Source organism: Streptomyces sp. NPDC007901 (assembly GCF_042959465.1).
Taxonomy (GTDB): Bacteria; Actinomycetota; Actinomycetes; order Streptomycetales; family Streptomycetaceae; genus Streptomyces.
In genome coordinates this window covers 1-57,281 of the sequence record NZ_JBIBKW010000014.1, presented here as the reverse complement: position 1 = coordinate 57,281, position 57,281 = coordinate 1, and the positions used below count along the sequence as shown (strand labels likewise).

Sequence of the window (57,281 nt, the reverse complement as noted above, 5' to 3'; positions counted from 1 at the left end):
ACCCTCAAGGACCCCGTCTTCCAAGTCGGCACCTCGCACGGCGTGTTCGCCCCGCAGTGGGACGAGCAGCAGTGGCGCGGCACCCTCGCACCCGGCAAGAAGGCGCGGGTCGAACTGCCCGTCGAACTCTCCGCCGGAGCGCACGGCGACTACACCGTCTCCCTCAAGTACGACGGCAAGGTCCTCGCCGAGCAGCCCTGGGGCGTCGGCCGCCCGTGGGGCGTGACCCTCTTCTGGATCCTGCTCTGCGTGGTCGTACCGGCAGCGGTCTTCCGCATCGGCATGGCGGTGGTGGACCGGGTACGACCGCCCCGCGCCGGCGGCGTCCGCCATCGCGGGGTGCACCGCCCGACCCTCCGGCTGCCGCGGCTGCGCGCGCCGGAACCCGCCCCCGCCACGACCGCGACCCTGCCGTGGTTCACCCCCGACACCGATCCGGGCACGGCCACCGGTCGGCTCTCCGCACCGCACGACGACAGTCCGGCGAGTCCTACGACTCCCACCACGAAGGGACCCACATGATCATGCGAAGGAGAGTGACACCGGTCAGAGCGGGTGCGGCGGCGGCCGCGCTGGTCCTCGGCGGGGCGGGTGTCCTGCTCGGCGCGGCCGCCGGGACCGCACAGGCGGCCGAGGTGTCCTACGCCACCCACTGCGTACCGCCCGCCGGGGTCGCCGACCCGATCGACGGCACCACCAAGGTCGAGATCACCGCACCCGCCACCGCGAAGGTCGGTGACACGGTCGACATCACCTGGAAGTTCGTGCAGGCCGCGTCCAAGAACCCGGACATCATCGACCTGCCCGCGAACACCGTCCAGCCGTCCGGCACGGTCAAGGCGGCCGGCGCCCAGACCGCCGACATCGCGATGCAGGGGCCGCGCGAGAACCCGGCGATCCCCAAGGGCGGCGACATGGTGCTGTCCGACATGACGGGCTCGCTGAAACTGACGTCACCGGGCTCGGTGACGCTCACACCGGACGCGTACACGGTCAACGCGTACGGGACGGACACCGTGTGCACGCCGTCCGGGACGGTGCCGCAGGCGGCGACGATCGAGGTGACCGGCAGCGGTTCGACCGACTCGGCGAGCCCGACGGACAGCACGTCCGCCTCGGCCTCCCCGTCGGACTCCGCCGGCCCGTCCGAGTCGGCGTCGGAGTCCGCGTCGGCCTCCGCCTCCGCGTCCGCCTCCGACGGCACCGGCCAGACCGACTTCACGGGCAAGGAGGTCGACATCCCCTACGCCTGCAAGACGCCCATCGGCGACAAGAGCGCGACCTCACCGGTGCAGATCAACGCCAAGAAGGACGGCGGCAGTTTCGACCTCACCGTGCAGTTCAACGGGTCCGTCATGGACAGCCCCGCCGACATCCCGGCGGGCTCGGTGAAACCGTCGATGGAGGTGGTCCTGGGCGGCGCCGACAAGGGCACGGTCCATGTGGAGGGTCCCACCAACTCCTCCGCCATCAAGTCCGGCGACCCGATCGAGATCCCCGACCTCACGGGTACCTACAAGCCGGGGGCGAGCGGTACGTCGACCCTGTCGCCGGGCGTCCTGACGGTCAAGGCACTGGGCACGACCACCACCTGCACCCCGACGAAGACCGAGGTCTCCCTGACCCTGGACACCACGGAACAGGCGAGCGGCGCGTCCGGCAGCACCACCTCGGGAAGCAGCGGCTCCAGCAGCAGCGGCGGCCTGGCCGAGACCGGCGACAGCAGCAACGGCGCACTGAAGGCCCTGGGTCTGGTGGCGGGCACGGCCATCCTGCTGGGCGGCGCGGTCTTCACGTTCATGCCTCGGAAGAGGACGAGGTGATCAACTCAGGGGCGCGGGGCTGCATCTGATGTGCGGCTCCGCCGCGTGGGCGCGAGCAACCCCCACCGACCGTTAGCCGAAAACGCACGAGGGCCACCCGGATCCCAAGATCCCGGTGGCCCTCTGTCGAAGACGTCAGTGAACGTCTCCCATAAGCTCCCGGACCTTCTTCCGGTACATCCACACGGCCACACCGGCCAGCACCGCCAGCACCGCCTGGAACGCCACGATCCCCGTCTTGTTCAGGTCGACGCCCGCGATGGACAGCAGCCCGGTCGTCGCGTCGCCCGCGGTGACCGCGAGGAACCACACGCCCATCATCTGGGACGCGTACTTCGCCGGAGCCATCTTCGTCGTCACGGACAGACCCACCGGGGACAGCATCAGCTCACCCACGGTCTGCACGAAGTAGATGCCGACCAGCCACATCGCCGCGGCCTTGTGACCACCGTCGGCGATCGACAGCGGCGCGAGGAACAGGAAGAACGACGCACCGATCAGCACCAGACCACCGGCGAACTTCACGGCCGTGCTCGGCTCCTTGCCCCGGCGGGCCATCGCCAGCCACGCCCAGGCGAAGACCGGCGCGAACGCCATGATCATGACCGGGTTGACGGACTGGTACCAGGAGACCGGGAAGTTCCAGCCGAAGATCGTGTTCTTCGCGGAGGCGTCGGCGAACAGGGAGACGGTCGAGCCACCCTGGTCGTAGATCATCCAGAAGACGGCCGCGGCCACGAAGAACCAGATGTAGGCGCTCATCTTGGACTGCTCGGCGCGGTCCAGGTCCTTGTCCCGCTTGATGCGGGCGATGACGACGACCGGGATCACCAGACCGGCGACGGTGATCGGGACCAGCAGCCAGTTCAGCGTGTAGACGCCGGAGACACCGACGACGACGTAGAAGACCGCGGCGACGGCGGCCCAGAAGCCGGCCTTCGTCAGCGTCGCCTTCTTCTCCGCGTCGGACAGCGGCGTGGGGACGATGTCCGAACGCGAGCTCAGGTGGCGGGTGCCCAGCAGGAACTGGGCGAGGCCCAGCGCCATGCCGACCGCGGCCAGCGCGAAGCCGAGGTGCCAGTTGTAGTTCTCACCGACCGTGCCGATGACCAGCGGCGCGGCGAACGCGCCCAGGTTGATGCCGATGTAGAAGAGCGTGAAGCCACCGTCACGGCGCGGGTCGTCCGGGCCTTCGTACAGGTGGCCGACCATCGTGGAGATGTTGGCCTTCAGCAGACCCGAACCTATGGCGACCAGGCCGAGGCCGGCGAAGAAGGTGCCGGAGCTGGGCAGCGCCAGCGTCAGGTGGCCGAGCATGATGATCGTGCCCGCGACGGCGACCGTCTTGCGGGGGCCGAGGACACGGTCGGCGAACCAGCCGCCCGGCAGGGCGAGCAGGTACACGAGCGACAGGTACACGGAGTAGATCGCCGTCGCCGTGGCCGCGCTCATGTGCAGGCCGCCGGGAGCGACCAGGTACAGCGGGAGCAGGGCCTTCATGCCGTAGTAGGAGAATCGCTCCCACATCTCGGTCATGAAGAGAGTGGCCAGTCCGCGGGGGTGGCCGAAGAAGGTCTTCTCGGAACCGGGGGTGCCCGGTCGGACCGAGTCCTTCGTCAGGCTGGACGCCATGGTCGTTCCTTGCTGGTCGGAGCGCGCGGTGGGGCTCTGCGCACCCGTGGGGGGAGCGGCCGGCACCGGCGGGTCGGACCGTCCACCCCACGCCCAGGGGGAGCCCGCCCCGGGTCGCGGGGCGGCGGACGGCGACCACCGGGATCCACGCCCCGTGACGCTGTGTCGCGTCCGGAGCCCGGCCAGAGGTCGTTCCTTTCAAGGCTGACGGGGGTCAGCCCGCACACAAAAGAGACCTTCAGCGTCAAGATGCCCGCCAAAGGTCCCCGGGTGTACTACAGGCGTTCACGTCACTGTACGTCAGGACACTGCCGGATATGGAAGGACTTGAGACACGGATCACAGGTGTCGGGGGAACCGTGCGCGCGGTTTCGAAGGTCCGTCCTACGATCTCACCTGTCGCCCATAGGTTCGTACCACTGTGCCCCAAGGTAAGAATCCCTGGTGCCGATCACACTCCAGTACTGCGCGTAAGCGGACTACCATCACCTCATGACCCGTGTACTGCTCGCCGAGGACGACGCGTCCATCTCGGAGCCGCTGGCCCGCGCACTGCGCCGGGAAGGTTACGAGGTCGAGGTGCGCGAGGACGGACCGACCGCGCTCGACGCCGGAATGCAGGGCGGCATCGATCTGGTCGTGCTGGACCTCGGGCTGCCCGGCATGGACGGCCTGGAGGTCGCGCGCCGGCTGCGGGCCGAGGGCCACGCCGTGCCGATCCTCATCCTGACCGCGCGGGCCGACGAGGTGGACACCGTCGTCGGACTGGACGCGGGTGCCGACGACTACGTCACCAAGCCGTTCCGGCTCGCCGAACTGCTCGCCCGGGTGCGGGCGCTGCTGCGGCGCGGCGCCTCGGAGCCCGCGCAGCCGCCGGCCACGCACGGGGTGCGGATCGACGTGGAGTCGCATCGCGCGTGGATGGGTGAGGAGGAACTCCAGCTCACCGCGAAGGAGTTCGACCTGCTGCGGGTGCTGGTGCGGGACGCCGGGCGCGTGGTGACGAGGGACCAGTTGATGCGGGAGGTCTGGGACACCACGTGGTGGTCGTCGACCAAGACGCTCGACATGCACATCTCGTGGCTGCGCAAGAAGCTGGGCGACGACGCGGCGAACCCTCGGTACATCGCCACGGTGCGTGGTGTCGGGTTCCGGTTCGAGAAGAGTTAAGTGCGATTCGTCGTGGGTGGCTCGGACGGGTGCGCGACTGACCGTTGTGTGTGGCTGGTCGCGCAGTTCCCCGCGCCCCTGAAGGGGCGCTGAATGCGACGTCGGCTCATCCAGTCCACCCTCGCTGTCGTTCTCGTCGTCATCGCCGTCTTCGGCGTGTCTCTGGTGATCGTCGAATCGCGGACCATCAGCAACAGCGCCCAGGAGCGGGTCGACTCCGAGGCGCTTCGGCTCGCCAGCATCGTCGACAGCCGGATTCTCGAGGACGAGAACATCACCGCGGAGATACTGCGCAGCCAGGTCGGCAAGGATCAGTACGCCGTCATCCGGATCCCGGGCAAGCCGCCGATCGAGCTCGGGGTGAAGCCCGAGGGCGATGTGATCCACTACACGGCCGACGGCGAGGAAGGCGAGACGGTCACCGTCCAGGAGCCGCGCTCGACGGTGACCCGGGAGGTCGGCCGTACGCTGCTGATCATCGGGGCCGTCGCGCTGCTCGCCGTGATCGCCGCCGTCCTGCTGGCCATCCGGCAGGCCAACCGGCTGGCGTCCCCGCTGACGGACCTGGCCGAGACCGCGGAGCGGCTCGGGTCGGGTGACCCGCGGCCCCGGCACAAGCGGTACGGCGTTCCCGAGCTGGACCGGGTCGCCGATGTGCTGGACTCCTCCGCAGAGCGGATCGGGCGGATGCTCACCGCCGAGCGGCGCCTCGCCGCCGACGCCTCGCACCAGCTGCGCACTCCGCTGACCGCGCTGTCCATGCGTCTGGAGGAGATCACCCTCACCGACGACCCGGACATCGTGAAGGAGGAGGCGAACGTGGCGCTCACACAGGTGGAGCGGTTGACGGACGTCGTCGAGCGGCTGCTGACGAACTCCCGCGACCCGCGGACCGGCTCCGCCGTCTCCTTCGACCTGGACGAGGTCATCCAGCAGCAGCTCGCCGAGTGGCGGCCCGCCTACCGCAGTGCGGGCCGGGCGATCGTCAGCTCGGGCAAGCGGCATCTGCGCGCGGTGGGCACGCCGGGCGCGGTGGCGCAGGTGCTGGCGGCGCTGATCGAGAACTCGCTGATGCACGGGGGCGGCACGGTCGCCCTGCGGACCAGGGTCACCGGCAACCAGGCGGTCGTCGAGGTGACGGACGAGGGGGCCGGGGTGCCTGCCGACCTCGGCAACCGGATCTTCGAGCGAACCATCAGCGGCCGGAACTCCACCGGGATCGGGCTCGCCGTCGCCCGTGACCTCGCGGAGGCCGACGGCGGCCGGCTCGAACTGCTCCAGGCCCAGCCGCCGGTGTTCGGCCTGTTCCTGTCCCGCACCCCGCCCGCGCACAAGCCGGTGGACGAGGACCGGCCGATGGTCCGCTAGGCCGGTCCGGTCTGCTCCGGCCCGGTCCTAGTCCGCGAGGGAGTTCTGCCGGACCCGCTGCCTGGGCTTCCCGGTGTCGGCCGCCTGCTCCAGGATGGCCTCCGCGTCGGCGACCGTCTCCCGGGCCGGCAGGGTCTTGAAGACCCAGCTGCGGTACGACCAGAAGCGGAACAGGGTCGCCACGCCGATGCCGACGAACTTGAAGACGTTGCTCTGCAGCGGGCTGTCCCAGCCGAAGCCGTAGGTCGCCAGGTACAGCAGACCGTTCTCGATCACCAGGCCGACCGCGCTGAACAGCAGGAACAGGGTGAGTTCCTTGGTGCGGCCGTTCTTGTCACGGTCCCGGTACGTCCAGTAGCGGAAGCCGACGTAATTGAAGACAATGGCCACGACCGTCGCTATGACGCTCGCCCGCACCACCGGCAGCTCGGTGACGTGCCTGACCAGGTTGAAAACGCCGAGATTGACGAGAATGCCGGCACCGCCGACGGCGCCGAATTTGGCGACCTCGCGTACGAGCCGTTGCAGCCCCGAGGAACCACGTTCCATGGTTGTGCGGGCTCCCGTCCGTAGGTATTGGCGACCCAGCCATGCTAACGACCCAGTATGTCCCACGCCTGTGGATGGCGACACAGGTCGGAAACGGCTTGGAAAGAGCACCGGAAAAGCGGGGCAAGAGACGCCGAAGCGTCAGGTAAGAGCCCTGTTCGCAAGAGGGGAAACCGGCCACCTCGGCGCGGCCGATACCCTGGGGGCGTGACGTTCCCGGTAGTCGGCATGGTCGGCGGTGGTCAGCTCGCGCGTATGACGCACGAGGCAGGCATCCCGCTGGGCATCAGGTTCAAGCTCCTCAGTGACACCCCTCAGGATTCCGCGGCCCAGGTGGTGAGCGATGTCGTCGTCGGCGACTACCGCGACCTGGACACGCTGCGCGAGTTCGCACGCGGCTGCGACGTGATCACCTTCGATCACGAGCATGTCCCCACCGAGCATCTGCGGGCCCTGGAGGCGGACGGCATCCCCGTGCGCCCCGGTCCCGACGCGCTGGTGCACGCCCAGGACAAGGGCGTGATGCGGGCGAAGCTCGACGCGATCGGCGTCCCGTGCCCCCGGCACCGGATCGTGGCCGACGCGGAGGACGTGGTCCGGTTCGCGGCCGAGGGCGACGGCTTCCCCGTCGTCCTGAAGACCGTGCGCGGCGGCTACGACGGCAAGGGCGTGTGGGTCGTCGAGACCGCCGAGGAGGCCACCGACCCCTTCCGGGCCGGCGTGCCGGTCCTCGCCGAGGAGAAGGTCGACTACGTCCGCGAGCTCGCCGCCAACGTCGTACGCTCCCCGCACGGCCAGGCCGTCGCCTACCCGGTGGTCGAGTCCCAGCAGGTCAACGGCGTCTGCGACACCGTCATCGCGCCCGCCCCGGACCTGGACGAGTCGCTCGCCCTGCAGGCCGAGGAGATGGCCCTGCGGATCGCCAAGGAACTGGGTGTCGTCGGCCACCTCGCCGTCGAGCTCTTCCAGACCCGCGACGGCCGCATCCTCGTCAACGAACTGGCGATGCGCCCGCACAACTCCGGCCACTGGAGCCAGGACGGCGCGATCACCTCGCAGTTCGCCAACCACGTCCGCGCGGTCCTCGACCTGCCCCTCGGCGACCCGCGCCCGCGCGCCAAGTGGACGGTCATGGTCAACGTCCTCGGCGGCGACTACCCGGACATGTACTCCGCGTACCTGCACTGCATGGCCCGCGACCCCAAACTGAAGATCCACATGTACGGCAAGGACGTGAAGCCCGGCCGCAAGGTCGGCCACGTCAACACCTACGGCGACGACCTGGACGACGTTCTCGAGCGCGCACGTCACGCTGCCGGCTACCTGAGAGGCACGATCACCGAATGAGCCCCGTTGTTGGCATCGTCATGGGTTCGGACTCCGACTGGCCCGTCATGGAGGCCGCCGCCAAGGCCCTGGACGAGTTCGAGATCGAGTACGAGGTCGATGTCGTCTCCGCGCACCGGATGCCGCGCGAGATGATCACGTACGGCGAGCAGGCCGCCGGGCGCGGACTGAAGGCGATCATCGCGGGCGCCGGGGGAGCGGCCCACCTCCCGGGCATGCTCGCCTCCGTGACCCCGCTCCCGGTCATCGGCGTCCCGGTCCCGCTGAAGTACCTGGACGGCATGGACTCCCTGCTCTCCATCGTGCAGATGCCGGCGGGTGTGCCGGTCGCCACGGTCTCGGTCGCGGGCGCCCGCAACGCGGGGCTGCTGGCCGCCCGGATCCTGGCCGCGCACGACGAGGACCTCCTGCAGAAGATGCGCGAGTTCCAGCAGGACCTCAACGACCAGGCGGCCGAGAAGGGCAAGCGGCTGCGTTCCAAGGTCGAGGGCTCGAGCGGCTTCGGCTTCGGCAAGTAGGACTCCGGGAAGCAATACGCAATGACGTCCCTCGATGAAGCCCGGTCCCTGCTGCGCGAGTTCCCGGTCGTCGACGGCCACAACGACCTGCCGTACGCGCTGCGCGAGCAGGTCCGCTACGACCTCGACGCCCGCGACATCGCCGGCCACCAGAACGCCCATCTGCACACCGACATCCCGCGGCTGCGCGAGGGCGGGGTCGGTGCGCAGTACTGGTCGGTGTACGTGCGCTCGGACCTGCCGGGCGCGGTCCCGGCCACCCTCGAACAGATCGACTGCGTACGGCAGTTGATCGCCCGTTACCCGGCCGACCTGCGGGCCGCGCTGACCGCCGCCGACATGGAGGCGGCGCGCGCCGAGGGCCGTATCGCCTCCCTCATGGGGGCGGAGGGCGGTCACTCGATCGACAACTCGCTGGGCACCCTGCGCGGTCTGTACGAGCTGGGCGTGCGCTACATGACGCTCACCCACAACGACAACAACGACTGGGCGGACTCGGCGACCGACAAGCCGAACGTCGGCGGCCTGTCCGCGTTCGGCCGCGAGGTCGTGCGGGAGATGAACCGCCTGGGCATGCTGGTGGACCTGTCCCACGTCGCGGCCACCACCATGCGCGCCGCCCTCGACACCACCACCGCCCCGGTGATCTTCTCCCACTCCTCGTCGCGGGCCGTCTGCGACCATCCCCGCAACATCCCGGACGACGTCCTCGAACGCCTCCCCGCCAACGGCGGCATGGCGATGGTGACGTTCGTGCCGAAGTTCGTGCTCCAGGCGGCGGTCGACTGGACGGCGGCGGCCGACGACAACATGCGCGCGCACGGCTTCCACCACCTCGACACCACCGAGGAGGCCATGAAGATCCACCGGGCCTTCGAGGAGACCACCCCGCGGCCGATCGCGACCGTCTCCACCGTCGCCGACCACCTCGACCACATGCGCGAGGCGGCGGGCATCGACCACGTCGGCATCGGCGGCGACTACGACGGCACGGCCTTCACCCCGGACGGCCTGAACGACGTCTCCGGTTACCCGAACCTGATCGCCGAACTCCTCGACCGCGGCTGGTCCCGCGCCGACCTGGCGAAGCTCACCTGGCAGAACGCGGTCCGGGTGCTCGGCGCGGCGGAGGACGAGGCCCGGAGTCTTCAGGCCACCCGCGGCCCGTCGAACGCGACCCTGTCCGAGCTCGACGGCTGACCGGCCAGGGCGGGGTAGTCGGTGTAGCCGGCCGCCCCGCCCACGTACATGAAGTACCCCAGCGCGACCAGGTCGGCCCCGGCGGCCAGCAGACGCCGGGAGGTCCCGGTGACCTCCTCGGTGGTGAGGTCGTGCAGCACCGGGTTGGCGATCAGCGTCCCGGACCAGGCCGCGCGCAGGCGGTGGAACAGCGGGCCGTCCGGGTCGGCGTGCACCAGGTGGAGGTAAGGCGGGCTCCCACTCCGCCAGCCGCGCCACGAGCGCCGGGTAGAGGGCCTCGGTGTCGCCCTCCTCGATGCCGTTGACGGTGCTCGCGGGGGAGATCCGCCCCCCACCCGGTCCGCCCCGATCGCGGCGGCCACCGCCTCCGTCACCTCCGCCGTGAACCGGATCCGACCGGCGACCGAGCCGCCGTAGGCGTCGGTACGGCGGTTGGTGCCGGCGGCGAGGAACTGGTGCAGCAGATGGCCGTTGGCCGAGTGCACCTCGACCCCCTCGAAACCGGCGTCCACCGCCCGGCGGGCCGCGGCGGCGAAGTCGGCGACGGTCGACCGGATCCCCTCCCGGCTCAGCTCCCGGGGTACGACGGCCGGGCGGTGCCTGTCCGGCGTGAAGATCGTCTCCGGGAGGGGGACCGGCGAGGGCGCGACCGGGGTCAGTCCGGTGGTCGCCGGATGGCTGACCCGGCCGCCGTGCTGGAGCTGCAGGAACATCCGGCCGCCGGCCCGCGTTGGGGGTGGCCGCCTCGGCGATGATCAGACCGGCCGTGGCGCGCTGGGCGTAGTACGTGGCCATGAGGTCGGTGGGGGTGCCGTCGGCCGCCGCGCGGATGGGGGTCCCCCCGGTTCGAGCGAAGTCGAGAACTGGGGGAGGGTCAGCGGGGCCATCACCAGGTGGTTCGGGAGTTCGAGCCCGCCGAGCCGGGCCGGTGCCAGGAAGTCCGTCGTGGTCCGTGTCATGGCGCGTACCGTCCCGGGGGCGGCATGCGGATGGGAGAACTGGCCCGGCGGACCGCGGTCAGCGAGCGGTCGCTGCGCTGCTACGACGAGCAGGTGCACAGGGGCTGCTGACGGCCGACCGTACGGCGGGCGGGCACCGCGACTGTCCGGAGGCGGCCGTCGACCGGGTCGTACGGATCCAGGAGCTGTTCGCCGCCGGGCTGCACAGCACGCGGATCAAGGACCTGCTGCCCTGCATGCGGGACCAGGACGGCGGGCCGTCGGCCGTCGCCACACCGAGGCTGGTGGCCGACCTCGCCGCCGAGCGCGACCGGATCGACCGCATGATCGCCGACCTGGCGCGCTCGCGGGAGACGCTGGACGAGGTCATCAGGGCCGCGCGGGAGAGCTGAGCGGGGAACCGCGTGCGGGGCCCGTACCCCCGAACGCACCATCCACCAGGAACCCTCCCGGCCGGGCGTGCGACGGTGGGCTACAGCCCCTTCACGACGTAGCTCACGACGACGTACGGAGCCCTTCATGGCCGACCTCCAGCACGACATCCCCAGCACGACCGAGGTCGGCGAGGACGACTGCTTCCCGGACGACCCGTTCCCGCTCCCGGCGGCGTCCGGCGCCGAACTCCTGGAGCGGGCCCATGCCCTGCTGGCCGTGCATCCGGTCGCGGACGGCTACAGCGAGCTGCCCCGGGCGCTCGCCCCGCTGCCCTGGTACGACCTGGAGCTGGGCGAGACGGCCGTGGACACGGACGTGCCCCGGCTGCGCGAGGGGCATGTGGGCGCGCTGTTCTGGTCGTTGCGGGTACCGGAGGCGGAGCGCGGCGGCCGGGCCGTGGGGGCCACGCTGGAGCAGCTGGACCTGGCGCGCCGGGTCGTCGAGACGCATCCGGAGGGGCTGCGTCTGGTGCGGACCGCCGGACAGATCATCGACGCCCGCAACTGCGGCCGGGTCGCCGTGGTGCTCGGCCCGGCCTCCGCCGCCGCCCTCGACGACTCCCTCGGCATCCTGCGCGTCCTGCAGTCCCTGGGTCTGCGCGTGCTCACCCTGACCGACGTGGCCTGGGCGGGCCCTGAGGGGCTGACCCGGTTCGGCGAGGAGGTGATCCGCGAGATGAACCGGCTCGGCGTGCTCGCCGACCTGTCCGGCGCCCCCGAGGCCACCCTCGCCCGGGTGCTGGCCCTCTCCAAGACGCCGGTCCTGTGCACCCGCTCCGCCGCCGCGTCCGTACGCCCGCACCCCGCCAACCTCTCCGACGAACTGCTGGTGCGGCTGGGGGAGCAGCGGGGCCTGTGCATGGTGCCGCTGTCCGCCGAGCAGACCGGGCCGACCGTCCCGGACGTCGCCGACCACCTCGACCACGTCCGCTTGGTGGCCGGCCCCGAGTGCGTCGCCCTGTCCGGCACCTACGACTCCGGCGCCACCCACCCCCGCGACCTCGCCGACACCTCCTGCTACCCCCACCTGATCACCGAACTGCTCAGGCGCGGCTGGTCCGAGACCGAGCTCTCCCTGCTGACCTGGGGAAACGTCCAGCGAGTGCTGCGCAGCGCCGACTTCACCGCCCGCGCCACCCAGCGCCGCAGGGAGCCCAACCAGCCGCCCCGCCCGGCCGGCGCGGACGCCTGACCGGGTCCGTCAGCCGGTCGTCAGGCCCGGCACAGGCAGAAGGGATGCCCCGCCGGGTCGGCGTAGACCCGGAAGCCGCGCGCCCGGTCCGCCGCGTCCAGCGGCTTGGCGCCCAGCTCCAGCACCCCCTGCTCGGCCGTGTCCAGGTCCTCCACCACCAGGTCCAGATGGAGCTGCTGGGAGTCGTCGGGCGCGGGCCACTGCGGCGCCACGAACCCGGGCGCCCGCTGGAACGCCAGCGCCTGCCCGCCGGGCACCGTCAGGTCCACCCAGTCCCCGTCCCCCTCGACGCTGCCACCCAGCACCCCGGCGTAGAAACCGGCGAGCGCGGACGGGTCGGGACAGTCCAGGACGACGACTCCGAGCTTGGCGAGAGCCATGACTTCCTCCTCGCGATCGGGAGTTACCTTTAGAGACAGGTAACCGGTAACGGTTACCTGATGCTCCCGCAGCGGAGGTCACGTCGCAAGTGAGGTGCGGAGGTAACTTGCAGGGATGAGTGAGAGATCGCCCGCGCCGGGCGGCCTGGCCCTGGTCGAGGCCCTGGTGAACACGCTGGACCTCGAGTCGGGCGCCGACACCCTCGACACGCCGGACGGCCGGGCCCGCCTCGGCATCACGGAGGCCGGGCTCCCCGCCACCCGCGACCTGCGCGAGTCCCTGCGCGCCACCCTCCTCGCGCACGCCGGCCACCCCCCGCACCGCGAGGTCACCCCGCTCGGCGAGCTGCTCGCCCACGCCCCCCTGTACCTCGCCGTCGACCCCCTCGACGGCTCGGCGACCCTCACCCCCGCCGACGCGGCCCCGCTCCTCTCCCGGATCGCCTCCGCCGTGGCCACGGCCCTGGTCGAGGGCACCTGGACCCGCCTCAAGGCCTGCGAGGCCGACACCTGCCACTGGGCCTACTACGACCGCAGCCCCGCCGGCCGCGGCCGCTGGTGCTCGATGCAGGTGTGCGGCGCCCGCGCCAAGATGCGCCGCTACCGCGCCAAGGACACGTAACACACGGCCAGTTCCCCCGCGACGCAAGTGCCCAGTGGTGCAGAATGCAACAAGACACCGGTTCGGCCGACTGAGCCTCGGCCGAACCGGTGTCGCCCGGTTCTGTAAAGCGCCCCCGGTTCTTCGAAGCGCCCCGCACTGAAGCGCTCCGTCAGGGGCGCGGCGCTGTATCAACATGCGGCTCCGCCGCGTGGGCGCGCTCAGCCCCCACTCACCCGCAGATCTAAGCGGTCGGACGCCCCATGGCGCGATACGTCCACCCGGCCCGCCGCCAGACCTCAGGATCCAGCGCATTCCGCCCGTCGAGAATCACCTTCGCCGCGGCCCCCGAACCCAGCACCGCCGGATCCAGCTCCCTGAACTCCCGCCACTCCGTCAGATGCAGCACCACATCCGCCCCCCGCACACACTCCTCCGCACTGACGGCGTAGCCCAGCGTCGGGAACAGCCGCCGCGCGTTCTCCATCCCCTTCGGGTCGTACACCGTCACCTGCCCGCCCTGCAGATGGATCTGCCCGGCCACGTTCAGCGCGGGTGAGTCCCGGACGTCGTCCGAGTCCGGCTTGAACGTCGCGCCGAGCACCGCGACCCGCTTCCCGAGGAACGACCCCCCGCCCAGCGCCTCCCGGGCCATCTCGACCATCTGCCCCCGGCGCCGCATGTTGATGGAGTCGATCTCGCGCAGGAAGGTCAGCGCCTGGTCGGCACCGAGCTCACCGGCCCGCGCCATGAACGCGCGGATGTCCTTCGGCAGACAGCCGCCGCCGAAGCCGATCCCGGCCCGCAGGAACTTCTTCCCGATCCGGTCGTCGTACCCGATCGCCTCCGCCAGCTTGACCACGTCACCGCCCCCGGCCTCGCAGACCTCGGCCATCGCGTTGATGAAGGAGATCTTCGTGGCGAGGAAGGAGTTCGCCGAGGTCTTCACCAGCTCGGCCGTCGGGAAGTCGGTCACCACGAACGGCGCGCCCTCGGCCACCGGCGTCGCGTACACCTCGCGCAGCAGTTTCTCGGCCCGCTCGCTGCGCACGCCGACCACCAGCCGGTCCGGGTGGAGCGTGTCCTGGACCGCGAAGCCCTCGCGCAGGAACTCCGGGTTCCAGGCCAGTTCGGCATCGGCCCCGGCGGGCGCGTTCTCCGCGAGGTACGCGGCCAGCCGCTCCGCCGAACCGACCGGCACCGTCGACTTGCCGACGACCAGCGCGGGCCCGGTGAGATGCGGGGCCAGCGACGCGATCGCGGAGTCGACGTACGACATGTCGCAGGCGTACTCGCCGTGCTTCTGCGGGGTGTTCACACAGACGAAGTGGACGTCGCCGAAGGCGCCGACCTCGGCCCAGTCGGTGGTGAAGCGCAGCCGCCCGCTGGAGCCCTCGAAGCCGGCCACGTGCTTGCGCAGCAGCTCGTCGAGCCCCGGCTCGTACATCGGGGTCTCGCCGCGCTCCAGCATCGCGATCTTCTCGGGCACGACATCGAGACCGAGCACCTCGAAGCCCAGCTCGGCCATGGCCGCGGCGTGCGTGGCGCCGAGATAGCCGGTGCCGATCACAGTGATCTTGAGGCTCATGGATGCTCCAGCTCGGGGACGGGGGTGCGGGCTGCGGCCCGAGCATAACCGGGCCGTCTTCCGGGCAACTTTCCCGCTGTCGCCAAGCTCACGTGACCTATCCGTGGGCCGCGCTCTAAACTTTGAGTTACTTAACAGTAATTAGCGTCAGCACCACTGCGTCTGGAGTGAGAGACCTTGGCCGGATCGGCTGACTTCGACCTGTACCGCCCGTCCGAGGAGCACGACATGCTCCGTGACGTCGTCCGCGCGCTGGTCGAGGCGAAGATCGCCCCGTACGCCGCCGCGGTGGACGAGGAGGCCCGCTTCCCGCAGGAGGCGCTCGAGGCCCTGGTCGCCAACGACCTGCACGCGGTGCACGTCCCCGAGGAGTACGGCGGGGCCGGCGCCGACGCGCTCGCCACGGTCATCGTGATCGAGGAGGTGGCCCGCGCCTGCGTCTCCTCCTCCCTCATCCCGGCCGTGAACAAGCTGGGCTCGCTCCCGGTGATCCTCTCCGGCGGCGAGGACCTGAAGAAGAAGTACCTGACCCCGCTCGCCAAGGGCGACGCGATGTTCTCGTACTGCCTCTCCGAGCCGGACGCGGGCTCCGACGCGGGCGGCATGAAGACGAAGGCGGTCCGCGACGGCGACCACTACGTCCTCAACGGCGTGAAGCGCTGGATCACCAACGCGGGTGTCTCCGACTACTACACGGTGATGGCCGTGACCGACCCGGAGAAGCGCACCAAGGGGATCTCCGCCTTCGTCGTGGAGAAGGCCGACGAGGGCGTCTCCTTCGGCGCCCCGGAGAAGAAGCTCGGCATCAAGGGCTCGCCGACCCGCGAGGTCTACCTCGACAACGTCCGCATCCCCGCCGACCGCATGATCGGCGACGAGGGCACCGGCTTCGCCACCGCCATGAAGACCCTCGACCACACCCGGATCACCATCGCCGCCCAGGCGCTCGGTGTCGCCCAGGGCGCCCTCGACTACGCCAAGGGCTACGTCCAGGAGCGCAAGCAGTTCGGCAAGCCGATCGCCGACTTCCAGGGCATCCAGTTCATGCTCGCCGACATGGCCATGAAGATCGCCGCCGCGCGCGCCCTCACCTACCAGGCCGCGGCCGCCTCCGAGCGCGGCGACGCCGACCTCACCTTCCAGGGCGCGGCGGCCAAGTGCTTCGCCTCCGACGTCGCCATGGAGGTCACCACGGACGCCGTCCAGCTGCTCGGCGGCTACGGCTACACCCGTGACTACCCCGTCGAGCGCATGATGCGCGACGCCAAGATCACCCAGATTTATGAGGGCACGAACCAGGTCCAGCGGATCGTCATGGCCCGCAACCTGCCGTAACCGCACCGGCATCCGGCGAAAGGGCGTCCCTCGGGGCGCCTTTTCCATGGCCGCCCCGAATGGCACTACCGGTCGGTCGGGCTTAGGAACGAAAGCGAACGGGGCCTACCCCAGGCCCTCCCCCCTCCCCTGGAGGAGCCATGACCCAGACCGGACCCATGACGGCCATGTCCAAGCAGATGCAGGAGTGCGTCAACATGTGCATGGCCACCCACACGATGTGCGAGGAGACCCTGAGCTCCTGCATGTCCATGGAGGGTGGCCCCGCCCACATGCGGATCATGCGCGCGCTGATGGACTGCTCCGAGATGACCCGGATGTGCGCCGACATGATGATGCGGCGCTCGCCGCTCTCGCCCGAGATGTGCGCCATGTGCGCCAAGGCCTGCGAGATGTGCGCCGAGGCGTGTATGACCATGCCGGACGACCCACAGATGAAGCGCTGTGCGGAGGCGTGTCGCCGCTGCGCCGAGATGTGCCGCTCGATGGCGGGCGTCTCCATGTGACACCCCGCTGAACCCCGTCAAGGGCACCCCGCCCGGGTGCCCTTGACGCATGACCCGGCACGCTTGTCCCATGACCGCCGACACCTTCGACGCCGCCGAGCGGGCCATGTGGGCCGGCCGGGCGGCCGCGTACGCCGACAGCTTCGCCCGGCTGTGCGCCCACCCCGTGGCACCCCTGCTGGACACGGCGGGCATCGGCGAGGGAACGCTGCTCCTCGACGTCGGCACCGGAACGGGTACGGCGGCGCTGGCGGCCCTGGCCCGCGGCGCCCGGGTGACCGCGGTCGACGCGGACGCCGGCATGGTGGCCGCGGCCCGCGAGCGCGGCGTCGACGCCCGCATCGCCGTACTGCCCGAACTGCCCTTCCCCGCCGGCACCTTCGACGCCGTCGTGGGCAACTTCGTCCTCAACCACGTCGGCCGCCCCCGTGCCGCCCTCGCCGAGCTCCGCCGCGTCCTGCGCCCGGGCGGCCGGCTCGCCGTGACGACCTGGTCGGCCCGGCGCGGGGCGGGTCAGGACCTGCTCGGGCAGGCCTGTACGGCAGGCGGTGCCGTACCGCCGGCGCGGCTGCCCCGCCTCGATCCGGCCGAGGACTTCCCGCGCACCGCCGACGGCCTGGCGGGGCTGCTCGCGGAGGCCGGGTTCCGCCGTACCGAGGCCACGGAACTGGAGTGGGAGCACCGGGCCGGGCTCGACGAGTGGTGGGGCGGGGCCGCCGGCGGGGTGGCCACCATCGGACTGGTGCTGACCTCGCAGGAGGCGGAGACGGTCGTACGGATCCGGCAGGAGTACGAGCGGCTCGCCGCCGGATACGCCGATGGGGAAGGGCGCCTGGCCCTTCCCCATGTGGCACTGCTCGCCGCCGGTACGGCATACCAGCCGGCTAGTTTCCGGAGACGGTGACCTTCTGGTCGTTGTTCAGTTCGTCGACCAGAGTCTTCACCTTCGCCTTGTCCCAGACGAGGTTGCCGCCGGTGGAGCCGGAGATCGGCATGTTCATCGAGACGCCGTTGCCGCCGTTGACGTCCTTCATCGCGAAGAACATCGAGCCCAGGTCCCACAGGCTCATGTCCTTGTCGACGGTGAGGGAGTCCAGGCCCGCGCCGAGGGTCGGGTAGAGCTTGAAGGGGTTCAGGATCGTGCCCGGGGTGGCCACCTGGTGGGCCAGCGCCGCCAGGAACTTCTGCTGGTTCTTGGTGCGCTGGAGGTCCGACGCGGCGAAGGCGTGCCGGGTGCGGACGAAGGCGAGGGCCTCCTCGCCGTTCAGGGTCTGCTTGCCCGCCTTGAAGTCCGCGCCCGAGTACTTGTCCTTGAAGCCCTTGTCGATGTCGATGGTGACCCCGCCGACCGCGTCCACGATGTTCGCGAAGCCGGCGAAGCCGATCTCGACGTAGTGGTCGATGTGCAGCCCGGTGTTGTACTCGACCGTGCGGACCAGAAGGGTCGGACCGTCCTCGGCGTACGCGGCGTTCAGCTTGGTCTGCCGGCCGGTGCCCTTGTAGACCTTGCCGGACGTCGACCCCTGGTAGGACGGGATCTCCACGTTCGAGTCACGCGGCAGCGAGATCAGGGTGTCGCCGCTGTCGCCGACGTGCAGGATCATCATCGAGTCCGTGCGCTTGCCCTCGGCGGAGCCCGTGTGCAGTTCCTTCTTCTGCGCGTCGGACAGGCCCTGGCGGCTGTCGGAGCCGACGATCAGGTAGTTGGTGCCGTCGCCGGCCGAGGGCCGGTCGATCACCTTCGACAGGTCGACGTCCCGGTGCAGCTTGGAGTCGGCCCAGAAGTAGGTCGACACGGACGTGACGATCACCACACTGAGGACGACGATAGCCGTCCACTTGATCCGCTTGCGCCAGTTCGGAGCCCGCCGCGGTCCACGCTCGTACTCGCCGCCGGGTCCCCCGCCCCCGGGGCCGCCGCCGTAGACCTGGCCGGTGTTGTAGCCATTGTCGTAGCCGTCGTTGTACCCGCCGCCGTCGTCGTACCCGCCGCCGTTGTACCCGCCCGCGTTGCCGTACGACGGCTGCTGCGGGACCCCGCCGTAACCGCCGCCCTGCTGCGGGCCGCCGTACGGCGGTGCCGACGGCTCTCCGCGCCGTACCTGGCGCATCACGCGGGCGCCCTCAGGCTGCGCGCCGGCGCTGCCGCGACCGTACCGGTCTCCGCGGCTGTCGTTCGACCATCCCTCGGGCCATTCGTTCATGGGCCCCAGTGTGCAGGCAGCGGTAGTGCCCGTTACAAGGGTCGTCGGAAAATCAGGTCACCGCTGTTGCGAACCCGACACAAATTCCGCGAATGTCGCTTCCGCATAAGGTGGGGGCCATGACAGACCAGGCCCCCGAGGCGGAACTCGACATACCCGGCAAGCCGACGTCCGCGTCCCGGACCACCCTGAGCCACATCATGACCCACAACGACACCAACCTCCTCGGCACGGTGCACGGCGGTGTGATCATGAAGCTCGTCGACGACGCGGCGGGCGCGGTCGCCGGCCGGCACTCGGGCGGTCCCGCCGTCACCGCCTCCATGGACGAGATGGCGTTCCTGGAGCCGGTCCGTGTCGGCGACCTGGTGCATGTCAAGGCCCAGGTCAACTGGACCGGCCGGACCTCCATGGAGGTGGGCGTACGGGTCCTGGCCGAGCGCTGGAACGAGTCGGCCCCGGCGACCCAGGTCGGCTCGGCCTACCTGGTCTTCGCGGCGGTGGACGCGGACGGCAAGCCGCGCCGGGTGCCGCCGGTGGTACCGGAGACCGAGAAGGACCGCCGCCGTTACCAGGAGGCCCAGATCAGGCGGACGCACCGGCTGGCACGCCGGCGCGAGATCAGGGAGCTGCGCGAGCGCCGCGTCGCCGAGGGGTACACGGACTGAGCGAGAGCGGTGCCGGTCGTGCTTCGGCGGCCGCTCCGTCGTGGTCGCGCCCCTTCAGGGGCGCTGGGGGTCCCCCGGCCGAAGGCTGGGGGAGGAACCGCGCGACCAGCCCGCATCCGCCCGCACCCGGAACGCGGCCCTCAGCACACCGACTCGTCGCCCCGCACAACGGCAGCGGCCCCCTGCGGCGCCGGATCGTCCGCCCGTACCGTGCGGACCGCCCCCTTGAAGTCCGCCCCGGCCGTCACCCGCAGCACCGGCCCCATCCCGCGCACCGCCCGCAGCTCACTGCCCGGCAGCGCCGCCGCCAGCGACCGCGCCGAACGGTCCCAGCGCGGGTCGTAGGAGACCACCGTCCGCCGCACGTCGTGCCGCACCGCGGTCACCGGCTGGTGGTTCGTCGCGAAGCCTGTCGCCGCCAGCGCCGCGTCCATCCGCCGCGCGAGCCCGGCCGTCCCGGTGCCGTTCTCCACCTGGACCCGGATCTGGGCCGGCGCCACCTCCACGGTGGCCGGCACCGGACCGCGCGGCTTCGGCTTCGGCGGCGCCGACGGCTCCAGCGGCCGGTCGTCGCGCAGGGACCGGAACAGCTGGTCCGACCGGGCCTGGTCCCACTTCAGCGTCGAGCCGATGCCCTTCACGGGGTACGCCAGCTGCCCGATGGGCACGGTCGTGAACTCGGACGAGGAGGGGGAGAAGTTCCGCATCGCCCGCCCGAGGTCCAGCAACTCGTCCGTGCCGAAGCCCATGTCGGCCCGCACCGAACCGAGCACCGCCCGGGTCACGTCCCGGAATTTGATCGGGTTGAGCAGCACACCGTTCGCCGACGCCCGCTCGATCAGCGCGGCCAGGAACCGCTGCTGCCGTTTCATCCGGCCCAGGTCGCTCGCCCCGTCGACATGCCGGGCCCGGACGTACTGCAGGGCCTGGCCGCCGTTGAGGGTGTGGGTGCCGGGGGAGAGGTTGAGGCCGGTGTAGGAGTCCTTCAGGGGCTGGGCGGTGCAGATCCGGACCCCGCCGAGCACGTCGACGGTCCGCATGAACGTGAGGAAGTCGACCTCCAGATAGTGGTCGATCTTCAGATGGGTCATGTCCTCGACCGTGCGGACCGTCAGCTGCGGGCCGCCCTCCGCGTAGGCCGCGTTCAGCTTGATGGGATGCGCGGCGTGCGCCCGGCCCGTCGTCTCGTCGACGTGCGGCGGGACCTCGGCGTACGAGTCGCGCGGCAGGCTGACCACCGTCGCCCGCTCCCGGTCCGCCGAGATGTGCACGATCATGATCGTGTCGGTGCAGTGGCAGGGCGCCCCGCCCAGGCGGTACCTGCGCCGCTCCCGCTCCGTGACCTTGTCGCGGCCGTCGGTGCCGACCAGCAGCACGTTCATGCCGTGACCCGCGGCGGGACGGTTCTTCATGTCCTTGAACGGGTCGACCCGCGCGATGTCCGCGTCCAGGCTGGCCATCACCGAGTGCCCGATCCCGGCCGACGCCAGCACCACCACCGAGAGCGTGGTCACCGCCCGCATGGCCCAGCGCGGCCGCCGGGGCCTCATGGGTCGTACCGGCGGCCGCGGGGCCTGACGGGTGGGCTGCGGTCTGCGCTGCGGCCGGGCGGGCCGGGCGGGGGACCGGGGCGGGCTGGCGGCCAAAGGACACCTCCGGACGAGGCCGTACGTGGGATCCAGGAGCACGGTAGGCCGATACGACCTTCAGCCCGCGCCACGGCCCCGGCGGCGCGCACCGGTGTCCCCCGTTCGCGGTAACGTGAGCCCCCTATGAACGCCAAGCCCGACGTGCGGCACCCCGCAGTTTCCGTGATCATGCCCGTCCTCGACGAGGAGCGGCATCTGCGCGGGGCCGTCCAAGCGATCCTCGCGCAGGAGTACGCCGGCGAGCTGGAGGTCGTCATCGCCCTCGGTCCGTCCAGGGACCGCACGGACGAGATCGCGGCCGAGCTCGTGTCGGAAGACGCCCGCGTGCACACCGTCCCGAACCCGACCGGCCGCACCCCGGCCGCGCTGAACGCCGCGATCAAGGCCTCCCGGCACCCGATCGTGGTCCGCGTCGACGGCCACGGCATGCTCTCCCCGAACTACATCGCCACCGCCGTCCGCCTCCTGGAGGAGACTGGCGCGATGAACGTCGGCGGCATCATGCATGCCGAGGGCGAGAACGACTGGGAGCACGCGGTCGCCGCGGCCATGACCTCGAAGATCGGCGTCGGCAACGCGGCCTTCCACACGGGCGGCGCGGCCGGCCCCGCCGACACCGTCTACCTCGGGGTCTTCCGGCGCGAGGCCCTGGAGCAACAGGGCGGCTACAACGAGGAGTTCATCCGCGCCCAGGACTGGGAGCTGAACTTCCGGATCCGCGAGGCCGGCGGCCTGATCTGGTTCTCGCCCGAGCTGAGGGTGTCGTACCGCCCCAGGCCGAGCGTGAAGGCCCTCGCCAAGCAGTACAAGGACTACGGCCGCTGGCGGCACGTCGTCGCCCGCTACCACGAGGGCTCCATCAACCTGCGCTACCTCGCCCCGCCGCTGGCGGTGTGCGCGATAGTCTCCGGTCTCTTCATCGGGGCCACGCTCCACCCGCTGGCCTTCGTCATCCCGGGCGGCTATCTCGCGGCGATCGTCGCCGGGTCCGTCCCGGCCGGCAAGGGGCTGCCGCTCAAGGCGCGGCTCCAGATCCCCCTGGCCCTCGCCACCATGCACATGACGTGGGGTTGGGGCTTCCTGACCAGTCCCAGGTCGCTGGCGAAGCGGGTCATCGCCTCCCGTCGTCCCGCGGTGCTCAGCTCGACCTCCGGCTGAGCACCGGCCCCCGTACGGCCCGGACTACCAGGTGTAGTCCGGGTCGACGTGCATGCACGCCTTGGTGTCCGAGGCGTTGAGGGCGCTCGCCGAGGCGGGGGTGGTGTCGTCGTCGGCGGTGTACTTGCTGCCCGAGCGCCAGTCGGCGCCGACCACCAGCGTGACCCCGGAGACGTCCGTGGACTTCTTCACCTGGCTCGTGGGGATGCCCAGCGCCTTCGCCACCCGCTGGGCGTCGCCCGCCAGGTCCGCGCTCGGATAGCGCACCAGCGTCCGGTCCTCGCTCAGCAGCGCCGAGGCGTCGGCGGCCGCCTCGGTGAAGCCCTTGCCGACCAGCAGCTCGGTGACGGCGGCGGCCCGGCCGGTGACCGCGCTCTCGCTGCTGCTCTTCGTTCCGTTCTGCACCTGTACGGCGATCTTGTCGTCGGCCGCCGCCCTGTCGGTGACCTTCGTCGTGGTCGTCGTCTTCTTCTTGTCCTTGCCGTCCAGCGCGATGTCCTCGCGGACCAGCCGCCACAGCTTGTCCGCGTCGGTGGGCTTGGGCAGGACACGGTTGCCGTCCGAGGAGTACACCCACGGCATCGTCGTCATGGTGATGCGGTTGGTCGGGACCTTCTTCAGCTCCTTGCTCAGGTCGTAGAGCTTGGTGACCGTGCCGAGGCCGTCGTCGACCGTGAGCGCCTTGGTGGCGGTCTCGGCGAGCTTGAGGAGCTTGTCGGGGTTGCTGAGGGTGGCGTTGGAACGCAGCTGGCGGACCATCGAGTTCATGTACATGTGCTGGGCCTTGGTCCGGGCTATGTCGCTGCCGTCCTCGAAGCCGTAGCGGGTGCGCAGCCACTGCAGGGCCTGCTTGCCCTTGACGGCGGTGGTGCCCTTCTTGAGCTTCAGGCCCGAGCCGTGGCCGGTGGAGGTGTGCGAGTAGATGTTGGCGTCCACGCACACCGGCACCCCGCCGATCGCGTCCGCCATGGACACCACGCCCGAGAAGTCGACCATCATGAAGTGGTCGATGTGGATGTCGGTGAGCTTCTCCCAGGTGGCCACCGTGCAGCCGGGGCCGCCGCGCTCCAGGGAGGCGTTGGTCATCGTGTCGGCGGTGGCCGCGTAGACCTTGCCGGTCTTCGAGTCGGTGCACTTCGGAATGGAGACCAGGGTGTCGCGGGGCATCGAGACCACCGACATGTTGGTGCGGTCGGCCGAGACGTGCAGCAGCATCTGGACGTCGGCGCGGGCGGCCGTGCCGATGTCCTTGGCGCCGCCCAGCTTCTGGTTCTCGGCGGTGTCCCGGGCGTCGGAGCCGATCAGCAGGATGTTCAGCGGGGTCTGCCCGGCCGAGTTCGCCTTGGACGCGGTCGCGCGGTCCTTGGAGTCCCCGATGTTCAGGGTCTCCTTCTTGATGTTGCCGTTGAGGTGCTCGTAGTACAGGTACCCGGCGGTCGCGGTGCCGGCCAGGGCCAGGGTCACGACCGAGGCCGTCCAGCGCACGACACGGCGTCTGCGGCGTCTGCGGTCGCCGTCCGAGCCGCCGCCGCGCCGTCTGCCGCCCCGCCCGCCACCGTCGGTCTGGGGCGTGAGCGACATCGTGTCCTCGACCGCGGACACCACATCCGACATCTCCCCCCGCACACTGCTGCGCACCACTGCCCGCCCTCCCGCTCACACCTGCCGCCGCGCCCGGGACTCCGGGCTCCTGAGCACGGCGGCAGTGTCATGCAGGCGCTTAGGAGTCACCTGTGCGGACCTGTGCGGACCTGTGTGAACCGCCCGATCGTGCCCGTCACCAGCGATAGGGCGCGTACACGTCCATGCACTGCTCGGTGTCCGAGCCGTTGATGGCGTCGGCGTTGTCGGGCAGGTCACCGGCCTTCGGCGCGGACTGCTTCGGGTACGCCGTGCCGTCCCGCCAGTCGGTTCCGACGACGAGGGTGACGCCCGACACATCGGTGGTCTGCTTCACCTGGCTCATGGGGATCCCCAGCGCCTTGGCGACCGCCTGGGCGTCGCCCTGCAGGTCCGCGCTCGGGTACTCCACGACCGTCTTCTCCACCGACTCCGCCGCCGCCGAGGTGTCCGCCGAGGCCTGTGTGTAGCCCTTGGCGGCCAGCTCCTGGGCGAGCGTCCGGGCCCTGCCGGAGACCGCGGCCTCCGTGGCGGAGCCGGTCGCGTTGCGCACCTGGACCCCGAGCCGGCCGGCGGAGACGGAGGGCGCCTTGGTCGCCTCGGTCTGCTTCTCCGCGCCCGAAGCCTTCTCGCTCTTCTCGCTCTTGCCGTTCTTGTCGAACGCCACGTCGTCGCGGACCATCTGCCACATCTTGTCGGCGTTGGTGCCGTCCGGCACCACATGGTCCTTGTTCTGCGGGTCCTGCACGTTCGGCATCGTCACGCTGGTGATGCGGTTGGTCGGCACCGACTTCAGCTGCATGGCCAGGTCGTACAGCTTCTTGACCGTGCCGATCTCCTCCGACACCGACAGCGACTTGGTGGCCGCCTCGGCCAGGTCCATCAGCCGCGGGGTGTCGGTGAAGACGTTCTGCCCCTTCAGCGTCCGGATCATCGAGTTGAGGTACATGTGCTGGGCGCGGGCCCGCATCAGGTCGCTGCCCCAGGCATGCCGGGTGCGCAGCCACTGCAGGGCCCGCTTGCCCTTGACCTTCGTGGTGCCGGCCTTCAGCTTCAGCCCGGAGCCGCCGGACACCGCGGCCGTCGGGTGGTCCCACACGTTCTGGTTGACGCAGACGTCGACCCCGCCGATGGCGTCGGCCATCCGCACCACGCCGGCGAAGTCGATCGTCATCCAGTGGTCGATGTAGACACCGGTGAGGTTCTCCCAGGTGGCCAGCGTGCAGCCGGCCCCGCCCCGGGCCAGCGACTCGTTGATGATGGTGTTGGTCGCCGGGAACACCTTGCCGGTGTCCGGGTCCGTGCACTTGGGGATGTCGACGCGGGTGTCCCGGGGGATGCTCACCATCGCCGCGCTCTTGCGGTCCGCGGACAGGTGGATCAGCATCTGGACGTCACCGAGCGGCGGGTTGCCGACATTGTCCTTGCTGCCGCCGAGCTTCACGTTCTCCGCGGAGTTACGGCTGTCGGAGCCGATCAGCAGGATGTTCATCGGCGTCTGCCCGGCCGAGTTCGGCGCGGCCTTGCGGGCCTTGGAGTCGCCGCTGCTGCGCTGGCCCTTCTGGATGTTGCCGTTCAGGTGCTGGTAGTAGAGGTAACCGGCACCGGCCGTACCGAGGATCACCACCGACAGCATGGCCGCCGACCAGCGCAGCGCACGCCGTGCGCGCTTGCGCCGGCCGCCCTTCGCGCCGTCGCCCGAGCCGCCCCTGCGACGCCCGCCGCCGGATCCGCCCGGCGTGTCAGGTGCCTTCGGTGCGAGGGACATCGTGTCCTCGACCGCAGGCACCTCCCCCCGCACATCGCTCTGCGTCAACTCCCTGCCCTCCCCACCCTGCGCACACAGGCCCGCCGCCAACGCCCCCCGTTGGACGCACCACGGACCACACGGGTCCGCCCCGCGCCCGGTTAGACGCGTGACGGACCCATAGGGTTACCTACTTATTCGGTATGACTTGGTGTCGCGAGGGGGCAACTCCCCGCTACCGAGCGCCCGCTCGTCACTACTTGGCGCAGGTCACCTTGTCGGCCGTCGTCTTGCTGTCCACGTCCGGCGCCTTTGTCGGTGTGGTGAGGGACACGCCCGCCCCCTGGAAGTCCTTGCCCAGCGTCAGCGTGATCGCGGGCAGGCCCTGGGAGTTGGTCACGCTCTTGCCCGGCTTCATCGCCGAGCCGGACAGCCCCATGAGACTGGCCAGTTCACGTGCCTGGTCGGCCTGGTCGGGGGCGTACTCCAGCGTGGTCTTGCTGAGTTCGGCGGGCGCGTTGCCGGCGTTCTCCGACTTGAGGACGCCCTTGTCGTTCTGCAGCCAGCTGAGCGTCTCCTGGGCGCTGCCGGCCGGGGCCCCGCCGTTGAGGATCCGCACCCGCACCTCGGAGGCCGCCGACTTGGTGCCCTCCAGCCGGGCGGCCGCCGCGTCCTTGCTGGCCTTCGCCTGCTTCTTCTTGACCGCGGTGAAGGACACGTCGTCCTTGATCGCCTGGAAGACCGCGGGCGCCTTCGACTCGTTGAGCACGACGGTCGCCTTCACCTTCTCGGCCGGGTTGTCCAGCACCGGGATGGTGGTGAAGGTCAGGTTCTTCGGGTTGAGCTTGCCGAGCTCCAGCCCCAGGTCCTTCAGCTTGCCGATGCTGTCCAGCTTGGAGTCGACGGTGAGCGCCTTGGTGCCGACCTCGGCCAGCTTCAGCAGCTTGCTCGGGCTGCTGAGCGTCGAGTTGGAGCTGAGCTTGCGCATCAGCGCGCTCAGGAACTGCTGCTGGAGCTGGATCCGGCTCAGGTCACCGCCGAAGCCGACTGAGTGCCGGGTGCGCACGAAGGCCAGCGCGGTCTCGCCGGAGATGTTGTGGTTGCCCTTGGACAGCTTCAGATGCGACTGCTTGTCGTCGATGTCCTTGGCGAGACACACCTCGACCCCGCCGACCGCGTCGGTCAGCGTCTTGACCGCGTTGAAGTCGGCGACCATGAAGTTGTCCGGCGTGATCCCGGTCAGCTCCGTCACCGTGCGCACGGTGCAGCTGGCCGTACGGCCGTCCTGGCCGAGGCTGGTGTTGAAGCGGACGTCGGTCGTGCCCGCGATGACCTTCTGGCTGCCGTCGGACTGCTCGGTCGGGCAGTCCGGTACGTCCACGATCAGGTCGCGCGGGATGCTCAACGCGGTCGCGTTGGAGCGGTCCTTGGAGATGTGCAGCAGGATGTTGGTGTCGGCGTGCCCGACGCTGCCCGTGTCGCCGTAGCCCTCGTTGCCGGCGCCGGTGCGCTTGTCGGTGCCGATGATCAGCAGGTTGATCGCCTTGTCCTTGCTGAAGCCACCGGTGCTCGCGCCGTCGTCGGAGACGGACGTGATGTTGTCGTTGAGGTGCTTGATGTAGAGGTAGCCGGCGGCCGAGACGGCGACCAGCACGAAGGCCATCGAGCCGCCGGTCCACAGCAGTGCCTTCTTGGCCTTCGACTTCTTCTTCACCGGCCGCCGCGAACGCCGGCCGGCCGGCGGCTCGGGCTCGCTGCGCCGCCGGCGCTGCCCGGGCACCGCCCGGCTCGCCGTCTCCCGGCTCGCCGCCTCCCGCGTCCCGCCCGCGGCCGGGCGCGACGGCATCGGTCTGCGCGGTGCGGGTACCGACGACTGCGGTGCGGAAGGAGTCAGTCGCAGTTCGTATTCACCGGTGTTCGGATTGAGCACCCACTGGTCTGCGGGATCGATGTTGTCCGCCCGCCCACGGCCTTGCGCGTCCACGGTTGTCCGAATCCTCCGTCGGGGCCACGCGGCGCCTTCCCCCCACCAAGGCGCTCGGTCACGTTTCGCAGTGCACGACCCCAGGACGGACCTCGCGGCCGGGTGCACCGGAGCGCTCACACTATCCGCCCAGTTCAGCGTCGAGTGACGCCAGTGACAAATTCATCCTCCCTACAAGCGGGCAATCCATCTCATTTAACTGACAATGAACGGCGCGGAAGTTCGCCGCCTTGGCGGGTGCCTCACTCGCACCTGTCCTCGGCGGCGGTGTTCCCGCGAAAAGCGGGCGACCGGGAGTTCTCGGAAGAGGGAGCGTCCTTCTTGGTCACCGGCACCGGCCGGTCGGCCCGCAGCAGCGCGAACAGCGCGTCCGCCCGGCCCTCCACGAGCTGGTCACGATTGGAGTCGTACACATACGGCTCCCTCGGGACGGTGAGGAACTGCACATGTTCGGTGGGGGTGTTCCGCAGCCCCCGAACAAGCTGGTACAAACCCCGCAGACTGGCCAGTTCCGGATCGGTGGTGAGGGCGGAGGTCGCCGCGTTCAGCAGCGGGTAGAGCTTCGCCGGGTTCAGCAGTACGTCACCGCTCTGCACCTTGTTGACGAGCGCCCCCAGGAACTGCTGCTGCCGGTCCATCCGCTCGGTGTCGCTGCCGTCCCCGAGCGACTTGCGCGCCCGTACGTACCCCAGCGCCTGCTCCCCGTCGAGCGTGACCCGCCCGGCGGGCAGCCGCAGCTTGGCCGCCTTGTCGTCGATCGGCTTCTTCAGGCACACCTGCACGCCGTCGATCGCGTCGACCATGTTCTTGAACCCGCTGAAGTCGACGACGACGTAGTGATCGACGCGGATGTCCGTGAGCTTCTCCACGGTACGGACCGTGCAGGCCGAACCCCCCACCTCGAAGGCCGAGTTGAACAGGGTGAAGGAAGGCTCGCTCCGGCGCCCGTCGCTGCGCAGGCAGCCGGGCACGTGCACCATCAGGTCCCGGGGCAGCGACACCGCCGTGGCGCTGTGCCGGTCGGCGGCGAGATGCAGCAGGATCGCGGTGTCGGACCGCTCGGTGCCCGAGTCCTTGCCGTAGCGCCGGTTCCCCTCACCGGCCCGTGAGTCCGACCCGATCACCAGGATGTTCTGCGCGCCCCGCACCAGCGCGGTGGGCCGCTCCCGCTCGTACCGGGCGAGCTCCGCGGCGGCCGCGTCGTCCGCGGTGATGTTGTGACTGAGCTTGGCGTACAGCGCCCACCCGCCCCCGAGCGCGGCGACCAGAACGACACCGGCACCGAGGGCCGTCCCCCGTATCCAACGCCTCCTCCGCCGCCGGGCAAGCCCGTCCCCGGCGGCGGATGCCCCTACGACGTCGGTCACTACTCAACAGTGCCCCGGGGCAGGCGCCGGGGGCGGCGGCAACTGCTCCACACGGGTGAGTGGTCCCGCCTTCTCGGGGGCGCGGGGCTGTATCGATGTGCGGCTCCGCCGCGTGGGCGCGAACGGCCCCCACTCAGCCGCAGATGTCGTACGACCTCACCGCGCCGAAGCGGTAACCCGCTCACTCTCGATCCGCTTGGCGATCCCTTCCTCGCCCAACGCGTCCAGATGCCGACACAGCACCACGGACCCCCCGACCGCGAGCGGCGCGTACAACCCCGCGCTCAGCCCTTCCCACGTGTCGAAACCGAGCCCCGAAAGCAGCCGGGACCCCGGCCCGGTCAGATCCAGCCCCGCCGCGTCCCCGAGCGCCCGCTCCACGACCTCGGCGCCGCTCATCTCCGCGCCCGCCACGATCAGCGCGGGCTCCTCGGGATCCACGGGCGAGAACGGCGCGAACCGGTCCCCCTGGCTCGGCACCTCCACCGCGTAGTCGACGAACCCGTCCGGGACCGTCGGGAAGCGCCCGCCCAGCGGCCGCAGCGCGAGCGCGACCCGCTCCCCGCGGCACGCCCGAGCCGCCTCCAGCGAGTCCGGCCCGCTCACCACCACGTCGGCCGCGGCCGGGTCGCCGGCGACGTCCGCCACCGCACCCACCGACGAGCAGGCCAGCAACCACACCGCCGTCTGCCAGTGCGCCGGCAGCAGCAGGGCCACCCGGTCGCCCGGCGAAGCCGCCAGGTCGCCCTGGAGCAGGTTCGCGGTCTTGGCCACCCAATTGGCGAAGGTGGCCACGGACAATTCGACGCGTTCGCCCGTGGCGTCGTCGTAGAAGGTCACCAGGGGGCGTCCCGGATCCGCGGCGAGCGCGGAACGCAGCAGGTCGGCAGGGGTGCGATCGGTGGCGTTCACCCGCGCAAGCGTACGCCGCGCCCGCTGCCCGCACCGACCGGCGGGGCCACCGGTTCGGCGCAACCGTTCCCGACGGGCCGTCAGATCCCGTATGGACAGATATGTATGACTATGTTCAATATCAGGGGCATGCGTGGACTCCTGACTTCCTCGATCGGCGTCACCTGCGCGGCGGCCCTCACCCTCCCGCCGGCCGTGCTGAACGTGCCGTCCGCCGTCGCCGCACCGGCAGAGCGGACCACCACGACCACCCTCCGCGGCAGTACCCAGTCGCTGCCCCTCACCCCCCGGACCCGCGAACGCGTCCTCGGCCAGGCCCCCGAGTTGGGCGTGTACAGCGCCGACGTACGGCCCTTCTCGCTCGTCGGCGTCGTCTGGGGCAACCCCGGGACCGCACTGAACGGCCGGGTCCAGGTCCGCACCCGGTCCACCGCCACCGGCCAGTGGTCCGGCTGGCAGGACGTCGAGACGCACAACGCCGACCACGGCGCCGACCCGGGCACCGCGGAAGCCGCCTCGGGCCGGGTCCACGGCGCCACCGCACCCCTGTGGGTCGGCGACTCGAACGGAGTGGACGTACGCGTACGCGCCGGAGAGGGGGACGAGGACGGAGTCGATGCCGATGCCGATGCCGATGCCGATGTCGACGGCGCCCCCGGCCCGGGCGGCAGACCGCCCGTCGTCGGGCGCGACCTGCTGCCCGCGGGGCTGCGCCTGGAACTCGTCGACCCCGGCGACGACACCCCGCCCGACGACACCCCGCCCGACGACACCCCGCCCGACGACGAGCCGGCCGACGGCCCCCGCACCAACTCCGAGGACGACGCGTCGGCGGCCGTCAACGCCGGCCTCACGGACGTCGACAGCACCGAGATCCCCGCGCTGAGCCGCGAGGACACCGAACGCGAACTGTCCGAACTGAACGACACCGACGCCCTGCTCGTCAGGCCGTACATCGGACCACGTCCGAAGATCGTCACGCGCCGCGGCTGGGGAGCCGACGAGTCGCTGCGCGAGAAGGGGTTCGTGTACACCGGCAAGATCAAGGCGGCCTTCGTCCACCACACCGCCTCCGGGAACGGCTACACGTGCTCCCAGGCCCCGTCGGTCATCCGCAGTATCTACCGCTACCACGTGGTGAGCATGGGCTGGCGGGACATCGGCTACAACTTCCTCGTCGACAAGTGCGGAACCATCTACGAGGGCCGCGCCGGGGGAGTGGCGAAGGCCGTCAGGGGCGCCCACACCCTGGGCTTCAACAACAACAGCATGGGCATCGCGGTGATCGGCACCTACGGCTCGCACAAGCCGTCCGCCTCCGCCGTGACCGCCGTCGCCAAGCTCACCGCGTGGAAGCTCGGGCTCTTCGGGGCCAATCCCAAGGGAAAGACATATCTGAAGTCCGGAGGTGGCAATCTCTACCCAAAGGGGAAGAACGTACGACTGAACGTGATCTCCGGCCATAGGGACGGGTACGCCACCGAGTGTCCTGGCGCGAAGCTCTACGCCAAGCTCGGCTCGGCCCGGACCAGCTCCGCGCGCCTCCAGGGACGCTGAGCACGGGGCCCGCGTTCAACGCCGTCGGGGACAGTCGGGGGAAAACCGCATGCCGATACCGCGCGCCTCCGCGCGGCCGTCGAGGGCGCCGTCGCACGGTCTGCATACACTGGCCGGCCGACAGAGTTCGGCCGGTCCCGGCAGGAAGCAGAGACGACAGGTGACAGAAGCGATCCTCCTGGTCGGCGGCAAAGGCACCCGGCTGCGCCCGCTCACGGTCCACACGCCCAAGCCGATGGTCCCGGCGGCGGGCGTGCCCTTTCTGACGCACCAGCTGGCCAGAGCCAGAGCGGCGGGCGTGGACCACATCGTCCTCGCGACGAGCTACCTGGCGGAGATCTTCGAACCGTACTTCGGCGACGGCGCGGCACTCGGCCTGCACATCGAGTACGTCACCGAGGAGGAACCGCTCGGCACCGGCGGCGCGATCCGCAACGTCGCCTCCCGTCTGCACTCGGGCCCCGACGACCCGGTGCTGATCTTCAACGGCGACATCCTGACGGGGCTCGACATCCGCGCCCTGGTGGCCGCGCACGAGTCGACGTCCGCGGATGTCTCCCTCCACCTGACGAAGGTGACGGACCCGCGCGCGTACGGCCTCGTCCCCACCGACGAGACCGGCCGCGTCCTGGCCTTCCTGGAGAAGCCGCAGACGCCGGAGGAGATCGTCACCGACCAGATCAACGCGGGGGCGTACGTCTTCCGCCGCTCGGTCATCGACGCGATCCCGCAGGGCCGTCCGGTGTCGGTGGAACGGGAGACCTTCCCGCAGCTCCTGGCGGCCGGCGCCCATCTCCACGGCATGGTCGACTCGACCTACTGGCTGGACCTCGGCACCCCCGCGGCCTTCGTCCGCGGCTCCGCCGACCTCGTCCTGGGCCGCGCCCCGTCCCCCGCCGTCCCCGGCCGCTGCGGCGACCGCCTGATCCTCCCCACGGCACGGGTGGCGGCGGACGCCAAGCTGACCGGCGGCACGGTGGTGGGCGAGGGCGCGTTCGTGGCGCAGGGCGCGCGGGTCTTCGGCTCGACCATCCTCCCGGGCGCCGTCATCGAGACCGGCGCGGTCATCACCGACTCCCTCATCGGCAACCGCGCCCGCGTCGGCGAACGCGCGGTCCTCACGGGCACGGTCATCGGCGACGGCGCGGTCGTCGGCGCCGACAACGAACTGAAGGAGGGCGCGCGGGTGTGGTGCGACGCCCGGATCCCGGCGGGGGCGGTGCGGTTCTCCTCGGACCAGTAGGGGTGGTGCGGGCGGCTTTTCGTCCGCGGGCGCGTGGGGGCTGGTAGCGCAGTTCCCCGCGCCCCTTGCAGGGCTCACCGAGCCGCGCCCACCCGTGCCGCTGGGGCGGCACGGGTGGGCGCGGGCGGCACCCTGCGAGCGCCGGTAAGCTTCCCCACCCCCGCCCGGCACCAGCACCGGGCCGCTCACAACCGGCCGATGTCCCCTCGCGGCATTTTCGGCGCCCGCCGCGCCGGCGTCTGTCCGCTCAGCAGGATCAGCCGAGCCGCCCGATGCCGCTGCCCCGCATACGGCTCCAGCAACCGCAGCATCGCCTCGTCGTCGGCGTACCGGTCCCCGGCCAGCACCCATCCCACGATCCCCGGCAGGTGCAGGTCCCCGACCGTCACCGCGTCCGCCGCCCCATGACTGCGCTGCACGGTCTCCGCGGACGTCCACGGCCCCACCCCCGGCACCACCTCCAACCGTGCCTGCGCGGCCTCCGCCGTCATCCCCACCGCCTGCTCCAGCCGCGCGGCGACCCGCACCGCCCGCAGGATCGTGGAAGCCCGCTTGTCGTCGACGCCGGCCTTGTGCCATTCCCAGGAGGGGATCAAGGCCCAGGTCCGCGGCGCCGGCATCACCCACATCGGCCGCTCGCTCACCCCCGCGGGCCCGGGCGCCCGCTCCCCGAACTTCCGCACCAGCATCCGCCAGGCCCGGTACGCCTCGTCGGTGGTGACCTTCTGCTCCAGGACCGACGGGATCAGCGACTCCAGCACCAGCCCGGTCCGCGTCAGCCGCAACCCCGGCCGCCGATGCCGGGCAGCCGCCACGACCCGGTGCCGGGGCACGAAGAGCGAAGGGTCGTCGGCCGAGCCGAGCAGCTCCGGCAGCCGCTCCAGCAGCCACTCGGCCCCCGGCCCCCAGGCCTCCCCGCGTACCTCACCGCCGTACCCGGCGACCCGCAGCGTCCCCGGCCCGGCCGGCGTCAGACTGGCCCGCCACACGGACCCGTCCCGGGTGGCCCGGAACGTCGGATCCCCGGGCCCGCGCCGCAGCGGCCCCAGCACCAGCCCCAGATCAAGAGCCCCGCCCGGCTTCCACACCCGAACCCGCCCAGCCGCGACCGCCTGCTTCGGCACACCGACGACAGGCACGACAACCTGCCCACCCCGCACAGTCACACGCGTGGGCCGAGGAGCAAACCGACCAGCCATTCAAAGAATCCTAGGCCTCAAGCGCCCCGCTTTTGGGGCGCGGGGCTGTATCCGACATGCGGCTACCGCCGCGCGGGCGCGACAAGCCACGAACAACCCGCACTCGCCCACTCACAACACTCCCCACCCAATGGGCGCAAGCAACTCACCGCACCTCGATGAAGTCCCCGACCTCCCGCACCGCCCTCTCCCGCGGAGCCTCCGCAGCCTTCCCCACCGCAACCGCCCCCATCGGATCCCACCCCTGAGGCAGCCCCAGCACCTCCCGGACCACCTCCCGGCAGAACATCGTCGACGACACCCACGCCGACCCCAGCTGCTCCCCGGCCAGCGCCACCAGCAGGTTCTGCACCCCGGCCCCCGCCGCGACCACGAACATCTCCCGCTCGGCGGCGTCCCGCCGGGGATCCCCGTACGTGTGGGACCCGTCCATCACCAGACAGGGCACGACCAGATACGGCGCGTTGCGCAGCACGTCCCCCCGCCGTACCCGCTTGGCGATGGACTCCTCCGACTTGCCGTCCTTCCTCAGGTCGGCGATCCACGCGTCCCGCATCGCGTCCAGCAACCGGACGCGCGCCTCCTCCGACTCCAGCAGCACGAACCGCCACGGCGTCGTGTGATGCGGCGCCGGCGCGGTCACGGCCGCGGCGACCGCCCGCCGTACCGCCCCGGGGTCGACGGGATCGTCGGTGAACGCCCGCACGGTGCGCCGTAGCGTCACCGCTTCCCGGACCGCCTCGGACGTGCCGAGCCGGAACATGTCGCTGCCCGTGTCCCGGACCAGCGCGCGCGCACTCCCGCCCGGGTCCCCCTCCTCGGCCACGACGTGCCCGAGCCCGCGCACCACGGCCACCGGCATCCCCGTGGCCTTGCCCTTGACCAGGTCACCGGCGGCGGCCAGTTCGTCGGCCGTGGCGACGACCGTCGCGACCAGCGGATTGCCGTACGCGTCCACGCCCCCGCGCAGATCGTCCAGCACCTGCACTCCGGCGGCGCCGATGGTGACGTCCGTGAGCCCCGAGCGCCAGGGTCGCCCGAAGGTGTCGGTGACGACGACCCCGACGTTGACGCCGAGGGCGTCCCGCAGCCCCGCGCGGATCGCCCGCGCGGACGCGTCGGGGTCCTCCGGCAGCAACAGCACGGTCCCGGAGGGGGTGTTGGAGGCGTCCACCCCGGCCGCCGCCATGACCAGACCCTGCCGGTTCTCCACGATCCGCAACGTCCCGCGCCGGGCCACCACCCGCACGGTCTCCGCGTCGATGGCGGCTTCCCGGTCGGTCGCCTCGACGATCCGCCCCTCGGCCTTGGAAACGATCTTGGACGTGACGATCACCACGTCCCCGTCGGCCAGCCCCGGCTCGGCGGCGGCGATCAGCTTCGCCAGGTCGTCGCCCTGCTGGACCTCGGGGATCCCGGGCAGTGCCCACACCCGGTACCCGGGCACCGCGTCGGTCGCCCCGGTCGTCACGTCGGTCATACCCCGCGCACCTCCTCGGCCAGCGCCAGCGCCTCCCGCGCCATCTGCGCGGCCGCGTCCAGGTCGGTCATCATCAGCGGTACGGCCCGGCAGCGGATGCCGGCCGTCTCGATCCGCGCCACGCTGTCCGCGTCCACGGTGTCGACGAGCCAGCCGTCCAGCAGCCCGGAGCCGTAGTGCTCGGCGACCGCCGCGGCCGTCGACTCCACGCCGACCGCCGCGAGCACCTTGTCGGCCATCCCGCGCACCGGCGCGTCCCCGACGATGGGGGAGAGGCCCACCACCGGCACCCCGGCGCCCGCGATCGCCTCCCGGATGCCGGGCACCGCGAGGATCGTGCCGACGGAGACCACCGGGTTGGACGGCGGGAAGAGGATCACGTCCGCCGCGGCGAGGGCCTCCAGCACGCCGGGCGCCGGCTTGGACTGCTCGGCGCCGACCGGCACGACCGCGTGGGCGGGCACGGACGCCCGCAGCCGTACCCAGTACTCCTGGAAGTGCACGGCCTTGCGCTCGCCGTCGACCTCGACGGCCACATGGGTCTCGACCCGGTCGTCGGTCATCGGGATCAGCCTGACGCCCGGCTTCCAGCGGTCGCACAGCGCCTCGGTCACCGCGCTCAGCGGGTATCCGGCGCCCAGCATCTGGGTGCGCACGATGTGCGTCGCGAAGTCCCGGTCGCCGAGCCCGAACCAGTCCGGGCCCACCCCGTAGGCGGCGAGCTCCTCCTTGAGGTGGAAGGTCTCCTCGGCCCGCCCCCAGCCCTGCTCCTCGTTGATGCCGCCACCGAGCGTGTACATCACCGTGTCGAGGTCCGGGCAGACCTTCAGCCCGAAGAGGTGGATGTCGTCCCCGGTGTTGCCGATGACGGTCACGTCGGCGTCCGGCACGGCCTGCTTCAGACCGCGCAGGAACCGGGCACCGCCGATACCGCCTGCCAGAACCACAATGCGCATGCGCCAAGTCTTGCAGGCGGGTCCGACAACGCGTCACGCAGTCACGGAACGCGCCTCGCAGCAGCTCTGCGTGGTGTGCATCGGCATCTCGGTCAGGCCCGGGTAGTAGACGTGCAGGCTCACCGCCGGCTCCAGCGCGTCGTTCACCACCTCGTGCACATACCCCGGCGCGAACACCCGCTGCGCGCCGGCGCCCAACGCGCGCGTGCCCCGCTCGGTGCGCTCGGTCAGGGTGCCCTCCAGGACGGTCAGCACGCCGGAGGAGCGGCCGTGGTCGTGGAGTCCGCTGCCCTGTCCGGGCACCCAGGAAAGCAGCCAGATCTCGTAACCGGGACCGGTGCGCAGCCGGTGGTACCAGCGGCTCGTCGCGTCGTACTCGACGAGGTGCTCCCACTGCGCGCGGTCCGCGGCGATCGCCCGGGCGAGGCCGACGAACTCGGCCACGGTCACCGGGTGCTCGCGCGGGGGCTGCAGCAGGTGCGGGACTTCGAGGATGTCGCCGGCGATCTGGAGGTCGTTGTCGCTGTTCATGGGGGTGCGTGGTTCCTCAGTGAAGAAGGTCAGAGGGGAACGAAATGCGAAAACCGAGTCCGGGGGACTCGGTCTGCAGCTGGAGCGGCCAGGGTGTGGCTACGGCTCAACAGCTGGAACAGCAACAGCTACAGCGAGCGCGGGCAGCACCGTGGGACCCGGCGGTGCGGGTCGAGGTGAGCGCCAAGTTCGCGAGCATGCCCACAAGGACATCGGTTCACACCTCCCGTGTCAACACGACGCCCGGTATGTGGGACATGTTTCACCTCATCCGGTTCATCTCTCTGCCGAAAGGTTTGTTCATCAAGCACCCGGGACACATGGCGCACAACCGGGCGCGCGAGCCACTTCGGAACGCGATCGAACATCTGGGCGTCCTTCTTCGTACAACCTCTGTATGGGGTCGGGGGCCCTCATGGGTCTCGTCTGCATGTCAAGGTTTATGCCGATTTGAACACTTTCCGCACGGCCTTGGTTCCGCAGAGTGAATAACGGGCCCAATAGCAGATCTCGGCTTGACTCGCCCGGAGCAGCACACTTGTAATTTCACTCGTGTCGTTCAGCCGAAATCGGTAACGGCCAGGCACGGGGACGCGAAAGACAGACGAGGGGCGCACATGACCGAGCTGGTGCAGCAACTGCTGGTCGACGACGCGGACGAGGAACTCGGCTGGCAGGAGCGCGCGCTGTGCGCCCAGACCGACCCCGAGTCCTTCTTCCCCGAGAAGGGCGGCTCCACCAGAGAGGCCAAGAAGGTCTGCCTCGCCTGCGAGGTGCGCTCCGAGTGCCTCGAGTACGCCCTCGCCAACGACGAGCGGTTCGGTATCTGGGGCGGACTGTCCGAGCGGGAGCGCCGCCGGCTCAAGAAGGCCGCGGTCTGAGAGGCCGCCGTCTGAGAGGCCGGCGTCCGAGAGAGGGCCGTCCTGGGCGGGCGTCCACACAACACACACATCTGATCTGCGCGAACGGCCCGTCGCCGGTGGGTTATCCACAGGCGGCGGGCCGTCGACATGCCCAGCCGATAGTGTGGTCGCTCGTCCGAGACGCCTCGCCGCCACCAGCGGGCGCAGGAGTCCACCGCAGTCCATCGAACCGGGGCCCGTACCTCGATGTCCGTGCACAGCCACACGGCAGCCCACGACACCGCTGCCACACCAGAGTTTCCGCGTCATGTGGTGACCGCGGTCCTCGTCTCCCACGACGGCGCCCGCTGGCTGCCCGACGCGCTCGCCGGGCTGCTCGGCCAGGAGCGCCCCGTGCAGTACGCGGTGGCGGCCGACACCGGCAGCGCGGACGACTCCGCGCGGCTGCTCACCGAGTCCCTCGGCGACGGCAACGTGCTGCACCTCGCCCGCCGCACCGGCTTCGGCCAGGCCGTCGAGGAGGTCAGCCGCACCGCGCCCGTCCTCACCCCGGACGAGCTGCCGTACCTGAAGCGGCCCAGCGGCTGGGACCCCGTGACGCGCCAGTGGCGGGACGAGGCGTACGACATGCCCGAACTGCCCTACGGCGAGCCCGTCCAGTGGCTCTGGCTGCTGCACGACGACTGTGCCCCGGAACCCGACGCCCTGGCCCAGCTGCTGCGGGTCGTGGACAACGAGATGGAGCTGGGCCGCGACGACGTGGCGGTCGTCGGCCCCAAGCTGCGCGGCTGGTACGACCGCAGGCAGCTCCTCGAGGTCGGCGTCACCATCGCCAACTCCGGCCGCCGCTGGACCGGCCTGGACCGCCGCGAGCAGGACCAGGGCCAGCACGACCACGTGCGGCCCGTGCTGTCCGTCTCCACCGCCGGCATGCTGGTCCGCCGCGACGTCTTCGAGGAACTCGGCGGCTTCGACCGCAGGCTGCCCCTGATGCGCGACGACGTCGACCTGTGCTGGCGCGCGCACAACGCCGGCCACCGCGTCCTGGTCGCCCCCGAGGCGCTCGTACGGCACGCCGAGGCGGCCTCCCGCGAGCGCCGCGCCGTCGACTGCGCCGGCCGCACCACCGCCTCCCCGCACAAGGTCGACAAGGCCGGCGCGGTCTACACGCTCCTGGTCAACGCCCGGACCGCCGCACTGCCCTGGATCATGCTGCGGCTGGTCCTCGGCACCCTGCTGCGCACGGTCGCCTACCTCGTCGGCAAGGTCCCCGGACAGGCCCTCGACGAGATCCGCGGTCTGCTCGGCACCCTGCTGCGGCCCGAGCGGATCATCGCCGGACGGCGCAGGCGCGGCCCCTCCCAGCTCGACAAGGGCGAGCTGCGCCCGCTGTTCCCGCCGCCCGGCGCCACCGTCCGGGCCACCGTCGAACAGGTCGCCGGCAACTTCTTCGGCGGCGACGACGAGATCTCCGCGGCCGGCCGGCACGGCGGCGCGGTCGAGTCCGGCCCCGGCGGCGACGACGCCGACTTCCTGGAGATCGAGCAGTTCGCCCGCCTCAAGCGCGTCGCCCGCAAACCGGGCCCGGTGCTCTTCCTGGTGCTGCTGCTGTTCTCGCTGGTCGCCTGCCGCGCCCTGCTCGGCACCGGCGCGCTCGCGGGCGGCGCCCTGCTGCCCGCCCCGGGCACCTCCGGCGAGCTGTGGTCGCGCTACCTGGACGCCTGGCACTCGGTCGGCGCCGGCGGCACCCCGTCCGCCCCGCCGTATCTCGCGATCGTCGCCTCGTTCGCCTCCCTGCTGTTCGGCTCGACCGGGCTCGCCGTGACCGTGCTGCTGGTCTGCTCGGTGCCGCTCGCCGGGTTCACCGCCTACTTCGCCTCCCGGCCGCTGGTCACCTCGCGCCTGCTGCGCGCCTGGGCGGCCATCGCCTACGCCTTCCTGCCCGCCGTCACCGGCGCCCTCGCCGGCGGCCGCATCGGCACCGCGGTCCTGGCCATCCTGCTGCCGCTGATCGCCCGCGCGGGCGTCGCGGCCGGCGGCCTCGCGAACTCCTCCGGAGCGCGCGGCAGTTGGCGCGCCACCTGGGCGTACGCGCTGCTGCTGACCATCACCACCGCGTTCACGCCGATCGTCTGGCCGATCGCCCTGGTCCTCGGCATCGCCGTGCTGGCCGTCCGCCGTACCGACCTGGTCGCCTCCGGCCTGCGGCTGCTGGTCCAGCTCGGCACCCCCCTGCTGGTCCTCGCGCCCTGGTCGCTGACCCTGCTGCCGTCCGGCTTCTTCAAGGAGGCGGGGCTGGAGTACGGCGCCTCGGCCGCCTCCGCCCTGGACCTGCTCGGCGCCAGCCCGGGCGGCCCCGGCACGGTGGACGGGCTGATGCTGATCGGCGTCGTCCTGGCCGCGCTGGCCGCCCTGCTGCGCTCCGAGCGCCAGTCGGCGGTCCGCACCGCCTGGGCGGTCGCCCTGATCGGCCTGGTCTTCGCGGTGCTCTCCAACAGCTCCACCTGGGCGGGCCCCGCGACCCTCGTCTACGGCATCGCGATTTTGTCCGCCGCCGCGCTCGGCGCCGACGGGGCACGCGCGCGGGTCGCCGAGCAGAGCTTCGGCTGGCGCCAGCCGGTCGCCGCCCTGATCGCCTTCGCCTCCGCCGCGGGCCCGCTGCTGCTCGCCGCCGGCTGGATGATCGCGGGCGCCGACGGCCCGGTCGAGCGCCGGGACCCCACCCAGGTGCCCGCGTTCGTCGCCGAGGACAGCGGCACCACCGACCAGGTCCGCACCCTCGTCCTCGACAGCGACAGCACCGCGCACGTGAACTACATGCTGGTGCGCGGCTCCGGCGCCCGCATGGGAGACGCCGAGGCCGCCGCGGCCGACGGCGAGAACGCCCAGCTCGACAAGGTCGTCGCCAACCTGGTCGCCGGCTCCGGCGCCGACCAGGCCGACCAGCTCGGCGGGTTCGCGGTGCGCTACGTCCTCGTCCACAAGGGCGCACCCCGTGACGTCACGCGCGTGCTGGACGCCACGCCCGGCCTGAGCCGGCTCAGCCAGCAGGACGGCGGCGCCCTGTGGCGCGTCGACCAGCAGGTCTCCCGCGCGACCATCGTCTCCGCCAACGGCTCGGGCACGCCGGTCTCCGTCGCCGCGGGACCCGTCGACATCCACACCACCGTCCCGTCCGGCGCCGACGGCAGGATCCTGCGCGTGGCCGACTCGGCCGCGTCCGGCTGGACCGCCACCCTGGACGGCAAGCCGCTCACCCGCACCACCGTGGACGGCTGGGCCCAGGGCTTCGAACTCCCCTCCTCCGGCGGGAAGCTCGACGTCACCTATGACACCCCGGTCGCCCACACCGCCTGGCTGTGGGCGCAGGGCGCGCTCGCCGTCGTCCTGGTCGTGCTCGCCCTGCCCGGCCGCCGCCGCGACGTCGACGACGACCTCCCCGAGGAGCAGCCGATCCCCGCCCAGGCCGTCGAGGGCGAGGGCCGCCGCGCCCGCCGCCTGCGCGCCCAGGCGGAGGCCGAGGAGGAGACGGCTGCGGACGACGGCACCGACGTCCCGGCGCCCGAGGAGGAGCAGCCCCCGGTCGCGGTCCCGCACCAGCAGTCGTACGACGAATGGAATCCGGCGTCCTACCCGGCGGCCGACGGCTACAACACCGGCTACGCCGACCAGTACCAGGACGCGAGCGCCGGCCAGTACCAGGCGGGCGGCTACGACCAGCAGACGTACGACCCCTACCAGACCGGCCAGTACGACCCGTACGCCTCCGGCGGGCAGCAGGGGCAGCCGGCGTACGACCCGACGTACCAGCAGGGCTACGACCCCGCCTATGACCCGGCCGCCCAGCAGCACCACGGCACCGGCGGCGAGCACCACGACGGGAGCCAGCAGCAGTGAACCGCACCACCCTGTCCCTGTTCGCCGGTACGGCCGCTCTCGCGGCGGTCACCGGGTTCGCCGCGCTCGACCAGCCGGCCGCGCCCCCCGCGCACACCGCCGAGGCGGCCGCCCAGCTGCCCGTGGAGCGCACCACGCTGCTGTGCCCGGCGCCCAGCCTGTCCGACATAGCCGACACCTCGTACACGTCGTTCACGCCCGTCACCAAGGGCGCCACGAGCGACGGCAAGGCCGCGCTGCAGGCCGCCACCGAGCAGTCGGCGGACGGGACGGGCGGCGGCAAGAAGAAGGCGGCCAAGCCGGTCCTCACCCCGAAGGCGCCCGGCACCCCGGTCACCGGTGACACCTCCGGTGCCGACGGGCCCGCCTACGTCGGCACCGCCGAGGGCAAGTACGCGTCCGGCTGGACCGTCCAGGAGACCACCGAGGTCGCCGCGGGCACCGGACGCGGCCTCCAGGGGGTCAACTGCACGCCGGCCGACACCGACTTCTGGTTCCCCGGCGCCAGCACCGCCGCGAGCCGCACCGACTACGTGCACCTCACCAACCCGGACGACAGCGCCGCCGTCGTCGACATCGAGCTGTACGGCAAGGACGGCCAGCTCAAGTCCACGGTGGGGGAGGGCATCACGGTCCAGCCGCACGCCAGCGAGCCGGTCCTGCTGTCCACGCTCTCCGACGCGCGGCAGACCGACCTGACCGTGCACGTGAACGTGCGCAGCGGCCGGGTCGGGGCGAGCGTGCAGGCCCTGGACGACAAGACCGGCGGCGACTGGCTGGCCGCCTCCGCCGACCCGGCGGGCAGTCTGGTGCTGCCCGGCATCCCCAAGGACGCCACGGACGTCCGGCTGATCGCCTTCACCCCCGGCGACAACGACGCGGACCTGAAGGTGCGCCTCGCCTCCCCGGACGGCACCATCACCCCGGCCGGCAACGAGACGCTGCACGTGAAGTCGGGCATGACCACCGCGGCCGACCTCGGTGACGTCACGCGCGGCGAGGCGGGCTCGCTGATCCTCACGCCCACCGACCAGTCCGTCCCGGTGGTGGCCGCCCTGCGCGTCACCCGCGGCAAGCCCGGCAAGCAGGAGACCGCGTACATCCCGGCGACCGCGCCGATCGGCACGCGCGCGACGTCCGCCGACAACAGCGGCAAGGGCACCACCCTCTCCCTGACCGCCCCCACCGGCACCGCGCAGGTCAAGGTCACGGCGTCGGCGGGCAGCGAGGGCGGCACGGCGGTGTCCAAGACGTTCACGATCAAGTCCGGCACCACCCAGGACATCGACGCCCCGGTCCCGTCCGGCCTCAAGGGCACCTACGCCCTGACCGTGGAACCGCTCTCCGGCGCCCCGGTCTACGGCGCGCGCACCCTGGCGGCCACCGAGGACGGCATCCCGGGCTTCACGATCCAGACCCTTCCGGACGACCGCGGCACGGTGGCCGTACCGGAGGCGGACCAGGACGTGTCGGTGCTGCAGAAGTGACGGTGGGCGGGGCGCCGGGGGGTCAGTCCTCGCCGTACCGGGGATCCACCGTCTCCGGGGTGAGTCCGAGCAGCTCGGCGACCTGCTCCACCACGACCTCGTGCACCAGCGCGGCCCGCTCGTCGCGTCCCTTGGTGCGGATCTCGACCGGCCGCCGGTAGACGACCACCCGCGCCCGCCGTCCCTCGCGCGCGGGAATGATGCCGCCCAGCGGCACCGCCTCGTCGCTCCAGCTCTCCCCGTGCCGGTCCTGGAGCCGGGGCACTTCGAGGACGAGGAAATCGATGTCGGCGAGCTGCGGCCAGCGCCGCTCCAGCCGCTCCACGGAGTCCTGCACCAGGTCCGCGAACACATCGGCGCGGCTCGCGGCCAGCGGCACCTGAGGAGGCGCGATCGGCCCGCGCATCCCCCGACCGTGGCGATCGCGTCGACGAGGCCCGGGGTCGGCGGCACGGGGCGGTACACGGTTCTCCATCACTGGTGAAGCGTAGTCCTCGCGGGCTCCCGCCGTGCCGCTCCGCGCACCAACACCACCCCAGGCGACATGTCACAGGATGACCATTCCAGCCAAGGTTGGGCTCGTTTCCGTATCCCTACGAGACCGACGAACTCAAGGCAATTGACGGTGTTTGTGCTGACTCATGACCGGATGCGGTGCCGCCCGAGATCCCGAACGGCACCGTCCACGCAGGTCAGCGAGGCGTGTCCGGAGGGGTGTGTGGGGCGTCTCACAACACGACACGGTGGAGTGACCTGGGGGAGAGTCGTCGCGGCCCGCTCAAGAGTGCGGTACCGTCCAACGTCGTGAGCCCTGTACGTCGCTGTTCGCGAACCGCCTGCGGCCGCCCCGCCGTCGCGACGCTGACGTACGTCTACGCCGACTCGACCGCGGTCCTCGGCCCGCTCGCCACCTACGCCGAACCCCACTGCTACGACCTGTGCGCCGAGCACTCCGAGCGCCTCACCGCCCCGCGCGGCTGGGAGGTCGTCCGGCTCCTCGACGGCTCCGCGCCCGCGCGGCCGAGCGGGGACGACCTGGAGGCGCTCGCGAACGCGGTGCGCGAGGCGGCCCGCCCGCAGGAGCGCGCGGCCCAGGCGGGCGGCGGACGCGGCGCGGACCCGATGGAGGTCGCGCGACGCGGCCATCTGCGGGTGCTGCGGTCGCCGGACGACTGACGTCCCCCTCGCGACAGCTGCCGACTTTCGGGCGGCGAATCGTTCCTTCTCCTGCGGTCGCCCTCTGCCGGCGTTCCGTTCAGTGATGCACGCCCATTGACGTGCGCTTGTCGCGGACACGACCATTCCGGGTAACCGTCGGCGGGAAATCGCTTTCCGCATGCCGGAATCCGGGGAGGCGCCCGTGTACGTCCAGGAACTGGAACCCGTCGCCGGCTCGCTCGGTCTGTCCGCCCTCGTCGCCGCCCTGCCGCTGCTGATCGTCCTGGTCCTGCTCGGCGGTGTCCGCGCGAAAGCCCACCTGGCGGGCCTGTGCGGCCTTCTCGCGGCCGTACTCGTCGCGATGCTCGCCTACCGCATGCCCCTGGGCCAGACGCTCTCCAGCGCCGCCCAGGGCGCCGCGTTCGGCCTGTTCCCGATCCTGTGGATCGTGGTCAACGCCCTGTGGGTGTACCGGATGACGGTCCGCACCCGGCACTTCGACGTCCTGCGTCGCTCGTTCGGGCGACTCTCCGACGACCCGCGCGTCCAGGCCCTGGTGATCGCCTTCTGCTTCGGCGCCCTCCTGGAAGCACTGGCCGGATTCGGCGCCCCGGTCGCGATCTGCTCGGTGATGCTCGTCGCCCTCGGCTTCGACCCGGTCCGCGCGGCGGTGGTCTCCCTGGTCGCCAACACGGCCCCGGTCGCCTTCGGCGCGATGGGCACCCCGGTGGTGACGCTCGCCCAGGTCACCGGGCTGCCCCTCGACTCGGTCGCCTCGGTGGTGGGCCGCCAGACGCCGCTGCTCGCCCTGGTGGTGCCGCTGGTGCTGGTCGGCCTGGTCGACGGCGCGCGCGGGCTGCGTGACACGTGGGTTCCCGCCCTGGCGTGCGGAATCGCCTTCGCCGCCGCCCAGTTCGCCGCCTCCAACTACCTCTCCGCCCAACTCGCCGACATCTGCGCCGCCCTGGCCGGCACGGCCGCCCTGCTCGCCGTACCGCACGCGCGCGTGCCCGCGACGGAGGAGGTCCGCGCGGCCGTGCTCACCGGCGCCCGCAGCGCGGACCTCGACGAACCCGACCGGCGCCCCGAAGTCCTGCGCGCCTACGCCCCGTACGCCCTCATCGTCGTGATCTTCTCCGTCGCCCAGATCCCGGCCGTCAAGGACTGGCTGGCGCGGGCCACCCAGGTCTACGACTGGCCCTTCCTGGACGTCGTCAACCCGAAGGGCGAACCGGTCGGCGGAAACCTCTTCACCTGGCCGGTCGTCTCCACGGGCGGCACGCTGGTCCTGTTCGCCGGCGTGGCCACGGCGGCCGTGCTGCGGGTGCACGCGCGCGTGGCGGTCGCGGAGTGGGCGGCGACGGTACGGGAGTTGAGGTTCGCGATCCTCACCGTGACGTCCGTCCTCGCGCTCGCCTACGTCATGAACCTCTCCGGACAGGCGGCCACCATCGGCCACTTCGTGGCGGCGGCCGGCGCGGGTCTGGCCTTCCTCTCCCCGGTCCTCGGCTGGTTCGGCGTCGCCGTCTCCGGCTCCGACACCTCGGCCAACGCGCTCTTCGGAGCCCTCCAGGTGAGCGCCGCGCACGAGTCGGGCCTCTCACCGGAACTCCTCGCGGCCGCCAACAGCTCCGGCGGCGTCCTCGGCAAGATGATCTCCCCACAGAACCTCACGATCGCCTGCGCCGCGGTCGGCCTGGCGGGCCGCGAGGGCGACCTGCTGCGCAAGGTGCTGCCGTGGAGCCTCGGGCTCCTGCTGGTGATGTGCCTGATCGTGGTGGGACAGAGCTCGCCGGTACTGGGGTGGATGCTGCCGTGAGGGCGGGGGGAGAGGGGCGCAGGGCGGGCCCCGGGAGGGCCGGTCGTGGTCAGTCGTGGCCGGTTCTGGCCGATCGTGTCCGATCGCGGCGGTGTGCGTCTGGGCGCCTCGGAGCGGCTCGGGGCGCCCTGGGCGCGTCGGGCAGCGCCGGAGCGCGTCGGGCTGCGTCGCCGGTTCTGGCTGATCGTGTGCGATCGCGTCTGATCGCGGCGGTGCGCGTCCCGGCGCCTCTGGGCGGTCCGGAGTGTGTCGGGTAGCGCCGGAGTGTGTCGGGCTGAGTCGTCGGTTTGCCTCGGACCGCGTCGACCGCGTTGGACCACGTCGGACCGAACCGAGTGGGCGCCAGACCGAGTAAGGCAGGCATCCGACCGAGTTGGACCGGTGTTGGATCGTCGCAGATCACGGCGGGGTGTCGTGGGGAAGTCCGTCGTGAGTCCGCCAGGGGATGCCGCGTCCGGCCGTTACCCGGGCCAGGTAGTTTGGGGCGACCGATAGGAATTCAGGAGGGTTGGCCCGTGGCTGCTGATCTGTCGCAGATCGTGAAGGCGTACGACGTGCGCGGGGTGGTCCCGGACCAGTGGGACGAGGGGCTCGCCGAGTTGTTCGGCGCCGCGTTCGTCCAGGTGACCGGCGCCGCCGCGATCGTCGTCGGCCATGACATGCGGCCCTCCTCGCCCGGCCTGACCCGCGCCTTCGCGCGCGGTGCGGCGGCGCGTGGCGTCGACGTCACCGAGATCGGCCTGTGCTCGACCGACCAGTTGTACTACGCCTCGGGCGCCTTCGGCCTGCCCGGCGCGATGTTCACGGCCTCGCACAACCCGGCGCAGTACAACGGCATCAAGATGTGCCGCGCGGGCGCCGCGCCGGTGGGCCAGGACACCGGCCTGGCGGAGATCCGGGAGCTGGCGGAACGCTGGTCGGAGGAGGGCGCCCCCGAGCCGGCCGCCACCCCGGGAACGATCACCACCCGCGACACGTTGACGGACTACGCGGCCTATCTGCGCGCACTCGTGGACCTCGCCTCCATCCGCCCCCTGAAGGTCGTGGTCGACGCGGGCAACGGCATGGGCGGCCACACGGTCCCGACGGTCTTCGAGGGCCTGCCCCTGACCCTGGTCCCGATGTACTTCGAGCTGGACGGCACCTTCCCGAACCACGAGGCCAACCCGCTCGACCCCGCCAACATCGTCGACCTCCAGCAGCGCGTCCGCGAGGAGTCCGCCGACCTCGGCCTGGCCTTCGACGGCGACGCGGACCGCTGCTTCGTCGTGGACGAGCGCGGCGAGCCGGTCTCCCCGTCGGCGATCACCGCCCTCGTCGCCGCCCGCGAACTGGCGAAGAACGGCGGCAAGGGCACCGTCATCCACAACCTGATCACGTCCTGGACCGTCCCCGAGGTGGTCCGGGAGAACGGCGGCACCCCGGTCCGCACCCGGGTCGGCCACTCCTTCATCAAGGCCGAGATGGCGAGGTCCGGCGCGATCTTCGGCGGCGAGCACTCGGCCCACTACTACTTCAAGGACTTCTGGAACGCCGACACGGGCATGCTGGCCGCCCTGCACGTCCTCGCGGCCCTCGGCGGCCAGACGGCACCCCTGTCGTCCCTCGTCGCCCAGTACGACCGCTACACCGGCTCCGGCGAGATCAACTCCACGGTCGCCGACCAGCGGGCCAGCCTCGCGGAGATCCGCGCGGTCTACGGAGACCGCGACGACCTCACCCTGGACGACCTCGACGGCCTCACCGTCACCGCCGCCGACTGGTGGTTCAACGTCCGCCCGTCCAACACCGAACCGCTGCTCCGCCTGAACGCGGAGGGGCGCGACGAGGCGACGATGACGAAGGTGCGGGACGAGGTGCTGGCGATCATCAGGGGCTGAGCCCCCTGGGCGGTCACTCCGGCGGAGGGCCACCGGTCACCCGTGGCCAGCCCAACCCACCCCACCGGCGGTAACCTGACCGCACGCGAACATCCCGCCCCCGAAGGGAAACCCCATGCCGCTCGAAGCCGGCCTCCTGGAGATCCTCGCCTGCCCGGCCTGCCACGCCCCCCTCAAGGAGCAGGAGGCCGAGCTGATCTGCACCGGTCAGGACTGCGGCCTGGCGTACCCCGTCCGTGACGGCATCCCCGTCCTCCTCGTCGACGAGGCCCGCCGCCCGGCGTAAGCAGCACAGCAGCAAGTCCCACAACCGCACCACACCAGGACAAGGACCTCGGCAACCGGAGGCCGCTCCCATGCTCGACGATTCGCTGCTCGACGCCCCGGAGGGCCTCGCCGAGGCCGACCGCCGAGGTCTGCTTCGCGGTGCGGCCGAGGCCGGCGCCCGCGTCCGTACGGCCGCCCGGCAGGCCACCGAGGCCGGTGTCCAGGAGCTGAAGCCGGACGGCCGTCCGCGCGCCGTCCTGATCGCGGGCCCCGGAGTCGCCGCCACCCACGCCGCCGACCTGCTCGGCACGCTGGCCGGCCCCGGCAGCCCCGTCACCCGCCTGGCCCCCACCGGCGTCGCCCCGGCCGCCGGTGCCCTGCGCTGGGAGCTCCCGGGCTGGGCCGGCTCCGTCGACCTGCTCCTGATCGCCACCCCGGACGGCACCGAGCCCAGCCTCTCCCTCCTCGCCGACCAGGCCTACCGGCGCGGCTGCTCGGTCGCCGCCGTCGCCCCCGCCGGCACCCCGCTCGCCGAGGCGGTGGCGGGCGCCCACGGCCTGTTCATGCCGATGGCGACAGCACCGTACGACCACGGCGAACCCCTCGCCGGCTCCTCCTCGGGCGTCCTGTGGGCGCTGCTCACCCCGCTGCTCACGCTCCTCGACCGCATCGGCCTGCTCACCGCCCCGCCGGAGGCCCTGGAGAAGGTCGCCGACCGCCTCGACCTCATCGCCGAGCGCTGCGGCCCGGCCATCGTGACCTACAGCAACCCCGCCAAGACCCTCGCCGCGGAACTCGCGGACGCGCTCCCGGTGGTCTGGACGGAGGGCGGCTCGGCAGGCCCCGCCGGCCGCCGCTTCGCCGCCGCCCTCGCCGAACTGGCCGGCCGCCCCGCCCTGGTAGCCGAACTCCCCGAGGCTCTGGCGGCGCACCACGCCCTGCTCGCCGGCCCGCTCGCCGCCAGCGCCGACCCCGACGACTTCTTCCGTGATCGCGTGGAGGAGGCGCCCGCGCTGCACGCGTGCGTGGTGCTGCTCCGCGACCGACCCATCGGCGGCCTCACAGCGGCGCCCGCCGCCCGCGACCTCGCGCTCAGCCACGACACCCCGATCAGCGAGCTGGAGCCCGAGGCGGGGGACGAGCTGGAGACCTTGGCGGAACTGATCGCCGTCACGGATTTCGCCGCCGTTTACCTCACGCTCGCTTCCAGGGCCTGAGGTGGACACCGACACCGGGACCGCCGTACGAAGGACGGCCTGAGGGCCGTACCGGGGCGGACCGGTGGCGGAACACAAGGTGAACACGATCGCCGCGCACCGCTGCACGGCGTGACTCGCCGCCGTACCGCGCCTTACGCAGACAGAACCGGCAGAGCGCAGAGAGAAGTCATGGACCGCCTCGACAACACCATCCGCCCCTACGCCTGGGGTTCCCCGACCGCCATCCCGAAGCTGCTCGGGGTCGAGCCGAGCGGCGAGCCGCAGGCGGAGATGTGGATGGGCGCGCACCCGGGCGCCCCCTCGCGCACCGAGCGCGGCACGCTCGTCGACATCATCGACGCGAACCCGAAGGTCGAGCTGGGCGAGGCGGCCGTGGCCAAGTTCGGCCCGCGCCTGCCCTTCCTGCTCAAGATCCTCGCCGCCGGCGCCCCGCTCTCCCTCCAGGTGCACCCCAACCTGGAGCAGGCCAGGGAGGGTTACGAGGACGAGGAGCGGCGCGGCATCCCGGTGGACGCCCCGCACCGCAACTACAAGGACGCCAACCACAAGCCCGAACTGATCTGCGCGCTCACCGAGTTCGACGGACTGTGCGGCTTCCGCGCCCCGGAGCAGGCGGCCGAACTCCTCGACGGCCTCGGCGTCGACTCCCTCAAGCCGTACGTCGACCTGCTGCGTGCCCACCCCGAGGAAGCGGCCCTGCGCGAGGTCCTCACCGCGATCCTCACCGCCGACCGCGAGGAGATGGCCCACACGGTCGCCGAGTCGACGGCCGCCTGCACCCGCCTCGGCGGCGACTACCTGCCGTACGCCGACATCGCCCACCACTACCCGGGCGACCCCGGTGTGATCGCCGCGATGCTCCTGAACTACGTCCGGCTGCAGCCCGGCGAGGCACTCTTCCTCGGCGCCGGCATCCCGCACGCCTACCTCGACGGCCTCGGCGTCGAGATCATGGCCAACTCCGACAACGTCCTGCGCTGCGGCCTGACCCCCAAGCACGTCGACGTCCCCGAACTCCTGCGCGTCGTCCGCTTCGAGGCGGGCGACCCGGGCGTGCTGTGCCCCGAGGCGGCCCCGGACGGCGAGGAGGTCTACGAGACGCCGATCGACGAGTTCCGGCTCTCCCGGTACGTCCTGCCCGAGGGCACCACCGCCCACGACCTGACCCTGCCCACCCCGCAGATCCTGCTCTGCACGGCCGGTACGGTCCGCACGGGCGAGTACGACCTCGCCCCCGGGCAGTCGGTGTTCGTTCCCGCGGGCGAGAAGGCCGAGGTGTCGGGCGCGGGCACGGTCTTCCGTGCCACGGTGATCGTCTGAGGGAACCGCGTTGCCGGATGGGTGTGATGGTCGTACCGGGGTTGTGGACACCTGACGGGCCGCTCCCGGACAGGGCTGCAAGAATGACCCATCGGCAAAGCACGGGCAAAGAGCCCGCGTCCGGGCGGGCACCCGCCCGGACGGCGTAGACGGACGACGGCGAGAACGGTGAGAAGGGACAACGCGAACATATGAGCGCGTCAGGCGGCACCAGGGCGATCGTGGCGGCACTCGGCGCCAACCTCGCGATCGCGGTATCGAAGTTCGTGGCGTTCGCGTTCAGCGGCTCCTCGTCGATGCTCGCCGAGGGCGTCCACTCGCTCGCCGACTCCGGCAACCAGTTCCTGCTGCTCATCGGCGGCAAGAAGGCCCAGCGCGAGGCGACCCCGCAACACCCCTTCGGCTACGGCCGCGAGCGGTACATCTACGCCTTCCTCGTCTCGATCGTCCTCTTCTCGGTCGGCGGCATGTTCGCCATCTACGAGGGCTACGAGAAGATCAGCCACCCGCACGAGGTGGAGCACTGGTACTGGCCGGTGGGCGTCCTCGTCTTCGCGATAATCGCCGAGGGCTTCTCCTTCCGCACGGCCATCAAGGAGTCCAACGAGCTGCGGGGCAAGCTGTCCTGGTCCCAGTTCATCCGCCGCGCCAAGGCCCCCGAGCTGCCCGTCGTCCTCCTCGAGGACTTCGGCGCGCTCATCGGTCTCGTCCTCGCCCTCTTCGGCGTCGGCCTCGCCCTGCTCACCGACGACGGCGTCTGGGACGGCATCGGCACGGTCTGCATCGGCGTCCTGCTCGTCCTGATCGCCCTGGTCCTCGCCGCCGAGACCAAGTCCCTCCTCCTCGGCGAGGCCGCCGGCGTCGAGGAGGTCAAGAAGATCGAGGCCGCGATCGTCGACGGCGACACGGTCACCGGCATCATCCACATGCGCACCCTCCACCTCGGCCCCGAGGAACTCCTGATCGCCGCCAAGATCGCCGTCCAGCACGACGACACGGCCGCCGAGGTCGCGAACGCCATCAACGCCGCCGAGGCCCGTATCCGCGAGGCCGTCCCCATCGCCCGCGTGATCTACCTCGAACCCGACATCTACAGCGAGGCCGAGGCCGCCAAGGGCCCCGACCCGAAGGCCACCCCGGGCGGCCCCACCCCGCATCCGGCCGGCCACTGATCCCTGGCCGGCAGCACGGGCCGACCCCCAACCTCATCCCCCTTCACACCGCGCCCCCACCCCTCGAACGGCGTGAACTGTTCGGAGGCGGACTGGGGGCGGCCCGCTCCTCCGGTGTAGCTTGGGACGGAGCCAGACGTCGCTGCTGATGGCGGTCGGGCGGTCCCACACGGACCGGCCGAGGGAGAGAGGGCCTCCGACGGACTGCGCTGCGCGCACGTGGGCATGCCTGTGTCCTCTTCTCGGGCACCCCTGTGTCCGCCGCCGCGCAGACCAGCCGCACCCACCCTCGTCCCAACCCCGAGGAGCAGTTCGCAATGACGACTGTCGACAACCGACAGGACTTCAAGGTCGCCGACCTCTCCCTGGCCGACTTCGGCCGCAAGGAGATCACCCTCGCCGAGCACGAGATGCCCGGCCTGATGTCGATCCGCAAGGAGTACGCCACCGCGCAGCCGCTGGCCGGCGCCCGCGTCACCGGCTCCCTGCACATGACCGTGCAGACCGCCGTCCTGATCGAGACCCTGGTCGCCCTGGGCGCGCAGGTCCGCTGGGCGTCCTGCAACATCTTCTCCACCCAGGACCACGCGGCCGCCGCCATCGCCGTCGGCCCCAACGGCACGCCCGACAACCCGCAGGGCGTCCCGGTCTTCGCCTGGAAGGGCGAGACCCTGGAGGAGTACTGGTGGTGCACCGAGCAGGCGCTGACCTGGCCGGACAGCCCCACCGGCGGCCCCAACATGATCCTCGACGACGGCGGTGACGCCACCCTCCTCGTCCACAAGGGCGTCGAGTACGAGAAGGACGGCAAGGTCCCGTCCGTCGACACCGCCGAGTCCGACGAGCACCGCGTCATCCTCGAACTCCTGCACCGCACCATCACGGACGGCTCGCAGAAGTGGACCCAGCTGGCCTCCGAGATCCGCGGCGTCACCGAGGAGACCACGACCGGCGTCCACCGCCTGTACGAGATGCAGCGCGACGGCGTCCTCCTCTTCCCGGCGATCAACGTCAACGACGCCGTCACCAAGTCGAAGTTCGACAACAAGTACGGCTGCCGCCACTCCCTGATCGACGGCATCAACCGCGCCACCGACGTCCTGATCGGCGGCAAGACCGCCGTCGTCTGCGGCTACGGCGACGTGGGCAAGGGCTGCGCGGAGTCCCTGCGCGGACAGGGCGCCCGGGTGATCATCACCGAGATCGACCCGATCTGCGCCCTCCAGGCCGCGATGGACGGCTACCAGGTCACGACCCTCGACGAGGTCATCGACAAGGCCGACATCTTCGTCACCACGACCGGCAACAAGGACATCATCATGGCCTCGGACATGGCCAAGATGAAGCACCAGGCCATCGTCGGCAACATCGGCCACTTCGACAACGAGATCGACATGGCCGGCCTCGCCAAGGTCCCCGGCATCGTCAAGGACGAGGTCAAGCCGCAGGTCCACACCTGGACCTTCCCCGACGGCAAGGTGCTCATCGTCCTCTCCGAGGGCCGCCTGCTGAACCTGGGCAACGCCACCGGCCACCCGTCGTTCGTGATGTCCAACTCCTTCGCGGACCAGACGCTGGCCCAGATCGAGCTGTTCACCAAGCCCGACGAGTACCCGGTCGGCGTCTACACGCTGCCCAAGCACCTCGACGAGAAGGTCGCCCGCCTGCACCTGGACTCGCTCGGCGTGAAGCTCACGACGCTCCGCCCCGAGCAGGCCTCGTACATCGGCGTGAAGGTCGAGGGTCCGTACAAGTCGGACCACTACCGCTACTGAGTCCGGTACCGAGTCCGAGCCCCGACCTCCGGGGAACGCGCCCGTGCACCGGACGCGCTCCCCGGAGGCAGGTCCTCCGGTCCACCGGGACAGGCCCCCGCACCCCCGTGCCGGGGGCCTGTCCCTTTGGTCCGCCGACCACCCACCTGGCCGTACGACCGGACCGGGCGCCGGACCCTTCCCCCGTCAAGCCCCAGGACCCCCATGCCCCGCGGCCGCTATTCGCTCCACGATCCGCACGATCACACCCCCCTCGGCGAAGAACACTTCCAGTGCGCCCCCGGCCCCTCCGGCTGGCGTTATGTCTCCCAAGTGACCACCCCCTCCGGTGACCACGGCGGCTCCGTCGATCTCGCCCTCGACGAACTCGGCCGCCCCATCCGCCTCGAACTCCACGCCGGGAGCTGGCAGGTGCGCGGCGCCGCACTCGACGGCGTCACCTGGGTCCGCACGGACCCCACCGGCACTCAAGCCACCGAAGGCAATGTGCGCGCCCACGCCTTCACCGGCACGTCCCCCGCGTTCCTGATCGCCACCGCCCGCCTCCTGCGCCTCACCCCTTCCGCCGCCGCGACCCGCGTACGCCTCGTGGCCTTCACGGCCCCGGTCCTCGCCCCACGCACCGTGGACCAGTCCTGGGCCTTGCTGGAAAGAGAAACACACGCCACTGACAACGGCCCCCTGACCGTGGACGAGTACCAGGTCACAGCCCTGGACACCGGCGAACAGCACATCGTGCACCTCGCCGGCGACGTGGTCCTGGCAGCGCCCGGGATCGAGCTGGAGGACCTGCAGTCGCCACCGTCCGTCTTCAACGACTGACCACGCCGGACGCGCCGGGTACGCCGGACGGTTTGGACGTGGTGGACGTGTCGGACGTGTTGGATGCGTTGGATGTGCCGGGTCGTGCTTACGCCGGCGGCACGAAACCGGTGGACGGCCGCTCGGCCGTCGGCGCCGGAGGAGGGACGGGCGCCGGGGCCGGGGCCTGCTCCACCGGCGGCGGATACATCACGGTCGGCACCGGCGGCACCGGCTGGTACGGGGCGGGAGGCGCGGGAGCCTGCGGCACCGGAGGGACGTAGCCCTGGTGGGGCACCGGGGGAGCGTAGCCCTGCCCGTATCCATAGGGAGCCCCGGGCGCCGAGGGGCCGTACCCGTGAGGAGCACCCGGCGCCGGTGGAGCGAACGTGCCAGGTGCCCCGGGGACAGAAGAGGCGGCATGCTCGGCGAAGGCCCGCCGGGCCTCACGGGCCTGCCGCTCCTGCGCCACCGCCGCCAGATACGCGGCCGGCGGGATGCCCTGCGGAGCCGGCGTCCCCGTCCGGTTCGCGAGATCGGTCGCGAGCTGCTCAGCCATCGCCCAGGAGACCTGCGGATCAAGCTGCTGCATCCGCGTCAGGTACTGCCGCACGGCCAGCCACAGCCCGTCCGGAACCGCCGACAGGTCCAGCTCGGCGAATCGCCCGGACAGCCAGGGCGGAGGCGGCGGAATGAAACGGGCCTGCCCGACGGGCACCCGCTCCCGCACGACCAGCGTCCCGGCGAACACGTCGCCCAACCGCCGCCCACGCGCCGAGACCAGCGAGGAGATGCAGGCGACGACCCCGAAGGTCATCAGAATCTCGACCACGCCGAGGGCACCACGCACCAGCGCGTGCCGGAAGCGGATGGGCCCGCCGTCGTCGCGTACGACGCGCAGTCCGCAGGCCATCTTCCCGAGCGAGCGCCCGTGGCTCAGTGTCTCCACCGCGATCGGCGCGCCCACCAGCAGCAACAGGAAGGTGGCGATCGACAGCGCGATCTGCGCGGCCTCATCGAGGGAAGCGGTCGCCGCCACCAGTCCGATCGTCACCCCGATGTACACGATCATGGCCACGATCAGGTCGAGCAGCACCGCCAGCGCCCTGCTGGGCACTTTCGCGGGACGCAGTTCGAGCGCCACCGCCTCGCCCGTCACCAGCTCACTCACGCCCGCCGCCTTCCCCTGGTCTGCCCTGTACGGAGCAAGTCTGCCAAGCTGAGGGCGCATCGCGCCGCAGTACGACAAGCTGACAGCTAAGACAGACAGTCGACGACCAGCCGAGGAGCAGGCAGACCCGATGGACCTCGACGTCTTCGTCTCCGCACACCGAGTCGAGTGGGACCGCCTCGACGCGCTCCTGCGCCGGCAGCGGCGCCTCAACGGAACCGAAGCCGACGAGCTCGTCGCCCTCTACCAGCGCACCGCCACCCATCTCTCCCTGATCCAGTCCAGCGCTCCCGATCCCCAGCTCGTCGGACGCCTCAGCCAGCTCGTGGCACGCGCGCGCAGTGCGGTGACCGGCACCCGCCGTGCCTCCTGGCGCGATGTCGCCCGGTTCCTCGGGCAGGGATTCCCGGCCGCCGTCTACCGCTCCCGTCACTGGTGGGTCCCCACCGCGCTCCTCTCGACCGCGATCGCGATCCTCCTGGGCTGGTGGATAGGCACGCATCCGGACGTGCAGGCGACCATCGCGGCCCCCAGCCAGCTCCGCGAGCTGACCCGTCCCGGCGGCGAGTACGAGACCTACTACTCGAGCCACCCCGCGGCTTCCTTCGCGGCCCAGGTGTGGACGAACAACGCCAGGGCCGCAGCGATGTGCCTGGTCCTGGGCGTCTTCCTCGGCCTCCCGGTCCTCTGGATCCTCTTCGAGAACATGCTCAACCTGGGCGTCGGCTTCGGCCTGATGTCCTCGGCCGGCCGTCTCGACACCTTCCTGGGCCTGGTCCTCCCGCACGGGCTGCTCGAACTCACCGCGGTCTACGTGGCCGCCGGCACCGGACTCCGTCTCGGCTGGACCCTGATAGACCCGGGCCCGCGCAGTCGCCGTACGGCCCTGGCGGAGGAGGGGCGCGCGGCCGTGGGCATGGCGATCGGCCTGGCCCTGGTCCTGTTCGTCTCCGGTGCCATCGAAGGCTTCGTCACCCCGTCCGGCCTGCCCACCTGGGCCCGCATAGGCATCGGGGTGGCAGCCGAGCTGGCCTTCCTGGCGTACGTCTTCGTCCTCGGCGGTCGGGCCGCGCGTGCCGGCGAGACGGGCGACCTGGAGGAGACCGAGCGCAGTGCGTTCGTCCCAACGGCCGCCTGATGTGCGGAGACCCCCCGTGAGCTGCTAGTCTCCTCTTCGCCCCGGAAGACCCGTTGACACGGGCCGGGTGGGGAGGTAGATTCAAACAGTTGCCTAGAACTGGACAGGTTCGGGGCTGATCGTTAGAATCGATCTGCTTCATAACGGAGACTTCTCTCCGAACATCGAAGCCACTTCCGATTTACTCAGAAATGAGTGGCCGGTCAGAACGGCCAAGGACTTCTGATAAAGTCGGACTCGCCGAAAGGGAGCCGGAAGGCAACCGAAAAGGCAAAGGCCCTCCAACGGCCACCGGAAATGAATTCCGACCGGAAACGGAACGGAAAACGGATCTGGTAAGGTTGGAACACCGAAGGGAAGCCCGGAGGAAAGCCCGAGAGGGTGAGTACAAAGGAAGCGACCGTTCCTTGAGAACTCAACAGCGTGCCAAAAGTCA

47 protein-coding genes and 2 pseudogenes (1 of these 49 running past the window's edge) are annotated in these 57,281 nt (G+C 71.3%); 30 read left to right on the top strand and 19 right to left on the bottom strand.

The window, feature by feature from the left end; genetic code table 11:
- Together ACFZDK_RS36630 and ACFZDK_RS36625 are read left to right on the top strand one after the other, a co-directional pair.
- Window positions 1-522, top strand: partial view of a hypothetical protein gene (locus ACFZDK_RS36630; protein WP_390979152.1) — the 3' portion only. It extends 483 nt beyond the left edge of the window; 522 of the gene's 1,005 nt are visible here — the last part of the coding sequence; its start codon lies beyond the left edge, outside the window; the stop codon is at window positions 520-522.
- A complete protein-coding gene (locus tag ACFZDK_RS36625; protein WP_390978822.1) occupies window positions 519-1,823 on the top strand; it encodes a hypothetical protein in 1,305 nt (434 codons plus the stop codon). Before ACFZDK_RS36630 ends, ACFZDK_RS36625 begins: the two co-directional genes overlap by 4 nt.
- A 135-nt stretch (window positions 1,824-1,958) precedes the next feature.
- On the opposite strand, the gene ACFZDK_RS36620 is transcribed toward ACFZDK_RS36625, so the two are convergent.
- Window positions 1,959-3,455, bottom strand: a complete 1,497-nt coding sequence (locus ACFZDK_RS36620) for an oligopeptide:H+ symporter (protein WP_390978820.1) — start codon at window positions 3,453-3,455, stop codon at window positions 1,959-1,961.
- 492 nt (window positions 3,456-3,947) lie between these two features.
- Here ACFZDK_RS36620 and ACFZDK_RS36615 point away from each other — a divergent pair, with 492 nt between their 5' ends.
- Window positions 3,948-4,625 (top strand): response regulator, encoded by a 678-nt coding sequence (locus ACFZDK_RS36615; RefSeq protein WP_390978818.1) that lies wholly within the window; start codon window positions 3,948-3,950, stop codon window positions 4,623-4,625.
- A gap of 93 nt (window positions 4,626-4,718) precedes the next feature.
- Complete coding sequence (locus ACFZDK_RS36610) at window positions 4,719-5,993, top strand: ATP-binding protein (RefSeq protein ID WP_390978816.1); 1,275 nt, start codon at window positions 4,719-4,721, stop codon at window positions 5,991-5,993.
- A gap of 27 nt (window positions 5,994-6,020) precedes the next feature.
- On the opposite strand, the gene ACFZDK_RS36605 is transcribed toward ACFZDK_RS36610, so the two are convergent.
- The gene (locus ACFZDK_RS36605) at window positions 6,021-6,542 is read right to left on the bottom strand and encodes a GtrA family protein (protein WP_355717357.1); all 522 of its coding nucleotides are present in this window, start codon (window positions 6,540-6,542) and stop codon (window positions 6,021-6,023) included.
- 207 nt (window positions 6,543-6,749) lie between these two features.
- Here ACFZDK_RS36605 and ACFZDK_RS36600 point away from each other — a divergent pair, with 207 nt between their 5' ends.
- Genes ACFZDK_RS36600 through ACFZDK_RS36590 form a run of 3 tightly spaced genes read left to right on the top strand, consistent with a single transcriptional unit; the run spans window position 6,750 to window position 9,607 of the window.
- On the top strand, window positions 6,750-7,889 hold the full coding sequence (locus ACFZDK_RS36600; protein ID WP_390978813.1) for a 5-(carboxyamino)imidazole ribonucleotide synthase: 1,140 nt from the start codon (window positions 6,750-6,752) through the stop codon (window positions 7,887-7,889).
- Window positions 7,886-8,407: a 5-(carboxyamino)imidazole ribonucleotide mutase gene (gene purE, locus ACFZDK_RS36595; protein WP_390978811.1), complete on the top strand. Its 522-nt coding sequence runs from the start codon at window positions 7,886-7,888 to the stop codon at window positions 8,405-8,407. Before ACFZDK_RS36600 ends, purE begins: the two co-directional genes overlap by 4 nt.
- A gap of 21 nt (window positions 8,408-8,428) precedes the next feature.
- Complete coding sequence (locus tag ACFZDK_RS36590) at window positions 8,429-9,607, top strand: membrane dipeptidase (protein WP_390978809.1); 1,179 nt, start codon at window positions 8,429-8,431, stop codon at window positions 9,605-9,607.
- Here the strand turns inward: ACFZDK_RS36590 and ACFZDK_RS36585 are convergent.
- A pseudogene (locus tag ACFZDK_RS36585) lies at window positions 9,556-10,566 on the bottom strand (alkene reductase). The gene ACFZDK_RS36590 and the pseudogene ACFZDK_RS36585 overlap by 52 nt on opposite strands.
- 24 nt (window positions 10,567-10,590) lie before the next feature.
- On the opposite strand from ACFZDK_RS36585, the pseudogene ACFZDK_RS36580 reads away from it, so the two are divergent.
- Window positions 10,591-10,958 (top strand): annotated as a pseudogene (locus ACFZDK_RS36580) (MerR family transcriptional regulator).
- Window positions 10,959-11,085: 127 nt separating this feature from the next.
- Window positions 11,086-12,192, top strand: coding sequence for a membrane dipeptidase (locus ACFZDK_RS36575; protein WP_390978807.1), 1,107 nt, complete (start codon window positions 11,086-11,088; stop codon window positions 12,190-12,192).
- A 20-nt stretch (window positions 12,193-12,212) separates the two neighbouring features.
- Here ACFZDK_RS36575 and ACFZDK_RS36570 read toward each other — a convergent pair whose 3' ends face one another.
- On the bottom strand, window positions 12,213-12,572 hold the full coding sequence (locus ACFZDK_RS36570) for a VOC family protein (RefSeq protein WP_390978805.1): 360 nt from the start codon (window positions 12,570-12,572) through the stop codon (window positions 12,213-12,215).
- Between the two features lie 115 nt (window positions 12,573-12,687).
- Here ACFZDK_RS36570 and ACFZDK_RS36565 point away from each other — a divergent pair, with 115 nt between their 5' ends.
- Window positions 12,688-13,194 (top strand): CGNR zinc finger domain-containing protein, encoded by a 507-nt coding sequence (locus ACFZDK_RS36565; protein ID WP_390978803.1) that lies wholly within the window; start codon window positions 12,688-12,690, stop codon window positions 13,192-13,194.
- Window positions 13,195-13,417: 223 nt separating this feature from the next.
- Here the strand turns inward: ACFZDK_RS36565 and ACFZDK_RS36560 are convergent, their stop codons facing one another.
- Window positions 13,418-14,761, bottom strand: coding sequence for a nucleotide sugar dehydrogenase (locus ACFZDK_RS36560; RefSeq protein ID WP_390978801.1), 1,344 nt, complete (start codon window positions 14,759-14,761; stop codon window positions 13,418-13,420).
- Between the two features lie 177 nt (window positions 14,762-14,938).
- On the opposite strand from ACFZDK_RS36560, the gene ACFZDK_RS36555 reads away from it, so the two are divergent.
- The 3 genes from ACFZDK_RS36555 (at window position 14,939) to ACFZDK_RS36545 (ending at window position 17,506) form a co-directional block, all read left to right on the top strand.
- Entirely contained in the window at window positions 14,939-16,096 is a 1,158-nt protein-coding gene (locus ACFZDK_RS36555; protein WP_390978799.1) for an acyl-CoA dehydrogenase family protein, read from the top strand.
- A 140-nt stretch (window positions 16,097-16,236) separates the two neighbouring features.
- Window positions 16,237-16,602: a four-helix bundle copper-binding protein gene (locus ACFZDK_RS36550; protein ID WP_390978797.1), complete on the top strand. Its 366-nt coding sequence runs from the start codon at window positions 16,237-16,239 to the stop codon at window positions 16,600-16,602.
- A gap of 70 nt (window positions 16,603-16,672) precedes the next feature.
- The gene (locus ACFZDK_RS36545; RefSeq protein ID WP_390978795.1) at window positions 16,673-17,506 is read left to right on the top strand and encodes a methyltransferase domain-containing protein; all 834 of its coding nucleotides are present in this window, start codon (window positions 16,673-16,675) and stop codon (window positions 17,504-17,506) included.
- Here the strand turns inward: ACFZDK_RS36545 and ACFZDK_RS36540 are convergent.
- Window positions 17,487-18,806, bottom strand: a complete 1,320-nt coding sequence (locus ACFZDK_RS36540; RefSeq protein ID WP_390978793.1) for an LCP family protein — start codon at window positions 18,804-18,806, stop codon at window positions 17,487-17,489. The two genes, ACFZDK_RS36545 and ACFZDK_RS36540, sit on opposite strands and share 20 nt — an antisense overlap.
- 119 nt (window positions 18,807-18,925) lie before the next feature.
- Here ACFZDK_RS36540 and ACFZDK_RS36535 point away from each other — a divergent pair, with 119 nt between their 5' ends.
- On the top strand, window positions 18,926-19,474 hold the full coding sequence (locus tag ACFZDK_RS36535) for a hotdog domain-containing protein (RefSeq protein WP_390978791.1): 549 nt from the start codon (window positions 18,926-18,928) through the stop codon (window positions 19,472-19,474).
- Between the two features lie 140 nt (window positions 19,475-19,614).
- On the opposite strand, the gene ACFZDK_RS36530 is transcribed toward ACFZDK_RS36535, so the two are convergent.
- Window positions 19,615-20,997, bottom strand: a complete 1,383-nt coding sequence (locus ACFZDK_RS36530) for an LCP family protein (RefSeq protein ID WP_390979150.1) — start codon at window positions 20,995-20,997, stop codon at window positions 19,615-19,617.
- A gap of 249 nt (window positions 20,998-21,246) precedes the next feature.
- Between ACFZDK_RS36530 and ACFZDK_RS36525 the strand changes: the two genes are divergently transcribed.
- Window positions 21,247-22,281 carry a glycosyltransferase gene (locus tag ACFZDK_RS36525; protein ID WP_390978789.1) on the top strand — a complete coding sequence of 345 codons (1,035 nt, stop codon included), beginning with the start codon at window positions 21,247-21,249 and terminating at the stop codon, window positions 22,279-22,281.
- 24 nt (window positions 22,282-22,305) lie between these two features.
- Here the strand turns inward: ACFZDK_RS36525 and ACFZDK_RS36520 are convergent, their stop codons facing one another.
- The 5 genes from ACFZDK_RS36520 to ACFZDK_RS36500 form a co-directional block, all read right to left on the bottom strand.
- Window positions 22,306-23,895: an LCP family protein gene (locus tag ACFZDK_RS36520; RefSeq protein WP_390978787.1), complete on the bottom strand. Its 1,590-nt coding sequence runs from the start codon at window positions 23,893-23,895 to the stop codon at window positions 22,306-22,308.
- A 163-nt stretch (window positions 23,896-24,058) separates the two neighbouring features.
- Window positions 24,059-25,669, bottom strand: a complete 1,611-nt coding sequence (locus ACFZDK_RS36515) for an LCP family protein (RefSeq protein WP_390978785.1) — start codon at window positions 25,667-25,669, stop codon at window positions 24,059-24,061.
- Window positions 25,670-25,904: 235 nt separating this feature from the next.
- Window positions 25,905-27,632 (bottom strand): LCP family protein, encoded by a 1,728-nt coding sequence (locus ACFZDK_RS36510; RefSeq protein ID WP_390978783.1) that lies wholly within the window; start codon window positions 27,630-27,632, stop codon window positions 25,905-25,907.
- A gap of 242 nt (window positions 27,633-27,874) precedes the next feature.
- Window positions 27,875-28,999, bottom strand: a complete 1,125-nt coding sequence (locus ACFZDK_RS36505) for an LCP family protein (RefSeq protein ID WP_390978781.1) — start codon at window positions 28,997-28,999, stop codon at window positions 27,875-27,877.
- 156 nt (window positions 29,000-29,155) lie between these two features.
- On the bottom strand, window positions 29,156-29,911 hold the full coding sequence (locus tag ACFZDK_RS36500) for a TIGR03089 family protein (protein ID WP_390978779.1): 756 nt from the start codon (window positions 29,909-29,911) through the stop codon (window positions 29,156-29,158).
- Window positions 29,912-30,040: 129 nt separating this feature from the next.
- Between ACFZDK_RS36500 and ACFZDK_RS36495 the strand changes: the two genes are divergently transcribed.
- Both ACFZDK_RS36495 and ACFZDK_RS36490 read left to right on the top strand, forming a co-directional pair.
- Window positions 30,041-31,468, top strand: coding sequence for an N-acetylmuramoyl-L-alanine amidase (locus tag ACFZDK_RS36495; protein ID WP_390978777.1), 1,428 nt, complete (start codon window positions 30,041-30,043; stop codon window positions 31,466-31,468).
- Window positions 31,469-31,628: 160 nt separating this feature from the next.
- Window positions 31,629-32,711, top strand: coding sequence for a sugar phosphate nucleotidyltransferase (locus ACFZDK_RS36490; RefSeq protein ID WP_390978775.1), 1,083 nt, complete (start codon window positions 31,629-31,631; stop codon window positions 32,709-32,711).
- A gap of 185 nt (window positions 32,712-32,896) precedes the next feature.
- Here the strand turns inward: ACFZDK_RS36490 and ACFZDK_RS36485 are convergent, their stop codons facing one another.
- From ACFZDK_RS36485 to ACFZDK_RS36470, 4 genes are all read right to left on the bottom strand, one after another.
- Window positions 32,897-33,910, bottom strand: a complete 1,014-nt coding sequence (locus ACFZDK_RS36485) for a DNA-3-methyladenine glycosylase family protein (RefSeq protein ID WP_390978773.1) — start codon at window positions 33,908-33,910, stop codon at window positions 32,897-32,899.
- 145 nt (window positions 33,911-34,055) lie between these two features.
- Window positions 34,056-35,390 (bottom strand): coenzyme F420-0:L-glutamate ligase, encoded by a 1,335-nt coding sequence (locus ACFZDK_RS36480; RefSeq protein ID WP_390978771.1) that lies wholly within the window; start codon window positions 35,388-35,390, stop codon window positions 34,056-34,058.
- A complete protein-coding gene (gene cofD, locus ACFZDK_RS36475) occupies window positions 35,387-36,346 on the bottom strand; it encodes a 2-phospho-L-lactate transferase (RefSeq protein ID WP_390978769.1) in 960 nt (319 codons plus the stop codon). Before cofD ends, ACFZDK_RS36480 begins: the two co-directional genes overlap by 4 nt.
- A gap of 33 nt (window positions 36,347-36,379) precedes the next feature.
- Window positions 36,380-36,877: a cupin domain-containing protein gene (locus ACFZDK_RS36470; protein ID WP_390978767.1), complete on the bottom strand. Its 498-nt coding sequence runs from the start codon at window positions 36,875-36,877 to the stop codon at window positions 36,380-36,382.
- A 617-nt stretch (window positions 36,878-37,494) separates the two neighbouring features.
- Here ACFZDK_RS36470 and ACFZDK_RS36465 point away from each other — a divergent pair.
- The 3 genes from ACFZDK_RS36465 to ACFZDK_RS36455 all read left to right on the top strand — a co-directional run bounded on the left by ACFZDK_RS36465 (window position 37,495) and on the right by ACFZDK_RS36455 (window position 43,124).
- A complete protein-coding gene (locus tag ACFZDK_RS36465; RefSeq protein ID WP_003975777.1) occupies window positions 37,495-37,758 on the top strand; it encodes a WhiB family transcriptional regulator in 264 nt (87 codons plus the stop codon).
- Window positions 37,759-37,986: 228 nt separating this feature from the next.
- Window positions 37,987-41,637 carry a glycosyltransferase gene (locus tag ACFZDK_RS36460; RefSeq protein WP_390978765.1) on the top strand — a complete coding sequence of 1,217 codons (3,651 nt, stop codon included), beginning with the start codon at window positions 37,987-37,989 and terminating at the stop codon, window positions 41,635-41,637.
- Window positions 41,634-43,124: a DUF5719 family protein gene (locus tag ACFZDK_RS36455; RefSeq protein ID WP_390978763.1), complete on the top strand. Its 1,491-nt coding sequence runs from the start codon at window positions 41,634-41,636 to the stop codon at window positions 43,122-43,124. Before ACFZDK_RS36460 ends, ACFZDK_RS36455 begins: the two co-directional genes overlap by 4 nt.
- A 22-nt stretch (window positions 43,125-43,146) precedes the next feature.
- On the opposite strand, the gene ACFZDK_RS36450 is transcribed toward ACFZDK_RS36455, so the two are convergent.
- Window positions 43,147-43,599 (bottom strand): metallopeptidase family protein, encoded by a 453-nt coding sequence (locus tag ACFZDK_RS36450; protein WP_355717486.1) that lies wholly within the window; start codon window positions 43,597-43,599, stop codon window positions 43,147-43,149.
- A 278-nt stretch (window positions 43,600-43,877) separates the two neighbouring features.
- On the opposite strand from ACFZDK_RS36450, the gene ACFZDK_RS36445 reads away from it, so the two are divergent.
- From ACFZDK_RS36445 to ACFZDK_RS36405, 9 genes are all read left to right on the top strand, one after another.
- Window positions 43,878-44,300 carry a DUF3499 family protein gene (locus ACFZDK_RS36445; RefSeq protein WP_390979148.1) on the top strand — a complete coding sequence of 141 codons (423 nt, stop codon included), beginning with the start codon at window positions 43,878-43,880 and terminating at the stop codon, window positions 44,298-44,300.
- 184 nt (window positions 44,301-44,484) lie between these two features.
- Window positions 44,485-46,101 (top strand): lactate permease LctP family transporter, encoded by a 1,617-nt coding sequence (locus tag ACFZDK_RS36440; protein ID WP_390979146.1) that lies wholly within the window; start codon window positions 44,485-44,487, stop codon window positions 46,099-46,101.
- Between the two features lie 515 nt (window positions 46,102-46,616).
- Window positions 46,617-47,981: a phosphomannomutase/phosphoglucomutase gene (locus ACFZDK_RS36435; RefSeq protein WP_390978761.1), complete on the top strand. Its 1,365-nt coding sequence runs from the start codon at window positions 46,617-46,619 to the stop codon at window positions 47,979-47,981.
- A 115-nt stretch (window positions 47,982-48,096) separates the two neighbouring features.
- Window positions 48,097-48,267, top strand: coding sequence for a Trm112 family protein (locus ACFZDK_RS36430; protein WP_015659983.1), 171 nt, complete (start codon window positions 48,097-48,099; stop codon window positions 48,265-48,267).
- Between the two features lie 70 nt (window positions 48,268-48,337).
- On the top strand, window positions 48,338-49,465 hold the full coding sequence (locus ACFZDK_RS36425) for an SIS domain-containing protein (protein ID WP_390978758.1): 1,128 nt from the start codon (window positions 48,338-48,340) through the stop codon (window positions 49,463-49,465).
- Window positions 49,466-49,636: 171 nt separating this feature from the next.
- Window positions 49,637-50,788 carry a mannose-6-phosphate isomerase, class I gene (gene manA, locus ACFZDK_RS36420; RefSeq protein WP_390978756.1) on the top strand — a complete coding sequence of 384 codons (1,152 nt, stop codon included), beginning with the start codon at window positions 49,637-49,639 and terminating at the stop codon, window positions 50,786-50,788.
- 191 nt (window positions 50,789-50,979) lie between these two features.
- A complete protein-coding gene (locus ACFZDK_RS36415; RefSeq protein ID WP_390978754.1) occupies window positions 50,980-51,960 on the top strand; it encodes a cation diffusion facilitator family transporter in 981 nt (326 codons plus the stop codon).
- A 317-nt stretch (window positions 51,961-52,277) separates the two neighbouring features.
- Entirely contained in the window at window positions 52,278-53,735 is a 1,458-nt protein-coding gene (gene ahcY, locus ACFZDK_RS36410) for an adenosylhomocysteinase (RefSeq protein ID WP_390978752.1), read from the top strand.
- Between the two features lie 204 nt (window positions 53,736-53,939).
- Entirely contained in the window at window positions 53,940-54,557 is a 618-nt protein-coding gene (locus ACFZDK_RS36405; protein WP_390978750.1) for a hypothetical protein, read from the top strand.
- A gap of 88 nt (window positions 54,558-54,645) precedes the next feature.
- Here the strand turns inward: ACFZDK_RS36405 and ACFZDK_RS36400 are convergent, their stop codons facing one another.
- Window positions 54,646-55,707, bottom strand: coding sequence for an RDD family protein (locus ACFZDK_RS36400; RefSeq protein ID WP_390978748.1), 1,062 nt, complete (start codon window positions 55,705-55,707; stop codon window positions 54,646-54,648).
- Between the two features lie 130 nt (window positions 55,708-55,837).
- Here ACFZDK_RS36400 and ACFZDK_RS36395 point away from each other — a divergent pair, with 130 nt between their 5' ends.
- A complete protein-coding gene (locus ACFZDK_RS36395) occupies window positions 55,838-56,845 on the top strand; it encodes a stage II sporulation protein M (protein ID WP_390978746.1) in 1,008 nt (335 codons plus the stop codon).
- Window positions 56,846-57,048: 203 nt separating this feature from the next.
- Here ACFZDK_RS36395 and ACFZDK_RS36390 read toward each other — a convergent pair.
- A partial coding sequence (locus ACFZDK_RS36390; protein WP_390978744.1) for a hypothetical protein occupies window positions 57,049-57,281 on the bottom strand: 233 nt, incomplete at its 5' end.

Excerpts from the sequence above, each read along its gene's own strand:
- ACFZDK_RS36430 (WP_015659983.1), top strand. The coding sequence starts at position 48,097 with ATGCCGCTCGAAGCCGGCCTCCTGGAGATCCTCGCCTGCCCGGCCTGC.
- ACFZDK_RS36470 (WP_390978767.1), bottom strand. The coding sequence starts at position 36,877 with ATGAACAGCGACAACGACCTCCAGATCGCCGGCGACATCCTCGAAGTC.
- ACFZDK_RS36515 (WP_390978785.1), bottom strand. The coding sequence starts at position 25,669 with ATGTCCCTCGCACCGAAGGCACCTGACACGCCGGGCGGATCCGGCGGC.
- ACFZDK_RS36615 (WP_390978818.1), top strand. The coding sequence starts at position 3,948 with ATGACCCGTGTACTGCTCGCCGAGGACGACGCGTCCATCTCGGAGCCG.
- ACFZDK_RS36570 (WP_390978805.1), bottom strand. The coding sequence starts at position 12,572 with ATGGCTCTCGCCAAGCTCGGAGTCGTCGTCCTGGACTGTCCCGACCCG.
- ACFZDK_RS36395 (WP_390978746.1), top strand. The coding sequence starts at position 55,838 with ATGGACCTCGACGTCTTCGTCTCCGCACACCGAGTCGAGTGGGACCGC.
- ACFZDK_RS36605 (WP_355717357.1), bottom strand. The coding sequence starts at position 6,542 with ATGGAACGTGGTTCCTCGGGGCTGCAACGGCTCGTACGCGAGGTCGCC.
- purE (WP_390978811.1), top strand. The coding sequence starts at position 7,886 with ATGAGCCCCGTTGTTGGCATCGTCATGGGTTCGGACTCCGACTGGCCC.
- ACFZDK_RS36465 (WP_003975777.1), top strand. The coding sequence starts at position 37,495 with ATGACCGAGCTGGTGCAGCAACTGCTGGTCGACGACGCGGACGAGGAA.
- manA (WP_390978756.1), top strand. The coding sequence starts at position 49,637 with ATGGACCGCCTCGACAACACCATCCGCCCCTACGCCTGGGGTTCCCCG.
- ACFZDK_RS36550 (WP_390978797.1), top strand. The coding sequence starts at position 16,237 with ATGACCCAGACCGGACCCATGACGGCCATGTCCAAGCAGATGCAGGAG.
- ACFZDK_RS36545 (WP_390978795.1), top strand. The coding sequence starts at position 16,673 with ATGACCGCCGACACCTTCGACGCCGCCGAGCGGGCCATGTGGGCCGGC.
- ACFZDK_RS36525 (WP_390978789.1), top strand. The coding sequence starts at position 21,247 with ATGAACGCCAAGCCCGACGTGCGGCACCCCGCAGTTTCCGTGATCATG.
- ACFZDK_RS36485 (WP_390978773.1), bottom strand. The coding sequence starts at position 33,910 with ATGGCTGGTCGGTTTGCTCCTCGGCCCACGCGTGTGACTGTGCGGGGT.
- ACFZDK_RS36540 (WP_390978793.1), bottom strand. The coding sequence starts at position 18,806 with ATGAACGAATGGCCCGAGGGATGGTCGAACGACAGCCGCGGAGACCGG.
- ACFZDK_RS36480 (WP_390978771.1), bottom strand. The coding sequence starts at position 35,390 with ATGACCGACGTGACGACCGGGGCGACCGACGCGGTGCCCGGGTACCGG.
- ACFZDK_RS36565 (WP_390978803.1), top strand. The coding sequence starts at position 12,688 with ATGAGTGAGAGATCGCCCGCGCCGGGCGGCCTGGCCCTGGTCGAGGCC.
- ACFZDK_RS36625 (WP_390978822.1), top strand. The coding sequence starts at position 519 with ATGATCATGCGAAGGAGAGTGACACCGGTCAGAGCGGGTGCGGCGGCG.
- cofD (WP_390978769.1), bottom strand. The coding sequence starts at position 36,346 with ATGCGCATTGTGGTTCTGGCAGGCGGTATCGGCGGTGCCCGGTTCCTG.
- ACFZDK_RS36560 (WP_390978801.1), bottom strand. The coding sequence starts at position 14,761 with ATGAGCCTCAAGATCACTGTGATCGGCACCGGCTATCTCGGCGCCACG.
- ACFZDK_RS36495 (WP_390978777.1), top strand. The coding sequence starts at position 30,041 with ATGCGTGGACTCCTGACTTCCTCGATCGGCGTCACCTGCGCGGCGGCC.
- ACFZDK_RS36425 (WP_390978758.1), top strand. The coding sequence starts at position 48,338 with ATGCTCGACGATTCGCTGCTCGACGCCCCGGAGGGCCTCGCCGAGGCC.
- ACFZDK_RS36530 (WP_390979150.1), bottom strand. The coding sequence starts at position 20,997 with ATGCGGGCGGTGACCACGCTCTCGGTGGTGGTGCTGGCGTCGGCCGGG.
- ACFZDK_RS36590 (WP_390978809.1), top strand. The coding sequence starts at position 8,429 with ATGACGTCCCTCGATGAAGCCCGGTCCCTGCTGCGCGAGTTCCCGGTC.
- ACFZDK_RS36450 (WP_355717486.1), bottom strand. The coding sequence starts at position 43,599 with ATGGAGAACCGTGTACCGCCCCGTGCCGCCGACCCCGGGCCTCGTCGA.
- ahcY (WP_390978752.1), top strand. The coding sequence starts at position 52,278 with ATGACGACTGTCGACAACCGACAGGACTTCAAGGTCGCCGACCTCTCC.
- ACFZDK_RS36620 (WP_390978820.1), bottom strand. The coding sequence starts at position 3,455 with ATGGCGTCCAGCCTGACGAAGGACTCGGTCCGACCGGGCACCCCCGGT.
- ACFZDK_RS36535 (WP_390978791.1), top strand. The coding sequence starts at position 18,926 with ATGACAGACCAGGCCCCCGAGGCGGAACTCGACATACCCGGCAAGCCG.
- ACFZDK_RS36520 (WP_390978787.1), bottom strand. The coding sequence starts at position 23,895 with ATGTCGGATGTGGTGTCCGCGGTCGAGGACACGATGTCGCTCACGCCC.
- ACFZDK_RS36575 (WP_390978807.1), top strand. The coding sequence starts at position 11,086 with ATGGCCGACCTCCAGCACGACATCCCCAGCACGACCGAGGTCGGCGAG.
- ACFZDK_RS36415 (WP_390978754.1), top strand. The coding sequence starts at position 50,980 with ATGAGCGCGTCAGGCGGCACCAGGGCGATCGTGGCGGCACTCGGCGCC.
- ACFZDK_RS36460 (WP_390978765.1), top strand. The coding sequence starts at position 37,987 with ATGTCCGTGCACAGCCACACGGCAGCCCACGACACCGCTGCCACACCA.
- ACFZDK_RS36405 (WP_390978750.1), top strand. The coding sequence starts at position 53,940 with ATGCCCCGCGGCCGCTATTCGCTCCACGATCCGCACGATCACACCCCC.
- ACFZDK_RS36610 (WP_390978816.1), top strand. The coding sequence starts at position 4,719 with ATGCGACGTCGGCTCATCCAGTCCACCCTCGCTGTCGTTCTCGTCGTC.